Source organism: Pseudomonas sp. P65(2024), from assembly GCF_057480955.1.
The window spans coordinates 113937-169021 of sequence record NZ_JBLIYX010000009.1 but is presented as its reverse complement, the minus strand read 5'-3'; the positions used below and the strand labels follow the sequence as shown (position 1 = coordinate 169021).

Here is a 55085-nt window from a genome sequence, read left to right as displayed (position 1 = left end):
CGATGGCGGCCAGCACGGCCACGGCGAGCACCGAGCCGATAAGGATTGTCTTGCGCTTGTTGGTCATTTCAAGGTCTCGGATTCATCCACGGATCAGGCCACCGCACGCGGCGGGAAAATCCGGGTAGGCACGAAGGGGATCAGGCAGATCAGGGCGACGGCGATACCCGCCATCACCAGGTACAGGTCGGCCGAGGTCAGCACCAGGGCCTGTTCATGGATGCGCTTGGCCAGGCCAGCGGCGTTGTCGTCGATCAGCGGCGCGTTGCCCAGACTGTCGACCAGGTGGTTGGAATGAAAATGCCGGCGCAGGGTGCCCAGGGCATCGAGCAGACCACCGGCGATCACCGCCGACAGCCCCTTGACCGTGTTGAACCAGGCGGAGGCGAACGGGCCTTCCTGCGGGGGCATGCCGTTGGTCGACAGCATCAGCAGCGGCAGCACCGCCATGGGCTGGCCGAACACCTGCAGCAGGTAGAACGGGTAGAAGTCGCCGCGGATCCACTGCGAGGTCAGCAGGCTGCTGCCCACGCACGAGGCCGCCAGCATGGCCAGGCCCATCGCCAACACCCAGCGGCAGTCCACCGCACGGATGTTGCACAACGCCGCGGTCAACGGCAGGGCGATCAGTTGAGGCATGGCCACCAGCATCATCAGCGGGCTGGTCTGCGCCGGGCGGTAGCCCTGGATCTGCGCCAGGTAGGCGGACGGAATGCTGCCCACGCCCGAGAGCACGACCAGCACCCCGGCCAGGGTCACCAGGGCGAAGCTCAAGTTGCGTCGCGTGAGCATGCGCAACTGGAAGAACGGCAGCGGCTCGGACCATTCATTGAACATGAACAGCGCCAGCAGCAACACGCCAACGCCGAGCAACCAGCAAATCAGCGGCGAGTCGAACCAGCCCCAGCGGTCGCCCAGCGACAGCCCGAGGACGATGCAACTGATCGCTGGCAGACCGAGCAACACGCCGCGCCAGTCCAGTTGCCTGAAGCGCTCGAGGCGCAGCGGATCCTGGGGCAGGCCCCAGCCGACGCAGGCGATCGCCAGCAGCGAGGGCAGGATGATCTGCCAGAACGCCCACTGCCAGCCGACGTACTCGGTCCACAGGCCCGCCAACGGCGTGCCGAGGTTCGGCCCGAAGGTGGCGGTCAGGGCGTAGCAGGCCAGGCCGTAGACCTTGATCCCCGGCGGCAGGAAACGCAGCGCCACGCTCATCAGCATCGGCGGCAAGGCGCCCGAGGCGAAGCCCTGCAGCACACGCAGCAGCATCAGGCTATGCAGGTTGGGGGCGAAGGGCTGGATCAGGCCAAGCACGGCGAACACGCCGACGGCGCTCATGGTGAAGCGGCGCAACGAGAAGGTGGTGGCCAGCCAGGGCGCGAAGGCCATGGCCGAGACCGAGGCGGCGGCATACACCGCCAACAGCCAGGCACCTTCGTCGGCGCCGATGCCCATGGCGCCACGAATGTCGCTCAGGGAAATCTTGGTCACCGCCTCGTTTAGCCCGGCGCACAGCACCGCCAGCAACACGCCGAACAGCCCGACCACTACCCGCAGGCCGAACGCCGTCTGCGCGGGGGCGGCCGGTGCGGGAGCGGCGGCCAGCGCGGCGCAGGGCGCGGTCAGGGAACTCATGGATAGACATCTCCAGCAACAAATTCAGGGCTGGAGCAAGTCTAAGTAGGTCGAATACTGACGAAAACTGACTTGTTGGCAGGTTTATGTTGCGTCAGACGCAATCCATGGAGATCGGCGGCGCCCGCTTCGTGGGCCCCCTCCCACCGGTTCACCGTTGCACTCGAGCCTTGCTGGGACTCTGTGGGAGCGGCCTTGTGTCGCGAAAGGGCTGCGCAGCAGCCCCAGGATTTCAGCGTTCATGCAAAGATCGTCGGGGCCGCTTTGCGGCCCTTTCGCGACACAAGGCCGCTCCTACAGGGAACGCGCAGGGTTTGAGGCCGGCGTGGGCTCGCCCGCGCAGCAGGCGCGCATGGTCTGGCGCAACCAGCGATGCGCCGGATCGTTGTCGAAACGCGGATGCCAGGCCTGCATCACCCGCACCCGCTCCAGCGGCACCGGGATCTCGAACGAGCGCAGCGGCAGGCCGAACTTGGTCACGCTGCCGAGGATGTTCGCCGGCATCGGCAGGATCAGGTCCGACTCTGGCAACGAGAACATCGCCGAATGGAAACTCGGCGTGATCAGCGCCACCCTGCGCTGCACGCCATGGGTGCCCAGCTCCACATCGATGGGGCCGTTGGCCCGTCCGCGTCGTGACACGCTGATCTGCGGATAGCGGGCAAAGCGCTCCGGGGTGATCTCGGCGTCGAAGATCGGGTGGTCGGCCCGCGCCAGCCCGACGAACCAGGTGTCGAACAGGCTCTGCACCTTGATCTCCGGCCCCATGTCGATACTCGAACTGACCACCAGGTCGATCTGCCCGTGGCGCAGCACCAGGTCATCGTCGCCCTGGTGCTCGGGGACGAAGCGCAGCACGGTGTTCGGCGCCTGCTCGAGCATCATGTGCAGCAGGCGCGCGCCATACAGGGCGATGAACAGGTCGTTGGTGCGGATGTTGAAGGCCCGGTCGAGGTTCGGCAGGTCGACCTCGTCGCCACTGCGAAACACCAGACCGGCCTGCTCCACCAGCGCCCGGACCTGGTCGCGCAGGGCCAGTGCCCGTGGTGTCGGCACCAGACCACGGCCAGCGCGTACCAGGATCGGGTCGCCCATGGCCTCGCGGATACGCCCCAGCGTGCGGCTCATGGCCGCCGGGCTCAGGTTCATGCGCTGGGCGGCGCCGACCACGCTGCCTTCGTCGAGCAGGGCATCGAGGGCGACGAGCAGGTTCATGTCCGGGAGTTGCATGGCCGTTTTCCGTGACAGCTGTGGGAAACGCGATGGTATCAGGTTGGTGGATTGCGTCAGGCGCAATGGCACCGTGCGTGGGCGGCCATTTATCCATGTGGGCGAATGAACCGAGAATGGTGTGGCCTCATCGCCGGCAAGCCGGCGCCCACTGGCAGCGCATCTCCCTGTGGGAGCCGGCTTGCCGGCGATGAGGCCAACACTGCCATCCATTCTCCAAAGGATTGCCCATGCCCCACCCGGTCCTGATCGCCATCGACGCCTCCCCCGCCAGCCACGCCCTGCTCGACCTAGCCCGCCGCTACTGCCGCCCGGGCGAACACACCCTGCACGTGCTGCTGGCCATCGACTCGACCTTCGCCGTGCACGATCACCGCACGGCCTACACTGAGGAGGAGCTGGAGGAGTACCCCGCGGCCTGCGACGAACAGCAATTGGCCGAGCACGCCGTGAACAGCGCCGTGGGCATCCTGTGCGAAGCCGGCTTCGAAAGCCTGGGCTGCATGGTCGCCGGCCAGCCGGTGGAGGCGATCATCACCAAGGCCCGGGAGCTTGAATGCGAGCTGATCATCATCGGCCACCGCCACTTGTCGCGGGTCGGAAGGCTGCTGGATCCGTCGATCAGTGCCAAGGTGATTGATCGGGCACATGTACCCGTTCTGGTAGGCGTGCCGACTGACGTTGGCTGAAGTCTCGCGATAAGCTCACCGCCACCATCGCGTGGCAAGCCCGCTCCCAGAGCATCCTCATACTCGTGGGAGCGGGCTTGCCCCGCGATGGTCTGCTTGGATCACTCCGCGCTCGCCTTGACCACCACCGTGCACGTGGTCCCCGCCGCCAGCAGGAACCCATCCGGCACTTCATCGATATGGATCCGCACCGGCACCCGCTGCGCCAGCCGCACCCAGTTGAAGGTCGGGTTCACGTCGGCGATCAGCTCACGGCTCTGCGGGTTGTCGCGGTCGTAGATGCCACGGGCAATGCTCTCCACATGCCCCTTGATCCGCTCGCCGCTCATCATCTGCAACTCGGCCACATCGCCCACCTTCACGTGGGGCAGCTTGGTCTCCTCGAAGAAGCCATACACCCAGAACGACTGCTCATCCACCACCGCCATCACCGCCTCGCCGGTGCGAGCATAGTCGCCTTTGTGGATGTTCAGGTTGGTCACGTAGCCATCGACGGTGGCGACGATCTGCGTGCGCTTGAGGTTCAGCTCGGCAGCGGCGAGCTGGGCCTGAGCGTGCTGGTAGTCGGCCAGTGCCGAGCTGGCGATATTGCTGGCGTCGTCGCGGTTCTCTTTCGAGATCACCAGGTTGTCCAGATCGGCGCGGCGCTTGGCATTCACCTTGCGCATCTCCCAGGTGGCCTTGCGCGAGGCCACCAGCGCCTTGGCCTGGTCCACCGCCAGCTGGTAGTGCTCGGGGTCGATGCGGATCAGCACGTCGCCCTTCTTCACCCGCTGGTTGTCCTTGACCGGTACGTCCACCACATAGCCCGGCACATCGGCGGCGACGTTGATGATATCGGCGCGCACCCGGCCATCGCGGGTCCATGGCGTAGTCATGTAGTGCAGCCACAACTGGCGGCCGATCGCCACGGCGGCGGCCAGCACCAGCAGGGTGGCGATCAGGCTGAAGAACTTTTTCATTGCAGGATTCTCACCAGTAGAGCGACAGCGCCAGGGCGCCGAACAGGCAGACGAACAGCGACAGGCGCAACAGCGCCGGGTGCCAGAAGAAGCGATAGCCATCAACGCTTGCGATGAACCGGTCCAGGCCCCAGGCCAGGCCCAGGGCGAACAGGAACATCAAGGTCATGGTGGGCATGTACACGCCATGGAAGGCGATCTCACGGGGCATGGTGCATTCCTTTCGCCGGTGCCAGCGGCGACTGTGGGTCAAGCAGGGAGGAACGGATGAAGTGCAGGTAGCTCTGCGCCCGGCGCAGCACCGAGGTGTCGAAGTGCCGGGCGAAGGGTTCGTCGGTGGCCTGCACGCGGCTGATGGCGTGGTCCACCGCCACCAGGGCGCGCTCGTGGTTGCTGGCGCTGGGCTGCAGGAACAGCCGCGCCAGGGCCCGGCCCATCACGCGGATGGCCTGGCGCCAGGGCTGCGACTCGGCGTAGGCCGGATGGATCGGCGCGCGATCCTGCTCCTTGCGCAGTTCGATGATGGCGTGGCCGATCTCCAGCACGGTGAACATCCAACCCATCAACTCGCTCTGCACCTGCGGCTTGCCGGCGGCCAGGCCATAGGCCTGGTGCAGCAGGTCGCGGGTGCGGCTCTCGAACGCCGAGCCCAACCCGCGCAGGCGCCCGCCGATGGCGAACAGCACCTGCTCGCGCAGTTCCTGTTCCAGGCGGCTCCACAGCCAGCGGCTGTTGGGCGGCAGGATGATCGCCCCGGCCGCGGCGCAGACGAACATGCCGATGACCATGCCGATGTAGTCATTGATGAAAGTGTAGGGGTCGTAGATCGTCAGGTTGTTCGGCACCGAACCGATGGCGAAGAACACCAGCAGGCCCAGGCCGTAACCGGCATAGGCCGGGCGCGAAGCGAGGAACGCCCCAAGCACGAACACCGGCGCCAGCACCATGCACAGCAGCGCAAAACCGTCGATCCAGGGAAACACGAAGAACGTCTCGAAGAACCCGACGAAGGCGCCGATCGCCGTGCCACAGGCCATCTGGAACGACATGCGCTTGGGGTTCGGCGAGGCCGCCGACAGGCCCACGGTGACCGTGGCGATCAGGGTCATCATGGCGCCGCTGGGCCAGTCGCTGAGCAGCCAGTAGCTGCCCAGCAACAGCAGCACCGCCGAGGCGCGCACGCCAGCGGCCAGCGATACCAGCCAACTGGTCTGGGCCACGTAGGGCTCGTCCCACTGCTCGCGTTCGTGCTTGTGCACGGCCAGCGAGGCATGGGTCTCGGCATAGCTGTACATCTCGTCGACGAAGCGATAGAGCAGCTCGAAGGCGGTGTGGAAATCGAGCAGATCGGACTCGCTCGGGTTGGTCTGCAGGTACTCGGCGCGCAGGCCGCGCACCTGGGCCTGCAGGCCTTCCTTGTAGGTGCCCAGTTCCAAGGCCAGGCGCAGCGCGTCGGCATCGGTCAACGCCCGGCCTACATAGGGCTGCAGCAACTCGGCCAGGGTACCCAGGCCAGGCTCGATGGCGCTGACGATTTGCAGCGGGCCACGGGCGCGCAGGCGCTCGAGCAACCGGTGCAGGGCGTTGAAGCGCGTGGTGATGGCCATGAACTCGCTGTTCATCCGCACCAGGCGGCCGGAGCGTCGGCGCATGTGCGGATCTTCAAAGGCGGTGACGTTGCGCAGGCTCTCCAGGCCCACCGCCTCGGCGACAAAGCGCACGTTGCTGGTCTCGAAGCGGTCGCGCTGGCTGTCGCCGCGCAGCGCCTCGACCACCACCCCGGCGAACACGCCGAAGCGCTGGTACAGGGCGTTGCGCATGGCGGCACTGGCCGACTGCGGCAGGATCGCGGCGCTGACGAAGGTCGAGACGAGAATCCCCAGGGCGATCTCCAACACCCGCCACACCGCCGCCATGAACGCCTGGTCAGGGTGCTGCAACACCGGCAGGCCGATCATCGCCGCCGTGTAACCGGCCAGCACGAAGCCATAGGCGCGGAAGGTGCGGTAGCGCATGGCCCCCGCCGAGCACAGGCCGACCCACAACGCCAGGCTGGGCAGGAACAGCTCGGTGTTCTGCGGGAAGATCGCCATCAGCGCGACCATCATCGCCGAGCCGGCCAGGGTGCCGAGTACCCGGTAGAAGCTCTTGGCGAACACATGGCCGCTCTGCGGCTGCATGACGATGAACACAGTGATCATCGCCGTGCGCGGCTGCGGCAGCTCCAGGCGCATGGCCAGCCACAGGGTGATGAACGCGGCGGCCAGCACCTTGAAGATGTAGACCCAGGTGACCCCGTCGGTGCGCGCCCAGGCGAAGAAACCCCGGCGCCATTCCAGGCTCCGCAGCCAGCGCAGGGGCAAGCTCGATGCGCTCATTCGGCGTGGTCCGGCTGATCGAAGATGGCCAGGGTGGCCGGGGTTTTCGGTGCGGCCTGACGCTGCTCATCCGGCACGTCCTTGCCCGCCTCCAGGCCGCCGCCCAGGGCGGTGACCAGCTCGGCGTGGGCGGCCAGGCGCGCGGCCTGCACCTGCTGCTGCACCTGTTGCTGACGGAACAGCAGGGTCTGGGCGTTGAGCACGTTGAGGTAATCGGTCAGGCCACGCTGGAAGGCGACGGTGGCGATGTCGTAGGTCTTCTGCGCCGCGGCTACCGACTCGGCGGCGAAGTGCGCCTGCTCCTTCATCGACTCGCGGCGGATCAGCTGGTCGGAGATGTTCTTCAACGCGCCGATCACCGTCTGGTTGTAGCGCGCCACGGCCACGTCATAACCCGCCGAGGCCACGCCCAATTGCGAGCGCAGCCGGCCGCCGTCGAAGATCGGCAGGCTGATGGCCGGCCCCACGTTGTAGTTGAACTTGCGCCCGGTGAGGAACTCCAGCGGGCCGCCGCCAGTGGCCATGAAGCCAAGGCCGCCGACCAGGTCGACGTTGGGGAAGAAGCCGGCGTGGGCCACGTCAATGCCACGGGCCTGGGCCGCCACCTGCCAGCGGCTGGCGACCACGTCGGGACGCTGGCCGACCAGTTCGGCGGGCAGGTTCGACGGCAGTTTCAGCGGCGCGCCAAGGGTCAGAGTCGGGCGTTGCAGCTTGGCACCCTCCCCCGGCCCCTTGCCGGCCAGGGCGGCCAGCTGGTTGCGGGTCAGGGCGATCTCCTCGTTGAGGCTGTCGATCTGGCGGTGGGTTTCCGGCAACGGCGCTTCGGCCTGGCTGACCTCGAAATGGGTGCCGATGCCGCCGTCGAGGCGACGCTTGGCCAGGGCGACGATCTGCTCCTGCTGCGCAAGTTCGGCCTGGACGATATCGCGCCGGGCGTAATGCAGGCTGAGCTGGATATAGGCGCGCACCACGTTGTTCTCAAGCTCCAGTTGAGCCTGGCGTGCCTCGGCGACGCTCATGTGTGCCTGGTCCACGGCCTGCTCGCTGGCATTGCGCTCGCGGCCCCACAGGTCCAGGGCGTAGCTGAAGCCGATGGCGGCGTTGTTGTCCCAGGTGTTGGCGCCGGACAGCGCGCCCGGGCCGTAGAACTGATCCTCGGGCCAGTTGTGGCGCTTGAGCGTGGCGTTGCCATTGGCCTGCAGTTTTTCCGCCGACTCGACCACGCCGGCCATCGCCTTGGCTTCCCGCACCCGCGCGGCGGCCATGGCCATGCTCGGGCTGCCGGCCAGCGCCTGGGCGATCCAGGCGTCGAGCTGTGGGTCGCCATAGTCGCGCCACCATTGCTGGGCCGGCCAGTGGGCGTCGCGCGCGGCCTCGCGGATCGCGGCGTCGGTGGTCAGTTGGTTGGCTTGGAGGGTATTGCTTTGCGGGGCGGTGCCCCAGGTTCCGATACAGCCGCTCAAGGTGAGACAAAGGGCACAGGCACTGAACGCATGGAGCGCTCTGATGTGGCGACGCGGCACAGCTGCGATTTCCCGAGGAAGAGGTGAAGGGGCCGGGCAATTCTAGGGGCGGGTTTCATTGGCGATAAGCGCAGATTCCTGCGAATCTTTGTTACCAAAACAGCGATAATCCGGCTTTAGTCGGAAGCGAAATTCCGCAACTTCATGTCACAATTTTGTCCTCTAAACCGAGAGTGACCCATGGACACCCTGCAAAACATGCGTGCTTTCAGTTGCGTGGCCCAGCTCGGTAGCTTCACCGCTGCCGCGGCGCAACTGGATACGACCACCGCGAACGTGTCGCGGGCGGTCTCCAACCTGGAAGCCCATCTGCAAACCCGCCTGCTCAACCGCACCACCCGGCGCATCGCGCTGACCGAGGCTGGCAAGCGCTACCTGATGCGCTGCGAACAGATTCTTACCTACGTGGAAGAAGCCGAGGCCGAGGCCAGCGACGCCCACGCTCGCCCTGCCGGGCAACTGAAGGTGCATTCGATGACCGGCGTCGGCCAGCACTTCGTGGTCGATGCCATCGCCCGCTACCGCGAGTCGCACCCGGACGTCACCTTCGACCTGACCATGGCCAACCGCGTGCCCGACCTGCTGGACGAGGGCTACGACGTGTCCATCGTGCTGGCCAGCGAGCTGCCGGACTCGGGCTTCGTCTCGCAGCGCCTGGGCATCACCTACAGCATCGTCTGCGCCTCGCCCGAGTACGTGGCCCGCCACGGCAGCGCGCACAAGCCGGCCGACCTGCTCAAGCATGCCTGCCTGCGCATGGTCAGCCCGGTGATCCCGCTGGAGAAGTGGCTGTTCGACGGGCCGGAAGGCCAGGAGATGGTCAACATCACCACCTCGCCGTTCCAGGTCAACTCGGCGGACGCGATGAAGACCGCGATCCGCAGCGGCATGGGCGTGGGCGTGCTACCGATCTACTCGGCCATCGACGGCCTGCGCGATGGCAGCCTGGTGCGGATCATGCCGGAATACCGCCTGCAGGAACTGAACCTGTACGCGATCTACCCGTCGCGCCAGTACCTGGATGCCAAGATCAAGACCTGGGTCGAGTACCTGCGCAATTCGCTGCCGGAGATCCTTGCCGCCCATGAGGCCGACCTGAAGACCCATGAGCTGCTGATCGCCAACTAAAAAAAAGCGGCTGCATTGGGGGTGGAGACAATGGTAGGTTGCTAACCATTGATTCCAGCGTCTGGCAGACAGGACCATGGGAGGGCTTCGCCCTCCATCGCGACACAAGGCCGCTCCTACAGGATCACGCGGTTCCTGTAGGAGCGGCCTTGCGTCGCGAAAGGGCCGCACAGCGGCCCCGCTCTTCTGCCCGATTCCACCTCACGCCTTGCAGAGAAGCAGTCCGATGAAAAAGACCGTCCTGGCCTTCAGCCGCATTACCCCGGCCATGGCCGAGCGCCTGCAACAAGACTTCAACGTGATCGTGCCGAATCCGAAACTCGGCGACATCAGTGCCCAGTTCAACGAAGCCCTGCCCGAGGCACACGGCCTGATCGGCGTCGGTCGCAAGCTCGGCCGCGCGCAGCTCGAAGGCGCGGGCAAGCTGGAGGTGGTGTCCAGCGTCTCGGTCGGCTACGACAACTACGACCTGGACTACTTCAACGAGCGCGGTATCGCCCTGACCAACACCCCCGACGTGCTCACCGAAAGCACCGCCGACCTGGGCTTCGCCCTGATCATGGGCTGTGCCCGGCGCACCGCCGAACTGGACGCCTGGACCAAGGCCGGCCACTGGCAGGCTACCGTGGGGCCGGCGCAGTTCGGCTGTGATGTGCACGGCAAGACACTGGGTATCGTCGGCATGGGCAACATCGGCGCGGCCATCGCCCGCCGTGGCCGCTTCGGTTTCAACATGCAGGTGCTGTACACCGGCAACAGCCGCAAGACCGCGCTGGAACAGGAACTGGGCGCGCAGTTCCGCAGCCTGGAGGCACTGCTGGGCGAAGCCGATTTCGTCTGCCTGGTGGTACCGCTGTCCGAGGCCACCCGCAAGCTGATCGGCGCCCGCGAGCTGCAACTGATGAAGCCCAACGCGTTCCTGATCAATATTGCCCGCGGACCTGTAGTGGACGAGGCGGCGCTGGTCGAGGCCCTGCAGAACGGCACGATCCGCGGTGCCGGGCTCGATGTGTACGAGAAGGAACCGCTAGGCGACTCGCCGCTGTTCAAGCTGCCCAACGCCCTGACCCTGCCGCACATCGGCTCAGCCACCGCCGAGACCCGTGAGGCCATGGCCAACCGGGCGCTGGACAACCTGCGGGCGGCGCTGCTGGGCGAGCGGCCGCGGGACCTGGTGAATCCCCAGGTGTGGAAGGGCTGATACGTTCAGCCCAACGTACCGGCCCTGTCGCGGGGCTCCGCGACAGGGCCGTGGTTACTTGACGGCCAGCATCCCTTCGACTGGCTTGGACTTCGGTTTACGAAACACCAGCACATTCCCCGCCATCACCGCCACCAGCCCGAGCAACGCCGGCGCCGTCCATTGGTAGCCCTCGGCGAATGCCGACACATTCAACGCCACCAGCGGGAACAGTACGGTGCAATAGGCTGCCCGCTCCGGCCCCATGCGTCCGACCAGGGTCAGGTAGGCGGTGAAGGCGATCACCGAACCCGGGATCACCAGGTACAGCAGCGAGCCGATGTAGCGGGCGTTCCATTCCATATCGAAGGGAATGCCCTTGACCAGGCAGTACGCCGCCAGCATCGAGGCGCCATAGAGCATACCCCAGGCATTGGTGGTCATGGGCTTGAGCCCGGCCTTCTGCTGCACGCTGGAGAGCATGTTGCCGGCCGAGAAGCACAGTGTGCCGAGCAGGCCTAGCCCCAGGCCATACAAGGTCTCGCGGCTGGCAGCGTGGTGCGAGAGCTCCGGCCAGAACAGCAGGCCCAGGCCGAGCAGGCCCAGGGCTCCGCCACCGAGCACATTGGCGGCGATCTTCTGGCCGAAGAAGATCCGCGCGTTGATGGCGTTCCACAACGTGGCGGTAGAGAACACCACGGCGATCAGGCCGGTGGCGACCCACTGGCTGGCAGTTAGGAAGCACATGAAGTTGACGCAGAACAGGCACAAGCCCTGGGCCAGGCACACCAGGTGACCACGCCGGTTCATCGGTTGCAGGCGGCGGGTGAGCAGCAGGAAGGCGAACAGGATCAGCCCGGCCAGGGCGAAGCGGTAGACGATCGACACCGGGATGGCGACCTCGCCCAACTGCAGTTTCAAGGCGATCCAGGTGGTGCCCCAGATCAGGACGGTGAGCAGGTAGAGCGACAGGTTCATGATGGACTCCCTCGACAGGTATCAGGCCTATCGCGGGGCTAGCCCGCTCCCACAGGGCGCATGCGACCTCGGTGGGAGCGGGCTTGCCCCGCGATGAAAACCCCATAAGCCCAGTTTCTTGCGCCATTGCTGTTCGGCGCTTGCATAAACTTGCGCTTTTCCTCCCCTGCTAGCTGCCATCCCGACGCCAGCGCAGTACGATGGACAGCAGAGGAACCGCCCATGCCCCCACTCGATCACCTGCAGGTCTTCAACGTCCTGAACGCCTCGCCCCACGCCCGGCTGGAGCTGAGCGCGCACCTGGGCGACGGGCTGGCGGCGGCCTTGTGGAGCAACCGCGACGATGCCCGCGACTACCAGGCGCCCAGCCACCACACGCTGTCGTGCTACATCGCCGACGGCACCGGCACCTTCCGCCGCCAGCGCCCTGGCGATCGCGGCGCGCCGGACAAGCTGTGCGTGATGCCCGCCGGCCATGAGTCGAACTGGATAATCAACGGCTCGATCCGCCTGGCCCACCTGTACATCAGCGAGGAACAGTTCGCCCTCGGCTGCACCCGCCTGCTGGACCGCGAGCCGCGGGAGATGCAACTGCGCGAGGCGACCTTCCTCGACGACCCGCAGCAGGCCCGGCGCTTTCGCGAGCTGATCGGCCTGGACTGGTCCGAGCCCGGCGAACGCCTGCTGGCCAGCAGCCTGGCCCACGACATCATCGACCACGCCGTGCTCAACCAGGTCGGCCTGCGCCAGGGGCTGAAACTCAAGGGCGGGCTGGCACCGCACCAGCGCCGGCAACTGGCGGACTATATCGAGGCCAACCTCGAACAGCCGCTGACGCTGGGTGAGCTGGCGCTGCGCTGCAACCTGTCCGAATACCACTTCGCGCGGATGTTCCGGGCAAGCTTCGGTCTGCCGCCGCATCAGTACCTGCTGGCCCGACGCCTGTACCGTGCCTGCCAGTTGCTGCGAGAGGGTACGCAACCCTTGGGTGAAGTGGCGCTGCTGTGCGGCTTCGCCAGTGCCAGCCATTTCAGCAATCGATTCAGGCAGGCACTTGGGGCGACGCCAGGTGCCTATCGCCAGGCCTTGCGCGGATGAGCACGATCAGCTGAGCACAGCGTCCCACAGTGCCTTGCGATCAAAGTAAGTCATCGCTCGCCTGATCTTGTTGCCTTTCATCTCGAGAAGGTCGACCCCGGGCACCGCGATCTTCTTGTTTTCCGAACCGGCAATGACCCCGCTACCCGTCACGTGCATCACCCACTCCCAGGTAAAACGTTGACCGTCACCGTAGATACCCAGCGTGTCGAACGTCATGTCAGGAAAGTTTCGCCAGGACACATTGCGCAGGAACGCGGGCAGTGACTTGCGATCGAGCATTGGGTGGGGCGAGTCGACATAAATACCCTTGCGCGAAAAAGCGCTTGCCAGGAGCTCGGCATCGCGCCGCGTCCAGCCCTTCACATAACGACTGATCGCCTTGGGGCATGGGTTTGGCTTCTTCATGTAGTTGGCCTCCTGAGCATCCGTGGTTGCCATCTTCGAATCGGCCCAGGCAGGCGTCTACTGGTAAAAATGACAGTCCTGACGTTCAGAACTCGAAGGTACTCGACAGACTTACCTGCCGCGCATCCCCCACCGCAACGAAGTACCGATTCACCGCCGAGCTGTAATACACCTTGTCGAACAGGTTCTTCACGTTCAACTGCAACCGCACCTTGTGCTCGTCCCATTTTGTTTCGTAGCTGGCAAAGGCATCCGCCACGGTATAAGCCGGCAGGTCGAAGTCATTGGTGGCGTTCCCCGCACGCTCCCCCACATAGCGCGCACCGGCCCCAAGTCTCAGGCGATCACCGCCGAACAGGCTGCCATAGTCATACACCGCCGACAGCGAACCACTGTGCCGGGCGACGTTCTGCAGTCGATTGCCCTTGAGCTGCGGATCCTTGGTCACCTCGGCGTCGATGAAGGCGTAGGCGCCGATCAAGCTCCAGCGCTCGCTGAGCTGGCCGGTCAGGTCCAGCTCGACGCCCCGTGAGCGCACTTCGCCTGCGTTGCTGTAGAGAATGGTGCCCGGCTGGGTGTCACCATCAGCCACCAGCACGTTGCGCTTGGTGATGTCGAACAACGCCAGAGTACCGGTCAACGCCCCCGGCACATCGAGCTTGGCCCCCAGTTCCCACGACTTGCCCTCCTCCGGCGCTATACCTGAGTCCAGGGTCAGGGTGCGACCACCGCCGAGGCTCAGCGGGGCGATGGTCGAATTGGGCTTGAACGACTCGCTGTAGCTGCCATAGAACGACAGCTGGTCATCAACCTTGTACACCACGCCGGCATGGGGCACCCAGGTCTGGTCGCTGGTGTCGGTGTTGACGTTGAACGGCCGGCCGCGACCGGCGTACTGGTCGTACTGCTGGAAGCGCCCGCCGGCGACCAGAATCCAGTGCTCGTCCAGGTGCCAGGCGTCCTGCAGGAACAGCGAGTCGGTGCGCAGCTTGTCGGTCTGGTCGCTGTCGCTGGCGCGCACGTTGGTGCCTTGCACTTCGCGGCCATAGACCGGATTCAGGTAGCTGAAGCTCGAGCGGCTGGTCTGGCGGATCAGGTCGGCGCGGTAGACCTTGCGGTCCTCGTGATCGACACCGACCACCAGGTCGTGACGCATGCCCGCCAGCTCGACGCTGCCGTTGAGGCTGAGGGTGGCGAACTGATCACGGCTCAGGGCGCCCTGGGTGCCGTCGATGCTGCGCGACAGCGTGCCCTTGCTTTCATCCACGCCGGTCACGCGGACCTGGCTGGCGTCGTAGGTCTCGCGGTTAAAGCTGTAGCCGAAGTGCAGCTTCCAGTCGTCGTCCAGGCGATGATCGACCTCCAGGCGGTACAGGTCGGAGCGGCCCTCCATGTCGTTGAACGGCTCGTCGAGGCGGCGGGTGGCGGGAATGTTCAACGGGTGGCCGTCGCTGCCGAAGGCGGTGCCGCGGTCGAACGGGTAGAGAAACTCGCGGTGCTCATAGGCCAGCACCACCTGGGTGTCCTCGCCGTACCAGGCCAGCGACGGGGCCACCAGCGACTCGCGGTGCACGCCGTAGTTGCGCCAGTAGTCTTCGTCCTCGTGATCGACGATCAGGCGGTAGGCCAGGTTGCTGTCACCCAGCGCCCCGGTGCTGTCCAGGCCGCCGCCGCTGCCGTTCTTGCCGCTGCCATAGGTCGAGCCACGCAGGGTCAGGGCGTTGTACTGCTGCAGCTGCGGGCGCTTGCTGACCACATTGATCACTCCGCCCGGGTCCTGGATGCCATACAGCAGCGAGGCCGGCCCCTTGAGCACCTCGACCCGCTCGGTGCTGGCGTTGAGGGCGCGGCCCTGCACGATCGGCATGCCGTCGCGCATGATCGAGCCATCGCGGTTGTCGCCGAAGCCGCGCTTCATCACGGTGTCGGCGGTGCCACCGAAATTGTTGCCCTGGGTGATGCCACTGACGTTGTACAGCGCATCATCCAGGTTGCGCGGCGCCTGATCGCGGATCACCTGGGCCGGGACCACGTTGACGGCCTGGGGGATGTCCAGCGTCGCGCCTTGGCCGCGCATGATCGTGGCGCTGGCCGGCGGCTGGTAGCTGTAGTCGTCCAGTTGCGAGTTGATGGTGGTGGCCTGCAGGGTCAGCGCGCCGGAGCTGTCGACCGGCTCCAGGGTCAGGGTGCGGGCGTCGAGGCGGCGCCAGGCCAGGCCCGAGTTGCCGAGCAACTGCTGCAGCGCCTGGTCGGCGTCGAAGGTGCCGTTGAGTGCCGGGGCCTGCACATCCGGCAGGGCCAGGGTGTAGACCACGCTCTGCCCGGTGGCGCGGCTGAAGGCGTTGAGTGCCTGGGCCAGCGGCTGGCTTGGCTGGGCGAAGCTGTAGACCTGGCTCTGCTGCGCGGCCAGGGCCTGGGGCACGATGGCGATAGCGGGCAGGGAGCAGAGGCCGAACCAGAGCGGGACGCAACGCGGGGTGAACTTCATGGACGCGGACCTGTGAGAGGGATGAACGTTTGCGAATGAATCGCACTTCCACTCACTACACGGATGCCGTGGGGGGATACCTCATCACCTGATCGAAAAAATTTTGCGTTACCGACGCTATCGCGGGGCGAGCCCGCGATGGCGTCGGAACAGGTCAACGCAAGACGGTCAGCCGACCCAGCACCGTCTGCCGTGAGAAGCCCATCACCTTGCCCAGCGAATCCAGTGCGGCGAGCGGCTGCGCCACTGGAAAACTACCACTGACCCTACGCTGCCCCAGCTCCCCGTCGAGCAACAAGATCCGCCCGGGATAGTAACGCCCAAGGTCCTCGATCACCTGCGCCAACGGCACCTGGTAATAGTTCAGCCAGCCCTGGCGCCAGGCCAATCGGCTGTCGCTGTCCACCGCCTCGATCCCACCGGCCACGCCGCCGGCATAGGCCAGTTGCTGATTGGCCGTCAGCTCGCGGGCAACCTGTCCTTCGGCCGCCGCCACCGCCACCCGCCCGCTGCGCACGGTGACCTGGGCACCCTCGCCCTGCTCGCGCACCTCGAACTGGGTTCCCAGCACCCGCACCTCCCCGCCTTGGGCATCCACCAGGAATGGCTCGCCAGTATGGGTCACCTCGAAGAACGCGGCGCCGCGCAGCAAGCGCACGCGCCGCTCGCCCTGGGCGAAATCCACCGCCACGGCCGTGCCGGCATCCAGGGTGAGGCGCGAACGGTCGGCCAGGGTCACCTGGCGCACTTGCGCGCCGCTGGAGTAGTCGGCACGCAGGTCCTGCAGCCAGAACTGCGGCTGCCAGCCCGCCGCGTAGCCGAGCGCCAGCACAAGGCTTGCCGCCACCGCCAGGCCGCGCCAAGGCCGCTTGCGCGCGGGCCGGCGCATGGCGTCGAGGTACTGTTGCAGACTCGTTTGCTCCTCGGCCGCCAGCCGCGCCGCCGGCGCCTCGCTCAAGCGCCACAGCGCCTGGGCCTCGGCGTAGGCCTGGCGATGGGCCGGGCTCTCCAGCAGCCAGCGCTTGAACGCCGCGCCCTCGGCCTGCGCCGGCTGCTGCTGGATGCGCCCGAGCCAGCGCAGGGCGGCCTGGGACTGTGCGGCAGTGATCGGCTGTTCAAGACTCATCGACGGGCGCTCCCTGGCCGGCGCAGTGGGGACGCGGGTTCGGCGACGCTCGCCTTGCACGCTTCGAGGGCGCGCATCATATGCTTTTCCACCGCGCTCTGGGACAACTGCATGGCCTTGGCGATCTCGCCGTAGGTACAGCCATGGATGCGGTTGAGCAGGAAGATCTGCCGGGTGCGTTCGGGCAACGCCCGCAGGGCCGCCTCGATACGCTGCAGGTCGTGGTCGACCTCCAGGGCCTGCTCGGGGAGCTGGCTGCCCTGCGGCTCGTCGAGGTCGTGCAGGCCTTCGGCGGCGCGGTCGCGGCTGCCTTCGCTGCGCAGGTAATCGATGGCCAGGTTGCTGGCGCTGCGCAGCAGGTAGGTGTCGAGTGCCTCGACCTTCACCTCGGGGCGCCGCCAGAAACGCAGGAACAGGTCCTGGACCAGGTCCGACGCCGTGGCGCGGCAGCCGACGCGCCGGCTGACCAGCGCTTCCATGCGCGCGCGCTGGGCCAGGAACACCTGGAGAAAACGCGCCCGACCGCCGCCGGCTTCGGAGTCGCTCAAGGACCTAGACCGCCTGCACGGCCAACAGCGGCCCGAGCACCAGACTGGCGAACGCCGCCCCGAGCAGCAGGCGCGGCTGGTAAGGCAGGCCGAACACCCACAGGGTCACGCCGGCCATCAGCACGGCGATCCACTCCACCAGGCCCAGGGCCCAGCCGCGCCCGAGCACGGCGAAGATCAACGACAGCAACAGCAAGGCCCAGCCCGCGAGCTTCAAGGCTCGCAGTTGCCGGCCCGTGGGTTTGCGCCCGAGCAGGTCGTTGAAGTGTTTTTCCATGGCCAGGCACAGGCCGGCGAAACCGGCGAAGCCCATCAGCGCGACCCCCAGCATCAGCTCGCCTCCACGGTCGTGGCGGTACGTCGCGCACGCTTGGCGACCGGCTTGGGCGCACGCAGCATCTTGCCGGCAGCCCAGGCCAGGAACACGCCGGTGGCCAGGGCCGTCAGGTCGAAACCGGCCATCGCCCAGTCACCCGCGGCGATGGAGTGATCCAACCCCTTGTCAGTGGTCAACGCGTTGAGCAGCGGTAGCAAGGCGAACGCCAGCGCTCCCAACGTCAGTTGTTCGCCCCAGGCACGGCGCCCGCTGCGCAATATGGCGTGGAGCAAAGACGCGCCCCAGGCCAGGAAGAAAGCATTGATCTCCCAATCGGACCGGCCGTCCAGCGTCGTTGGTAGCAACCGATTGGCCCAGAAGAACGCCGCCACGCCCAGCAACAGGCCGCTCATGCTGGCGATGTTCAGCACTTCGACCAGGCGCAGCTCGCCGGGCATGCGCTCGCTCTTGGCATGCTTGAGCTGGCGCTTGCCCAGCCACATCACCAGGCCCGTGCCGATCACCGCCGTGCCGGCCAAGCCGAAGGCGAAGTACAACCAGCGCAGCCAGCGCCCGGCGAAGTTGCCCATGTGCAGGCCGACAAAGGTAAAGGAGGTGGTCATCGCCACGCTTTCCGGCGCGCCGCGTCGCAGCAGCTCGCCACTGACGCCATCGAAGGTCCAGGTGGCGCTGCGCTGGTAGGCGACGCTGTCGGCCGAGGCGCGGGTGAAGGTGACCCGGGCGTTGCGGTCGCCTGGGTTGTGCACCTGGATGTAGCCCATGCGCGCGCCCGGCGCCTGTTCCTGGACCTTGGCGTACAGTTCGGTCAACGGCGCCAGCGGCGCGGCCTGGGCCACCGCCTCGGGCACCTCGTCGCGGCCGAACACATCGTTGAAGTAGCCACTGCTGTCGCCATAGCTGGCCAGGATACTGGCCGGCATGACCATGTACATGAAGATCACCAGGCTGCTATAGCTGATCATCAGGTGGAACGGCAGCACCAGCACGCCGATGGCGTTGTGGCCATCGAGCCAGGAACGCTGGCCCTTGCCCGGGCGGAAGGTGAAGAACTCCTTGAAGATCTTCTTGTGGGTGATGATCCCGGTGACCAGCCCCAGCAGCATGATGAAGGCGCAGAAGGTCGACAGCCAGCGGCCCCAGGGGTGGGGCATCTGCAGCTGGAAGTGGAAGCGGTAGAAGAACTCGCCGCCACGGCTGTCACGGGCCTCGACCGCCTCGCCGGTGCGGGCGTCGAGTTCCTTGTCGGTGAAACCCCGGCGCCCACCGCCGTTCGGGTCGCGCCAGCTGACACTCAGCGCCGCCTCGCGCTCGCTGGGCAGGCGGACGAACCAGGTGCTGGCGTGACCGGCATGGGTTTCCAGGTAACGCTGGGCCAGGCCGAGGCTGCGTACCGGGTCGAGCGGATGGCTCTGCACCTCGGGCTGGGTCCAGTGGCTGATCTCCTCCTTGAAGTACGACAGCGTTCCGGTAAGGAAGATGGCGAACAGCAGCCAGCCGAAGATCAGGCCGGTCCAGGTGTGCAGCCAGGCCATGGCCTGGCGGAAGCCTTCTTTCATGGCAGGTTCATCCAGTAGGCCAGCACGTTGATCAGCCCCAGGGCCAGGCTTGGCAGCAGCACGCCCAGCCAGGCGCACCAGGCGCTGCGGCAGGCAAAGCACCCGATGAAGGCGATCAGGTAGAAGACGAACGACAGCATCATCCCGGTCATCGTCGCGTCGGCCTGGGTCATCGGCGCAAGCAGGGTGATGCAGACACTGGCCATCGACGCCAGCAGGTAGCCACCCAGCAGCGCGGCCAGGCTGCGTGAGGTCACGGCCAGGCGGTAGCTCAGGGGAAGGCCGGCGGCTTTGCTCTTCATGGCGAGGGTCCGGGGATTGGGAATGCAATACTAATGATTTCAATTCTCATAAGCAAAGCATGCAGGCACCAGCGGTACGCATGCCTTGCGGCGGCAGCGATTGCCGAACACCGGCGGCATGAATACAATGCGAACAATTCTTACTTCCAGTTGCGCCTTCTGGCGCCGGAGTCGTATCGGTGTCCAGTGCCCTCTCTTCCACCGTCGAAGGTCTCTACCACGCCCATCACAGTTGGCTGACCGGCTGGCTGCGACGACGCCTGGGCTGCCCGCAGAGCGCCGCCGACCTGGCCCAGGACACCTACCTGCGCCTGCTCCAGGCCCGCGAGGCGCCGCAGCTGATCGAGCCCCGTGCCTTCCTCACCACCGTGGCCAAGCGCGTGCTGTGCAACCACTTCCGCCGCCAGGAACTGGAACGCGCCTACCTCCAGGCCCTGGCCCAGCAGCCCGAGCAGGTGGCGCCCAGCGAGGAAGACAAAGCCCTCATCCTGGACACGCTGCTCGAGCTCGACCGCCTGCTCGATAGCCTGCCGCCGCTGGTCAAACGCGCCTTCCTGCTGGCCCAGGTCGATGGCCTGAGCCAGGGCGAGATCGCCCGCGAGCTGGGCATTTCCCTGGCGACGGTCAAGCGCTACCTGCACAAGGCAGCCCTGCGCTGCTACTTCGCCCTGTGAACGCAGTCTTTTCCTCGCAGATCGCCGAACAGGCGGTGCATTGGCTGATCGAGTCGCAGAGCGAAGGTTTCGACCAGCACCACGCCCTGGAGCGCTGGCTGCAGGCCGACAGCGAACACCAACGGGCCTGGGCCCATATCCAGCAGGTCAACCAGCGCCTGCGCGGCGTCGCCGCCCCGGTGGTCCACGCCACCCTGCAGGCACCGCCCTCACCGGCCCGGCGCCGCGCCCTCAAGGCGCTGCTGCTGGCGGGGCTGGCCAGCGCCGCCGGATTGGGCCTGCAACAACACAATCCCTTGCCTGGGTTGATGGCCGACTACCGCAGCCCGGTCGGCCAGCGCCGCCGCCTGGCCCTCGACGACGGCAGCCTGTTGCACCTGAACACCCGCAGCGCTGCCGACGTGCGCTTCGACGGCCGGCAGCGCCTGGTGCGCTTGCAGGAAGGCGAACTGCTGCTCGACGTGATCAACGACCCACGGCCACTGCGCCTGGCCACGGCCCAGGGCGAGCTGCATCTGCACAGCGGACGCTTCGACGTCCGTCAGTTCGACGGTTTCAGCCTGGTATCGGTGTTCAGCGGCAGCGCCAGCGTGGCCGGCACACCGCTGCTGGCCGGGCACCAAGCGCGCTTGGTCAGTGGCGGCTGGCAGGCGGTTGCACCGCTGGACCCTAATCGGGCGGCCTGGGTGGAGGGCATGCTGGTGGTGTCGCAGATGCGCCTGGGTGACTTTCTCGCCGAGCTGTCGCGGTATCGACTCGGGCAGTTGGGATGCAGCGAGCGGGTGGCCGATCTACGGATTTCCGGATCGTATCCGCTGGCAGACAGTGAACGGATTCTGGAAATGCTGGAAGTGACGCTGCCGGTGAAGGTACGGCGGTTCACCCGGTACTGGGTGTCGCTCGAAGCCGCGTCAACTGGCTAAGAGGCTGGCCCGTTCCCGGGAGCACCCGTTTTTTCAACTCAGTTGAGCCATTTCCCGAACCTCGCGTGACAGAGAAGACAGAACCCCTTGTCACAGGACCTCCGTCACATGCCCCTGCGCCTGCGCCCCCTCGCCTACGCCCTGCTCCTCGCCACCCCGCTCGCCCTGGCCGGCGAGCACCGCGACTACCACATCGCCCCCGGCACACTGGAACAGGCCCTGAACCAGTTCGGTCGCGAAAGCGGCGCGCTGATCTCGTTCAGCCCGGGCCTGACCCAGGGCCTGAGCAGCCCCGGCCTGGAGGGCCAATACGAGGTCGGCCAGGGGCTCGATGCCCTGCTGCGCGGCAGCGGCCTGCAGGCGCGCCAGGAGACCGACAACGCCTACAGCCTGCAACCGCTGCCGGCCACGGGCGGCAACGCCGCGGTCGAGCTGGGCGCATCCACCGTGGTCGGCGACTGGCTGGCCGAGGCCCGCCAGGACAACGTCTTCGAACACCCCGGCGCCCGCGACGTGGTGCGCCGCGAGGCATTCGAACGCAGCGGCGCCAGCAGCGCCCGCGAAGTGCTCAACCGCATCCCCGGCGTCAACGCCCCGGAAAACAACGGCACCGGCAGCCACGACCTGGCACTGAACTTCGGCATCCGTGGCTTGAACCCGCGCCTGGCCTCGCGCTCCACCGTGCTGATGGACGGCATCCCGGTGCCCTTCGCCCCCTACGGCCAGCCGCAGCTGTCGCTGGCGCCGATCAGCCTGGGCAACATGGATGCCGTGGACGTGGTGCGCGGCGGCGGCGCGGTGCGCTACGGGCCGCAGAACGTCGGCGGCATCGTCAACTTCGTCACCCGTGCCATCCCCGAAGAAGCCACCTTCAAGGCGGCGATGCAGAACCAGATCAGCCCCTCGTCCAGCCAGGATGGCCTGAAGAACAGCGCCAACCTGTTGATCGGCGGCACCAATGCCAACGGCCTGGGCGGCGCCCTGCTCTACTCCGGCACCCGCGGCAGCGACTGGCGCGAACACAGCGACACGCAGATCGACGACCTGATGCTCAAGGGCAAGCTGCAACTGGACGAAGCCAACAGCCTGCATGCCATGGCCCAGTACTACGAGGGTGAAGCCGAAATGCCCGGCGGCCTGAGCACTGCCGACTTCGACGCCGACCCGTACCAGTCGACCCGCCTGAAGGACAGGTTCTGGGGCCGCCGCACCCTGTTCAACCTGGGCTACGACTACAAGCAGGACGACCGTCAGTTCAGCGTCAACAGCTTCTTCACCAAAACCCTGCGCAGCGGCTACCTCGACCAGGGCAGCTTCGTCTCGCTGTCGCCGCGCGAGTACTGGGTGCGTGGCATCGAGACCCGCTTCTCGCAGGGCGTGGCCCTGGGCGACAGCTGGCACGAACTGGGCATCGGCTACCGCTACGTCAACGAGGCCGGCCACGAACTGCGCTACCGCGAGCCGGTCAACGGCGCCCTGCCGACCACCGCCAGCCGCAACGACCGCGACACCCGCGGCAGCACTGAAGCCCATGCCATCTACCTGGACGACCGCATCGACATCGGCCGCTGGACCATCACCCCGGGCATCCGCTACGAGATGATCGACTCCGAACAGAGCAACAAGCTCAACGGCCAGCAGTACCAAGGCAGCTACAACACCGCCCTGCCGGCCCTGAACGTGATGTACCACCTCACCGACAACTGGAACCTCTACGCCAACACCGAAGGCTCGTTCGGCAGCGTGCAGTACAGCCAGATGCCCAACCGGGTCAGCAGCGGCGAGGTGAAACCGGAGAAGGCGCGCACCTGGGAAGTCGGCACCCGCTACGACAATGGCGACCTGCAGGCCGAGATCGGCGCCTTCCTGATCAACTTCGACAACCAGTACGAAAGCAACCAGACCAACGACTCGGTAATCGCCCGCGGCGAGACCCGCCACCAGGGCATCGAGACCAGCGTGCGCTACGCCCTCGACGGCTTGAGCCCGGTCTTGGCCGGTTTCGACGTGCACGCCGGCTACGCCTTCGTCGATGCCACCATCCGCGAAGATGGCCCGAACAAGGGCAACCAGGTACCGTTCTCGTCCCGTCACAAGGGCACGCTGGGGATCGGCTACACCGAAGGCCCATGGCAGTTGAATCTGGACAGCAGCTTCCAGAGCAGCCAGTACGCCGACAACGCCAACACTGGCAGCGAAAGCGCCGACGGCAGCACCGGGCGCATCCCCGGCTACATGCTGGTCAGCACCCGCGCCGGCTATGACTTCGGCCCGCAGCTTTCGAACCTGAAGGTGGCGGTGGGGGTGAAGAACCTGTTCAACCGCGAGTACTACACCCGCTCGTTCGACGACAACAACAAGGGCAAGTACGTGGGTGAGCCGCGAACGTTGTATGTGCAGACGTCGGTAGCGTTCTGACAGCGCGGGCCAGAGGGGTAGACGCCTTCCCTGTAGGAGATCGCCCAGCCTTTAGGGCTACGCTGTCGCGCAGGGAGCAGAGTTCCAGCGTGGGAGCGGCCTTGTGTCGCGAAAGGGCCGCAAAGCGGCCCCGGCGATTGTTGCATGAACACGGAAATCGGGGGCTGCTACGCAGCCCTTTCGCGACGCAAGGCCGCTCCTACAGGGGGAGCGTTTGGCCTGAAGGACGTGTGTCGGTGATAATCGGAAATCAGCCCAGCGCCTTCTCGATCGCCTGCACCACGGTCGGATCATCCGGCGCGGTACGCGGGGCGAAACGCGCCAATACACGGCCATCCTTGCCAACCAGGAACTTCTCGAAGTTCCAGGTGATATCGCCGGGGAACTCGGCCCCTTCACCCGCCAGCAGGCGGTACAGCGAATGACGCTGCGGCCCGTTGACCTCGAGCTTGGCGCCCAGCGGGAAGCTCACCCCATAGTTGAGGCTGCAGAACGCCTGGATCTCCTCCTCGCTGCCAGGTTCCTGGCCGGCGAACTGGTTGCACGGCAGACCCAGCACATTGAAGCCCTTGTCCCTGTAGTCCTGATAAAGGTTCTCCAGGGCCTTGTACTGCGGGGTCAACCCGCACTTGGAGGCGACATTGACCACCAGCACCACTTGGCCCTTGAACGGGGCCAGCGGCAGGTCCTCGCCGTTCAACGCCTTCAACGTCAGGTCGTGAAATGCACTCATGATGAAATCCCCTCTCAGGTTCCCGATTGCCGCTGGGGCGAATCCCGCCCACTAAAAAGGCGCGCGGCCAAACCGTCCACCCTCCTGAGGAGGGCAAGTCCGGCTTGCCCGAGCGCCTGGCGACTCTCTGAGCTTAGCGCAGAAAATCAGTGGTGATGGCCACCTTCACCGTGGATGTGGCGGTGAGCGATTTCTTCTTCGCTGGCCTCACGCACGTCGACAACCTTGACCTTGAAGTTCAGGCGCTGGCCAGCCAGCGGGTGGTTGCCGTCAACGGTGACGTCGTCGCCGTCGATGTCGCGGATGGTGACGATCTGCATCTGACCGTCCGGCGCCGAGGCGTGGAACTGCATGCCGACTTCCAGCTGGTCGACGCCTTCGAACATGCTGCGGTTCAGGGTGCTGACCAGTTCGGCCGAGTACTCGCCATAGGCGTCTTCCGGTTCGATGGCAACGGTCAGCTCGTCACCGGCCTGCTTGCCTTCCAGGGCTTTTTCCAGGCCCGGGATGATGTTGGCGGCACCGTGCAGGTAGACCAGCGGCGCACCACCGGCGGAGCTGTCGATGACCTCACCTGCGTCGTTGGTGAGGGTATAGTCGATGGAGACAGCCTTGTTGGCGGCGATCAGCATGGGGCAAGACCTTTTGCAAAAGAATGTAGAACGGACAAGTGTAACCAACGCATCGACCGATTGCGAACGCGACTCGGACCAAGGGCCGCCCATCAGTCGGATCACCGGCTTCCACCTCGACGAGGAGGACCACTGGGTGGTCGAGCTGTCCTGCGGCCACACCCAGCACCTGCGCCACCAGCCGCCGTGGCAGGCCCGGCCCTGGGTGCTCGATGCCGACGAGCGCGCCCGGCGCATCGGCCAGGTATTCGCCTGCGGCTGGTGCGCGCAGGGGGCGGTTAGCGATACCCTTGGCCGCTGAATTCCTTGCACCGCTTATTTCGAGAAGCACGCATGCAGACATTTTTCATTGCGCCGACCGACTTCGGCGTCGGCCTGACCTCCATCAGCCTGGGACTGGTGCGCACCCTGGAGCGCGCGGGGCTAAAGGTCGGCTTCTTCAAGCCGATCGCCCAGCCGCACCCCGGCGACACCGGGCCGGAGCGTTCCAGCGAACTGGTGGCCCGCACCCACGGCATCAAGCCGCCCACGCCCCTGAGCCTGGGGCATGTCGAGCGCATGCTCGGTGACGGCCAGCTCGACGAGCTGCTCGAGGAGATCATCCGCCTCTACCAGCAAGCCTGCGTCGGCAAGGACGTGGTGGTGGTCGAGGGCATGGTGCCGACCCGCCACGCCAGCTATGCCGCCCGGGTCAACCTGCACCTGGCCAAGAGCCTGGACGCCGAGGTGATCCTGGTGTCGGCACCGGAGAACGAGGTATTGAGCGAGCTGTCCGGTCGCGTCGAGCTGCAGGCCCAGCTGTTTGGCGGCCCGCGGGACCCGAAGGTGCTCGGTGTGATCCTCAACAAGGTGCGCACCGACGAAAGCATGGCCGACTTCGCCACGCGCCTGCGCGAGCATTCGCCGCTGCTGCGCGGCAACGACTTCCGCCTGCTCGGCTGCATCCCGTACCAGGCCGAGCTCAACGCCCCGCGAACCCGCGACGTGGCCGAGCTGCTCGGCGCCCAGGTACTCAACGCCGGCGACTACGACCAGCGGCGCATGAGCAAGATCATCATCTGCGCCCGCACCGTGGCCAACACCGTGCCACTGCTGACCTCCGGCACCCTGGTAGTGACCCCGGGCGACCGTGACGACATCATCCTCGCCGTGTGCATGGCCGCGATCAACGGCGTGCCCCTGGCCGGCCTGCTGCTGACCAGCGACAGCAAGCCCGACCCACGCATCCTCGAGCTGTGCCGCGGCGCCCTGCAGGCCGGCCTGCCGATCCTGTCGGTGAGCACCGGTTCCTACGACACCGCCAACCAGCTCAACTCGCTGAACCGCGAGATCCCGGTGGACGACCGCGAGCGCGCCGAGTTCATCACCGACTTCGTCGCCAGCCAGCTGGACGCGGCCTGGCTGCACCAGCGTTGCGGCACGCCACGGGAACTGCGCCTGTCACCGGCAGTGTTCCGCTACCAGTTGATCCAGCGCGCCCAGCAGGCCAACAAGCGCATCGTCCTGCCCGAGGGCGCCGAGCCCCTGCTGGTGCAGGCCGCCGCCCTGTGCCAGGCCCGTGGCATTGCCCGCTGCGTGCTGCTGGCCAAGCCCGAGGACGTGCAGGCCGTGGCCCGCGCCCAGGGCATCAGCCTGCCGCCGGACCTGGAGGTGCTCGACCCCGAGCTGATCCGTGGCCGCTATGTCGAACCGATGGTCGAGCTGCGCAAGAGCAAGAACCTCAACGCGCCGATGGCCGAGCAGCAGCTGGAAGACCCGGTGGTGATCGGCACCATGATGCTGGCCCTCGGCGAAGTGGACGGCCTGGTCTCCGGCCTGGTGCACTCAACGGCCAACACCATCCGCCCGGCCTTGCAGCTGATCAAGACGGCGCCGGGCAGCAGCCTGGTGTCGTCGGTGTTCTTCATGCTGTTCCCCGACCAGGTGCTGGTGTATGGCGACTGCGTGATGAACCCGCATCCCAGCGCCGCCGAGCTGGCCGAAATCGCCCGGCAGAGCGCCGAGTCCGCCGAATCGTTCGGCATCGCGCCACGGGTGGCGATGCTCAGCTATTCCAGCGATTCGGCGGCCAGCGACGAGGAGGTGGAAAAGGTACGCGAAGCCACGCGCCTGGCGCAGCAGGCCGAGCACGACCTGCTGATCGACGGGCCGTTGCAGTATGACGCCGCCGCCAACCCCGAGATCGCCCGGCAACTGGCGCCGTCGAGCCCGGTGGCCGGACGCGCCACGGTGTTCGTGTTCCCCGACCTGAACACCGGCAACACCACGCACAAGGCGGTGCAGCGCAGCGCCGACTGCGTCAGCCTCGGGCCGATGCTGCAAGGTCTGCGCAAGCCGGTCAACGACCTGCCCCGTGGGGCGCAGGTGGACGATATCGTGCATACCATCGCGTTGACGGCGATTCAGGCCAGTACCGAACGCTAGAAAGCATCGCGGGGCAAGTCGCATCGGCGCACCGCCGCTCCCACGCCATGAGTGGATGGCGTGGGAGCGGCGGTGCGCCGATGCGACTTGCCCCGCGATCGGTTGCAGCCAGGCGACTTATGGATACTGCTGCACAGTCCCCTGCTGGTCATACTGCTGACCCGGGATCGGCTTCAGGTTGACCTCGACGCGGCGGTTCTGCGCACGGCCATTGGCATCGGCGTTGCTGGCGATCGGCTGGTCCGGCCCCATGCCACGCACGCTGACCCGCGAGGAATCCACGCCCTGGGAGGTCAGGTAGGTGCTGACCGCCTGGGCACGACGCTGGGACAGGTCCATGTTGTGCTGGCGGCTGCCGGTGCTGTCGGTGAAGCCCACCACCTCGATGGTGTTCTGGTTGAACTGCTTGAACGAGTTGGCCAGGTTGTTCAGCGGCGAGTAGAAGCTTGGGGAAATGTTCGCCGAATCGGTGGCGAAGGTGATATTGCCCGGCATGATCAGCTTGATCTGGTCGCCCTGGCGCTGCACCTCGACGCCGGTGTTGGCCATCTTGGCGCGCAGCTCGGCTTCCTGCTTGTCGGCGTAGTAGCCGTAGCCGGCGGCGGCGGCGCCCACCGCGGCGGCGCCGATCAGCGCGCCTTTGCCACGGTTGTTGTGATCGATGGCGGCACCGGCAATGGCACCGGCCAGCGCGCCCAGGCCACCGTACTTGGCGGTCTTGCTCATCCCTGTGGAGCCCTGCGCCTGGCCCTGGTTGTCATACGGGTTGGGGCTGGCACAACCGGACATCAGGGCGGCGGCGGTAGCGACGATAATCAGACGACGCATGGTGAACATGGACAAGCTCCTACTGAAATTCAAAAGTGCAGCGGATCACCTACGGATCTATGCCAGCCTTGGATTGCAGCGCGGCGGAAAAATTCCATGAAACCTCAGGCGCGCACGAACGGATTCTCGCGCATCTCGTCGCCGAGGCGGGTGTCCGGGCCATGGCCGGTCACCACGATGGCCTCCTCATCCAGGCGGTACAGCCGTTCCTTGATGGAACGAACGATAGCCCGCTGATCGCCACCCCACAAATCGGTGCGCCCTACGCCACGACGGAACAGCGTATCGCCAGCGATCAGCAGCTTGTGCTCGGCGAACCAGAAACTCATCGAACCCGGCGTATGCCCTGGGGTGTGCAAGGCCACGCCGCAACCGCAGGCCAGCTCCTCGTCGTCGCTCAGCCAGCGATCCGGCGACGGCACCGGCGTGTAGGGCATGCCGAACATCTGGCACTGCATCTCCAGGTTTTCCCACAGCGGCTGGTCGGCCTTGTGCAAGTGCAGCGTGGCACCGGTCAGTTCCTTGAGCTTGCCCGAGGCGAGGAAATGGTCGAAGTGGGCATGGGTGTGGATGATGCTCACCAGGGTCAGGCCATGATGCTGCAGGCGGGCGAGGATCTTCTGCTCGTCCCCGCCCGGGTCGACGACGATGGCCTTTTTGCTGAGCGGGTCGCCGATCAGGGTGCAGTTGCACTGCAGCGGGCCGACGGGGAAGGTTTCGCGGATGAGGGTTGAAGGTAGAGCGTTCATTGTTGGCCTGGAGAAATCACGGATGTCCGACAAGACTATCGCCAGGCCTGCGGTATGCCAACTCGTGATCAAAGCCTCTGAAAGAGCTCACGAACGCGGCAGATCTCAAGGCAGGTACAACCGGAACAACCCGCCCCCCAGTGTCCCGCCATTGGCAATCTCGATCCGCCCGCATACCCCGTTGCGCTCGTGCAGCGCGGCAATTCGCGCGGCGAAGTACAGCCCCAGCCCGGTGCTGCCGCTCTGCGAGTCGATGCCCTGCACATAGTCGTGCTGGCGTTCGAGCATGCGCTGTGGATAACCGGCGCCGTCGTCGTTGACGCTGATCACCAGTTGCTCGCCCTCTTCCTCGATGCTGATCAGCAGGGCATGGCCGGCATAGCGGATGGCGTTGGTGAGCACATTGGCCACCACCGAGGCGACCAGTTCGCGGTCGAAGAAGCCCAGCGGGCTCTCGGTCTCGATGCGCCAGGTGGCAAGGATGTCGCGGTGTTTGATCACCTCTTCCTGGGCCGCCAGCTGGGCCTCGAGAAAGTCGTCCAGCTCGTGGTAGTCCGGGCAGATGGGCAGCTGGTTGACGCCCAGCTTGTACAGCCCCAGCAACTGCACGAGCATACCGTTCAGGTGGCTTAGCTCATGCTCCACCACACCCTGCTCGGTGCCGCCGCGCAGCGCTTCGGGCAGGCGCGCCAGCCATTGGCTGTGGGCATGGGTGAGCGCCGAGAGGGAGTTTTTCAGGTCGTGCACGGTGGAGGCGATCACCGTGGAGAAGTCCAGCCCCTGGTTGTCCTGGTTCATGCGCCGAAGACCCGGATGTGCAGTTTGCGGTAGCGGTCATAGCGACTGTCGCTGGCGGGAATGCCGGCCACGCTGGTGAGACAGTCGCGGCACTCCTGCATCAGTGCCGGCGTTGGCGTCTCGCCGCCGATACGCAGCAGGGCCTGGGCGGTGTTCAGGGCGATGCTGATGTTCTTCGGCTGCAGCGACAACGCCTTGCGGAACATGCCCAGCGCCTCGTTGAGCTGACCGCCCTGGTAGCTGCGCACACCCTGGCGGTTGAGGTCCACGGCTTCGGTCACCGCCCCCAGCACCAGCGGATCGTCGGTGAGCTTGGCGACGCTCTGCATGACCTTGGGGTCGTCGCCGTAGGTTTCCACACACCCCTTGAGGATCGAGGTACCCGCCGCGTCCTGGCCAAGTTGCTGCAGCTGCCTGGCCACCGTCAGCGCCGCCTCCACGGAGAAGAACTGGTCCATCTTCTCCAGACGCTGCATGGCCTGCTCAGTGAGCTTGGCGGCGGTTTCTGGATCGCCAGCCTGCTGCAGGCTGGCGGCCTTCATTAACCGCGCACGCACCTGCAGGCCCTGGTCCTCGACATTCTCCTTGGCCACCTCGCTGAGCACGGTGTTGATCTCGACCCGGGTACGGGCGTCGAGACCGTTGCCACTGTTCTTGTTCATCAACGCCTGGACCAACCCCAGGTTGCTCTCGGCGTCCTTGTAGCGCGAACTCTGCCCTTGGTTCACCGCATGGCGATAAGCCTTGGAGGCGCTTTCGAAGTCGGCGTTGTCCAGTGCCAACTTGCCCAGCGCGGCCTGGCGGCGCACGGCGAGCGGCGACAGGCGCACCGCCTCCTCGAGCATGTGCTGGGCACGCCGGGTCTCACCCTGGGCCACCAGCACCTCGGCCATGCCATCGTACAGGTTGGGCATGATCGGGAAGGCCTTGAGGGCCTGCTCGTAGACACCCTGGGCCTGGGCGTTCTGCCCGCGCTTGTGCAGCAGGCTGCCGAGCGCCGCGTAAACCCAGGGCTGCGGACGACTGGCAAGGATGTTCTTGAGAAACTTCTCCAGCTCCTCGAAGCGATTGAGATCGCGCAGTGCGTCAGCGCGGTAGCGCAGGCACAGCGGGGCGAAGCGCGGGTCTTTCTTGCACAACTCGGCACAGGCGGCGAGCACTTCGGCCGGACGGCTGCGGTCGAGGGCCTGGAGAATCGGCTTGAGCAGCGTCTTGCGCTGGGTCAGCTTCTCCAGGCGCTGGGCCAGGCCGACCCGGTTGAAGGGCTTGGTCAGGTAAGCGTCGGGCTCGTGCTCGATGGCACTGAGCACGATGGACTGGCTGCTTTCGGCGGTGACCATGATGAACACGCATTCATGGCTGATCAGCTTGTCGAGGATCAGGTCCTCGAGCACTTGCTGGCCGTTCTTCTTACCGTCACCCAGGTGGAAATCCTGGAGGATGAAGTCGTAACGCTTCTGCCCGCACATGCGCAGCGCCTGTTCGCCACTGTCGGCGGTGTCGACGTCCCGCACGCCCAGCTCGCGAAGCATCGAACGGGTCGAGGTTCGGAAGTCGGTGAAGTCGTCGACGATCAGAAAGCTTTTTTGCCCATACTGCAGCATCAACACGACCTGTATTGAAAAAGTGGGGAAGTGGCGCGTGGCGATGCATACCGCCGAGGTCTGTATCGGCAGCGGTTCGGGAAAGATGAGCCCGGAAAGGTAACGCCGAATGATGGCCTAAAGCCGCTATCTTAACGGCCGACCTCGCCTTAAGCCACTAGACCAGCAAGCCAAGGGTCTTGGCCCTGGCCACCGCCTGGGTGCGGCGCTCGACACCGAGCTTGCTGTTGATATGGCTGGCGTGGGTCTTGACCGTGTGCAGGGAGATGAACAGGCGCTCGCTGATCTGCTGGTTTGAACAGCCTTGGGCGATCAGTTCCAGCACGGCGAACTCACGGCTGCTCAGAGCCTCGGTGGCCCCCCCGCCGGTAGCCAGCGCCTGCGGCAGATGGGCCAGCAGATCGCTCTGCGCCGGGCAGGCCGCACGCCCCGTCAACTGCTCGCGCAGCCAGTGTGGCTGCTCTTCGATCAAGCGTTGGAAGGCCTGCAGGGCACCGCCCTGGGCCGCTTCCAGGGCAGATGCGAGCAACCTGGCCGCTTCGGCGTCACGCCCCTCGGCCAGCAGCAGGGCGATCAATTGGCACTGAGCGCTGACCACCAGCGTCATGCCACCGCTGGCCTGGCCCCGCTCGACCAGCGTGCGCAACCGCGCTTCGGCGTCACCGGGGCGGGCCAGCACCCGTTCCAGCAAGGCCTGCTGCAACTCGATGTGCAGTGGCAACAACGGGTGGAACTCCGGTGCGGCCGCAGGTTGCTCGCCACCATAGGTCTGCCCCAAGCGCAGCAGCCAGGACTCGGCCAGGTCCGTTCGGCCCTGGGCCAACCAAAGCTCGCACTTCACCAGGGTAATCATGGCTAGGTAGAAGATCGGCGGCACATCCCAGATATGCATCAGCCGCTCCGCCTCGGCCAGTTCCGAGAACGCTTCGGCAAAACGCCCTTCGCGACCGTCCAACGAGGCGATCACGCAATGCCCGATCAGGACGCTGATGTCGCGGCAGCTGCGCGCCTCGCTGAGCCCGGCGCGCAAGCGCGCACGGCCCTGGGCGCAATGCAGGCGGGCCGCCAGCAAGTAGCCCTCGTACAAGGTCAGGCGTGCGCGCACGGCATACAGGCGCTGCCCCGAAAGGCCCTGCAACCGCTGCAATCCTTGGCGCACTTCGTCCAGGGCTCGCAGCACCTCACCCCGGGCGTGCAGTACTCGCGCCCGATCGTAATGGGCCAGGGCCTCAAACAGCGGGTTGCCGACCCGTTGCGCCAATTCGAGTGCTTCGCGGTTCCAGCCCCGCGCTCGCCAGAAATCGCCATCGGCGATGGCCAGGTTCGACAGGGTCGACAGACACACCAGCCGCTGACCGTAGCGCTTGTTCGGCAAGCTCTGCAGCGCCTCGCCACAGTAGGCGAGTGTCCGCTCGCGATCGCCGCGGCCACGGGCGATGACCCCGCTAAGGGCCAGCCACTGGGCGAGCATCGACTTCTGTGCCGTGGCCGACGGTGCGGGCAGGAAGCGGCTCAGGTAGGCCGCCAGCTCCTCGGCGGCGTCCAGTTGGCAGGCCAAACCCAGGGCCCAGCTATACAGGACGATCAGCCTGGGCGTGCTGATCAACAAGCTGTCGGGCAGGTCCATCTTCCAGCGCAGCAGCATGCCGACATTCTGCTCCGCCAGCAGTTGCTCCTCGGACAGGCTCTGTACCAGGCCCGCCGCCACGTCCAGGTGGCCCGCGCGCAGGGCCTGCTCCACCGCTTCGTCCAGCAGGCCCTGCCGTTCGAACCAACGGCAGGCACGCAGGTGCAGCCCCGCCAGTGGCTCACAGGCCTGCCGGCTACGCAGCAGGTCGGAGAACAGGTGGTGATAGCGGAACCACAACCCATGCTCGTCGAGCGGCACCAGGAACACCTGGTGGGCCTGCAGATAGCTCAGGATCTCGCCGCTGTCATGGCGCTCGCGCAGGGCGTCACATAATTCGGCGCAGAAACGCTCCTGGCAGGCAGTCTCGTAGAGAAACGCCTGCACGGGGGCCGGCAGGATGTCGATGACTTCCTCCAGCAGGTAGTCGCGGATAAGCCCTTCGCCGCCATGCAGCGCCTGGGGCAAGGCGTGGTCCTCGCCGGACTCGCTGGCCGCCAGTTGCCAGAAACGCAGCCCTGCCACCCAACCGTCGCTGCGCTGGATCAGGTTGTCCAGGGCTTGGCCGCGCAAACCGGTGGGTTGGCGGCCGATCACGGCCAGCGCTTCATCGGGGGTCAGGCGCAGGTCCTGCTCGTTGAGTTCGACCAGTTGGCGCGATAGGCGCAGGCGCGCCAGGTGCCAGTCGGGCCGTTGACGACTGGTGACCAGCAGGGCCAACCCGGCCGGCAGATGGTTGAGGAAGAATTGCAGGCAACGATCGAGCACCGGCCCCTGGGCCAGGTGATAGTCATCCAGTACCAGCAGCAAGGGCGTGTCCGGTTGCAGGTAGAGCGCGAGTTCATCAAGCAGGCCGTCGAGCCACTCTTCGAAGGCGAAGGGTTGATGCCGTTGGCGCATCTTCAAAAGCCCCAGGGCCTGGCCGCCAAGTGCCGGGCAGAACTGCTGCAAGCCTTCGAGCAAGCGTTCGAGAAAACGCCCCGGATCAGCATCGCGCTGGCTCAAGCCAAGCCAGAGGCTGCGCCAGTGGCTGGGCAGCGCCTGGCAGAACTCAATGGCCAACGAACTCTTGCCAAACCCCGCCGGTGCGTTCACCAGTAACAGACGCCCCCCCAGGCCACTTTGCAGGCGCTGGCACAGGCGTGCTCTGGGGACGTGCGCTTCCGGCAGCGGCGGCCGGAAGAAACGCCCATCCAGCAGGCCCAAGGCCTGGCTGGCGACTCCGTGGGTACGGGACAGGTCTGTCATGGCCGGCTCGTTCTGATTGGAATAGGGCGGCGTAAGGGCTTGTTGCGAGACTAGCGGCAAACGCTGCGCATTTGAAGATGATGCAGGCGCTTTGCCCTAAAAAGACTACGACAAAAAGAAACAGCAGCGACAGGCCGCTCGACTTCACGCCCGCACAAACAGAAACGCCCCGGCTAGCCGGGGCGTTCTGGGAGATCAAACGGAGTTGCGACGACTGTCAGCTCAACGCACACCCGCCTGACGCAGGGCTGCCGGTTGGAAATCGGCCTTGCTGGCGCTGAAGCCGAAGTTGTAGGCGCTCTTCTCTTCGTTCTTCATACCCAGGGCCAGGTAGCGGCCCGACTGCAGGTCGTAGATGGCCTCCAGGGTGTACCAGGGTACCTGCACGTTGTAGTACGGCTGGGCGTGGGCCTCGGAAACGCGCCACAACTGGTTGCGACCGTCGTACTGGTCGATCACCGCAGCCTGCCAGGTGTCCTCGTCGATGTAGAAGTCACGCTTGGCATAGATGTGGCGCTGACCCGGCTTGAGGGTGGCAACCACGTGCCAGACGCGGCGCAGCTCGTAACGCGACAAGTCCTGGTTGATGTGCCCGGCCTTGATGATGTCGCTGTACTTGAGCTTCGGATCGTCCAGCTTGTAGGCGTTGGAGGCGATGTACATCTCCTTCTTGCCTTCGAGCTTCCAGTCGTAACGGTCCGGCGCGCCGTTGTACATGTCCAGGTTGTCGGAGGTGCGCAGGCCGTCGGCGGCAGTACCCGGGCCGTCGTACGACACTTGCGGCGCCTGGCGCACACGGCGCTGGCCGGCGTTGTAAATCCAAGCCTTGCGCGGCTCCTTGACCTGGTCGAGCGTCTCGTGGACCAGCAGTACGGTCCCGGCCAGCCGCGCCGGGGCGGTCACTTCCTGCTTGAAGTAGAACAGAATGTTGCCCGGGTTGGCCGGATCGTAGTCCTTCATCTTGTCGCGGAACACGAACTGGTCCTGGAAATACACCAGGCTGTACGAGCCGTTCTGCTGCGGGGTGGCCTGGGTGACCAGGCGGGTCACGCTGCCACCACGGTAGCGGGTGATGTGGTTCCAGATCACCTCCAGGCCATCCTTGGGGATCGGGAACGGCACGGCGGTGCGGAAGTTCTCCAGGCCGTTGCCGCCGGCGACCAGGGTGGTCTTGGTGGCGTTTTCCTTGATCGCGGCGAACACATCGTCCGGTACCGTGGAGCCGCGGTGGGTCTTGTACACCGGGATCTTGTAGGTGTCCGGATAGCGCTTGAGCATCGCCAGCTGGCCAGGCGAGAGCTTGTCCTTGTATTGGTCGGCGTTCTGCGCAGTGATGGTGAACAGGGGTTTCTCGCTGCCGTAGGGGTCGGACAGGAAGCCCTTCGCATCGACGCTGCCGGCGCTCTTGGACAGCGGCTCCCACGGGCCGATCGAGCCATCGGCGTTACCAGCCTTCTCCGCGCCCATCGGTGTCAGTGTGGAGCCCAGCTTGGCCGCTTCGGTGGCGGAAACCGCAGCCATGACGCTGGTTGCCAGCAGGGACATGCCCAGTACACCGGCTTGCAGCAGACGTGTGGTCATTTTCATTGTGTGTCGTCCTGGATCAGGTTTCTTAGAAGTTCACGCCGAAGCTGAGGGCGACAAAGTCGCGGTCATCCACGGTGGTGTACTTGCCATCGAAGAAGTTGGTGTACGACAGGCTCGCCGTGTAGGTGTTCTGGTACTCGGCGTCCAGGCCAAGGCTGACCGCCTTGCGGCCTTCCTCGAAGTTGCCGCCTGGGCCAGGGGAGTAACCCGAAACGTCGTGGGACCAGGCCACGCTGGGCTTGAGGTTGACCCCTGCGAAGACGTCGTTGTAATCCCAGATGGCGCGCGCACGATAGCCCCACGAGGTGCTGGTAGTGAAACCGTCACCCTCGCAATTGCGCGTCAGGTTGGCAGACGAACTGCCCAACCCGGAGCCACCGATGGTGCTCGTGTTGAGCAGACGGCAGGCATTGCCAGGCAGGTCACCCGGGCCGTAGACCGGGTCGCGACCATAACGGGCCTTGTCACGGCTCTCCAGGCCACCGACGTGGGTGACACCGACTTCACCGACAAGGGTCATGCGGCTGGCACCCATGACCTGGTCGAAGAAGTGGGTGAAGGTGGTCTGAAACTGGGTGATTTCCTTGCGTTTGTAACCGTGAAGGTCTTCTCCTGGCTGGCCGTTCAGTACCGAAGCATTGCCGAACAACGGCCCCCCCAGTGGTTTTACACCAGCAAACAGGATGTCAGTACTGTTCAATTGCACAGGCGCGTTGGGGCGGTAGCTGATCTCGCCGCTCCAGGCGGTGCCGGTGGGCAAGGTGGTGGAGAAGCTGAGCCCGTAGAGACGGATGTCTTCCGGATACTCGACGAAGTATTGCGAGTTACCCGCCACGATCAGCGGCGCGAGTGACCGCAATGCCGCTGGCAGCGCAGCTGCGCGGGCAAAGGTCGCACGCGAGGCACCGGTGGCACTGAAGATAGGTGCGCGGCTGTGGTAGTTCATGAAGTACGCGCCGAACTCGGTGTCCAGCGGCTCGTACATGTAGCGGAACGCGACGCCCCATTGACCACTGTCACGAGCGTCACGGTCGGCGCCACGGCGAACCAGCACGCCCTCCTCGTTGTAGTTGACACCATTGGCGGCCAACACTCCCCGCGCTGCTGCTGGCAAGGCATTGAGGGTACGGCTGCTGTTCAGCACACGCAGGTTGTCGGTGCAACCGTCGGCGATGATGTCGGGCTGGGAGAAGAAGGTGCCGCAGTTGTCGACGACCGTCTGATCCCATTCGATCTGGTAGAAGGCCTCGGCCGACAGGTTGTCGGTCAGACTCTGGGAGACATAGAACATGTTGACCGGGATCAGGCCTTCCTTGATCTCGGAACCCGGACGTCGGAACGCGGATACATCAATCGGGTTGATCGAGTTGATACCGCCGCCGATGAAGGTGCTCTCACCCCAGCTCACGACCTGCTTGCCCAGGCGCACCGAGCCCGGCAGATCGGCAATGGAGTAGTTGTGATAGACGAAGGCGTCGAGCAGTTCAGCGCCCGAGGACTTGGCGCCTTCCTTGCGGTTGGAGTCACTGATGTCCTTGAACTCGCGGTTTTCATCCTTGAGCTCGAAGTCGTACCAGTACTTGCCGCGAACGAACACGCCAGTGTCGCCGTACTTGAGTTCCAGGTCGTGGATGCCCTTGAAGATCTTCGAGAAGGTCTCGCCCTTCTTGAAGTTCAGGTGACCATCGTCAGAGGTCTGGGACAGGCCGTTGCCGCCGTTGTTGACCCCGATGAGGTTCTTGTTGGGGTTGGCAGTCGACCAGCTGGCGCCAACGGAGAGCGACGAGTCGAACTGGCCTTCGATTTCACCGATGTTGAAGCTGACCGCGAAAGCAGGACTTGCGAGCGTAGAAGCGAGGCTGACGGCCAGGGGCAGTTTCGCCCGGCGCCAGAACAGGTTTGCAGATGTCATCGACGCTACTCCATGTACTTTTTTGTTATGGCAGTGAGTCCTTTCAGAAACGGCTCGAGCGCCTGGTGAAGCAGGCTCCTGCCCGTGGCACCGCGCATTGGCGCGTGGTGCCCTCCCCCATTCCTGAAAATCCCCTGACCCGACTATAGCCAGCGGTCACAGGTGCTTGATCCCTCTAAAGTGTGATTTGCGCGTCCTGCTTGCGGCCCACCCCGATCGGCCGGCCTGCGCGCTGGCAGTGCTCAAGCATGGCTCAATTCTAGCGATTGACAAGGCGACATGCTGTCTAGCCTGCGGGGTCGCGCTGGAAAACGCGCGCCCCGCGCCTGGGTTACAAGGTGGAAAGGAACGCGCTGTTACTGGCCTGCCACTGGCTGATATCCACGCGGATACGCTTCTTGTCGAGCTTGCCAACACTGGTCTTGGGAATTTCAGTAACAAGGGCGATCTGGCTGGGAATCGCCCACTTGTTGATGTGCCCTTGTTCGACGAAAGGCTTGAGGTGTTCCTTGAGCGCACGGGCATCGATGCTCTGCCCCTCACGCACCACCAGCAGCGCGAACGGGCGCTCGCCCCACTGAGGGTCGGGGACCCCGACTACCGCCACCTCACGCACCGACGGGTGCCGGCTGACCAGATCCTCAAGGTCGAGCGAAGAGATCCATTCGCCACCGGTCTTGATCACATCCTTGATGCGGTCGCGGATGTCGATAAAGCCCATGCCGTCCAGGGTGGCGACATCGCCGGTATGCAGCCAGCCACCCTGCCAGAGCTCCTCGCCCTTCTCCGGCTCGCGGAAGTAGCCCATGGTCAGCCAGGGCGCGCGCAGCACCAGCTCGCCCTGGGTTTCGCCATCGGCGGGCAGGAAGTTGCCACTGCCATCGACGATGGCGGCTTCGACCAAAGGCACCGGTACGCCAGCCTTGATCCGGTAACTGGTGCGCTCATCCTCGCTGCCGGCCTGCAACTCGTCGTTCAGGTGCGCGGCGCTGATCAGCGGGCAAGTCTCGGACATGCCATAGGCGGCGGTGAGCTGGATGCCGCGAGCCAGCGCCGCCTGGTACAGGGCCCGGTTGAGCGCACTGCCGCCGATGATGATCTTCCAGCCGCCAAAATCCTGGCCGGCCGCCGACGGGCAGTTGAGCAGCATCTGCAGGATGGTCGGCACGCAGTGGGAGAAGGTGACCTTTTCCTCGCGCCACAGCCTGATCAGCATGTCCGGCTCGTAGCGCCCCGGGTAGACCTGCTTGATGCCCATCATGGTCGCCGCGTAGGGGATGCCCCAGGCGTGCACGTGGAACATCGGCGTGATCGGCATGTAGACGTCGTTGCTGCTCAGCAGCCTGACGCTGTCCAGGCTGCCCAGAACCGAGGTTTCGGCCAGGGTGTGCAGCACCAGCTGGCGATGGGTGAAGTACACCCCCTTGGGATTGCCGGTGGTGCCGGTGGTGTAGAAGGTGGTGGCTACCGAATTCTCGTCGAAGTCAGGGAAGTCGTACTGCGGGCTGGCCGCGGCCAGCAGGAGCTCGTACTCGCCCACCAGGTTCGGCAGGTCGGCGGTCTTGTCCGGGCCATCGGTCAGCAGCAGGGTCTTGTCGACCGTGGTCAGTTGCCCGGCAATGGCCTGGTAGAGGCCGATGAAATCGCTGTTGACCAGCACGAAACGGTCTTCGGCGTGGTTCATGGTGTAGAGAATCTGCTCGGGCGACAGGCGCACGTTGATGGTGTGCACCACCGCGCCAATCATCGGGATGGCGAACATGCACTCCAGGTAACGGTGACTGTCCCAGTCCATCACCGCCACGGTGTCACCGGCCTTCACACCGGCCGCGGTCAACACGTTGGCCAGGCGGGCGATGCGCTCGTTGAGCTGCGGGTAGGTAAGGCGGACCTGGTCGCGGTAGACGATCTCGCGGGTCTTCTCGTAGCGGCTGCCGGACATCAGCAGGCGCTTGATCAGCAACGGGTATTCGTAGGCGCCCTCGGCGGGCTTGATGATGCGAGTCTGCAACATGGGTATCCCTTTTCTTCAATACGGGCAGAACGGTTCAGTAATCCACTGTAGTTCGGTGACGCACCGGTCAAATCAGCCGAAGGAATGATTTGCGCCCGCGAGGTATGAGTGCGGACAGCACCGTTGACGAATGGCGCCGGCGGACCAGACACTGCGTTGATGCCCGCCGCCCTACCACCGGAGCCCCCGATGCCCAGCCCACGTCGCGCCGTGTTTCTCGATCACCAGTCACTGGACCTGGGTGACCTCGACCTTTCACCGCTGCAGGCGCAGTTCGATGAACTGCAACTGTGCGCCACCACCACTGCCGATCAGGTCGCCGAACGCCTGCAAGGCACCACGGCGGTGATCAGCAACAAGGTGATGCTCGATGCCGCCACACTGGCCGCCGCCCCTGACCTCAAGCTGATCCTGGTGGCCGCCACCGGCACCAACAATGTCGATCTGGCCGCCGCCCGAGCCCAGGGCATCACCGTGTGCAACTGCCAGGGCTACGGCACGCCGTCGGTGGCCCAGCACACCCTGGCCCTGCTGCTGGCCCTGGCCACGCGCCTGTGCGACTACAACCAGGCGGTCAAGGCCGGGCAGTGGGCCAAGGCCAGCCAGTTCTGCCTGCTGGACTTCCCCATCGTCGAGCTGGAGGGCAAGACCCTCGGCCTGCTCGGGCATGGCGAGCTGGGCGGCGCGGTGGCGCACCTGGCCGAGGCGTTCGGCATGCGCGTGCTGAGCGGGCAGATTCCCGGCCGGCCCGCCCGCGCCGATCGCCTGCCGCTGGACGAACTGCTGCCACAGGTCGATGCCCTGACCCTGCACTGCCCGCTCAACGAGCAGACCCGGCACATGATCGGCGCCAACGAACTGGCCCTGCTCAAGCCGGGGGCACTGGTGGTCAACACCGCCCGCGGCGGGCTGATCGACGAACAGGCCCTGGCCGATGCCCTGCGTATCGGCCACTTGGGCGGCGCCGCCACCGATGTGCTGAGCGTCGAGCCGCCGGCCGAGGGCAACCCGCTGCTGGCGGCGGACATCCCGCGCCTGATCATCACCCCGCACAGCGCCTGGGGCGCGGTGGAATCGCGCCAGCGCATCGTCAGCCAGTTGGCCGAGAACGCCCAGGCCTACTTCGCCGGCCAACCGCGGCGAGTGGTCGGCTGATCCGCCGACGCCTCTGCTACACTGCGCCACTTTTTTCAGGAGGCGTCGTCCATGGACCCGCGCAGTGAAGTGTTGCTCCGCCAGGCAGAGCTGTTCCAAGGCCCGCTGCTGATCGCCGGGGCCCAGGCCGACGGCCTGCTCGGCCAACTGCCCGGCGCCCATGGCTGGACCTGGCATGCCGGCGACCAGGCGCTGCTCGAGAGCCGCTTCGCCGGGCGTAGCCACTATGGTGTCGAAGTGCCCGAGGTGGCCTTCGACTCCGCCGTGCTGTTCCTACCCAAGTCCCGCGAGCTGGCCGCCTACCTGCTCAACGCCCTGGCCTCGCGCCTGGGTGGTCGCCAGCTGTACCTGGTGGGGGAAAAGCGCGGCGGCATCGAAGGCGCGGCCAAGCAACTGCAGGTGTTCGGCAAACCGCGCAAGCTCGACAGCGCCAGGCACTGCCAGCTGTGGCAGGTAACCGTGGATAACCCCCCTGGGGCCACGCCACTGGAAAGCCTGGCCGAACGCTTCGAACTGCCGCTGGCCGATGGTCCGCTGCAAGTCATCAGCCTGCCCGGGGTGTTCAGCCATGGGCGCCTGGACAAGGGCACCGCGCTGCTGCTGGACCACCTCGACGGCCTGCCCAACGGCCATGTCCTGGACTTCGGCTGCGGCGCCGGCGTGCTCGGCGCCACGATCAAGCGCCGTTATCCGCAGAGCCGGGTCACCTTGCTCGATGTCGATGCCTTCGCGGTCGCGGCCAGCCGCCTGACCCTGGCGGCCAATGGCCTGGAAGGCGAGGTGATCAGCGGCGACGGCATCGATGCCGCGCCGTCGGATCTGGACCTGATCCTGAGCAATCCGCCGTTCCACACCGGTGTGCACACCGACTACCAGGCATCGGAAAACCTGCTGAAAAAATCAGGCGAACATCTGCGAAAAGGCGGAGAAATGCGGCTGGTAGCCAACAGTTTCCTGCGCTATCAACCACTCATCGAAGGCGCCCTGGGCAATTGTGAAATCCGAGCCGAGGCACAAGGCTTTCGCATCTACCGGGCGACGCGTGGATAAAAACAGGGCTTGCCGAAAGCGTTTCGCCTAGGCAGAATCCGCTCCGTCCTAGGGGAGTAGTCTCCCGCGAGCACCCTGCTCGCCCGGTACGCGTCAACACACTTGGCCCACAGGCCATGGCGCGTGCGACCCACGATCTGCGCAGACAGATCCAGGGTTTGACAAGACCTATGACACGCACACCTTACCCGGGGCGGGGAGGCTGTACGTGTCATAGCCGTGTCGACCCGCCCCCGTAGGAATCCTGATGCTGGAATCGTTGCTCGTCCCCACCGCCATCGTTGCCCTCGCCGAAATCGGCGACAAGACGCAATTGCTCGCGCTCATCCTCGCCGCACGCTTTCGCAAGCCCTGGCCGATCATCGCCGGGATCATCGCCGCGACCCTGGCCAACCATGCCGCCGCCGGCGCCGTGGGCGCCTGGGTCAGCAGTTTTTTCACCGAGTCGGTGCTGCACTGGATTCTTGCCGCGAGCTTCACCGCCACCGCGCTGTGGACACTGGTACCGGACAAGATGGACGATGACGAAACCAGCAACGCGCGCCGCTTCGGGCCGTTCGTCACCACGCTGATCGCCTTCTTCCTCGCCGAGATCGGCGACAAGACCCAGGTGGCCACGGTGATGCTGGCCGCCCAGTATCCGCACCTGATCATGGTCATCATCGGCACCACCCTGGGCATGCTGATTGCCAACGTCCCGGTGGTCCTGGCGGGTAACTTCGCGGCGGAGAAACTGCCGCTGACGCTGATCCGTCGCCTGGCGGCGACCGCGTTCATCGTGCTGGCCATCGTCGCGGTGTATTCGGCGATGAAGACCAGTGGCTGGATTGGCTGATCGCGCAGGGGACTTTATCCCTCGTGGGAGCGGCGGTGCGCCGCTCCCACGTTTTGCATGCAACCCCGGCGGCTTACTGCTTGGCCGCTTGATACAACGGCATCACCTTCGGAATCGCCGCCTGCAGCGAAGCGATCCGGCTGCTCGACGCCGGGTGGGTGCTCATGAACTCCGGCGGCGCCCCCTCGGACGCCTTGCTCATCTTGTTCCACAAGGTGATGGCGGCGTTCGGGTCGTAGCCGGCGCGGGCAGACAGTTCGAGGCCGATCAGGTCGGCTTCGTTCTCGTTGGCCCGGCTGTTGGGCAGGGTCATGGCGTAGTTCACCACGGTATCGGCCATGGCCATGCTGTCCTGGCCCAGGCCGAAGATCGCGCCGGCGCCCTGGCGGGCCATTTCCACGCCATAGGCCTTGGACATCGCTTCACGGCTGTGCTCGCGCAAGGCGTGGGCAATCTCGTGGCCCACCACCGCGGCAATCTCGGCGTCTGTCAGCTTGAGCTGGTCGATCAGGCCGGTGTAGACGATGATCTTGCCGCCCGGGCCGCAGTTGGCGTTGAGCTCGTCGCTCTTGATCACGTTGACTTCCCAATTCCACTGCGCGGCATCCGGCCGAAACTGTGGTGCCTGGGCAATCAGACGCTTGGCAATGGCCTGCACGCGCTTGGCATCATTGCTTGTTTTGTCCAGCACGCCCTTGCTCGACGCCTCGCCGAGGGTCTGCTGGTAGGACTGGGCGTACATCTGGTTGACCTCATCGGTCGAGAGCATGCTGAACATGTACTGCTGGCGCTGGACGCCCACGGCACCGCCACTGGTGGTATTGACCGCCTGGCAACCGCCGAGCAGGACGCTGGCCGTCAGCATGCTGACAACGAATGACTTACGCATGAAAACACTCCCTATTTACGTGCCGCGTATCCTAGGCCCAGACGTCCGCGCCTGCCAGAGCCACAGGTAAGATTTCTGACAATCCCCTCATGCTTTGGTATTAGCCCGCCGATAACACTCGGTAACGACCTCCTTGCGCGCGGAGCTTTGCCATGAAGTTCAAGTCGATCCAGTTTTCCGTGGCCGCCCTGGCCGGTGCCATCGTGCTGAGCATTGTCGCGGCCCTGGTGCTGTACGCCGTGTATTCGGGGCAGCGGACCCAGACGCTGGTACAACAGCGCACGCAGCAGCAGTTCGAGACGGTCATCGAACAACGCCTCTCGGCCCTGGCCCGCACCCAGGTCAGCGAGATCCAGCGCGGCCTGGAAGCGCCCCTGGCGATCGCCCGCGGCCTGGCCACCGGCAATGCCATGCTCGGCATGCAGGGCGCCGACGGCCAGCCACTGATGCGCGTCGATCGCGAACACCTGATCAACCAGCTCAAGCGCACCGTGGAGGTCAACCCGAGCGTGCTGGGCGCCTACCTGGGCTGGGAGCCGAACGCCCTCGACCATGCCGATGGCCGCTACGTCGGCAGCCACCTGGTGGGTATCGACAGCGCCAGCGGGCGCTTCCTGCCCTGGTGGTTCCGCAATGGCGACGGTAGCCTCGGCCAGGACAAGCTGGCCGATGTCGACGACCGCACGGTGCTCGCCACCGGCGTGCGCGCCAGCGAGTACTACCTGTGCCCCAAGGAGTCGAAAAAGGCCTGCGTGATCGATCCCGCGCCCTATAAAGTGGGCGACAAGATGGTCATGCTCGCCTCTTTCGTCGAGCCGATCATGATCGACGGCCAGTTCCAGGGCATGGCCGGCGCCGACCTGTCGGTGAACTTCATCCAGGACCTGCTCAATGCCGCCGACCGCCAGCTCTATGAAGGTGCCGGTGAACTGGCGCTGGTCTCCAGCAACGGGCGCCTGGTGGCCTACACCCGCGATCCGGCCAAGTTCGGTGAAAAGGCCGGCGACGTGCTGGACAGCGACGAAGCCAACACCCTCAATAACCTGAGCGGCGAGGCGCTGCACTATGAAGTGGACGCCACCAAGGACCGCATCGAGCTGTACCTGCCATTCAAGATCGCCGGCACCGACGCACGCTGGACTTTGCTGCTGGAGCTGCCGCTGAGCACGGTCATGGCCGACGTCAACCGCCTGCAGCAGGACCTGGCCGAACAGCGCCGCACCGATATCGCCGGTATGACCGTGGTCGGCCTGGGCATCGCCGCGCTCGGCCTGCTGGTGATCTGGCTGCTGGCCCTGGGCATTGCCCGCCCGCTCAAGCAGATGGTGAGCATGCTCGACGACATCGCCCAGGGCGAAGGCGACCTGACCCGGCGCCTGCAAAGCGACCGGGCCGACGAACTGGGCGCCATCGCCAAGGGCTTCAACACTTTCCTGGCCAAGTTGCAGGCGATGATCAGCCAGGTGGTCAGTTCGGTACAGAAAGTCAGCGACTCGTCGGAACACACCGCCGACATTGCCATCCGCACCAGCCAGGGCGTGCACAAACAGATGGCCGAGATCGACCAGGTGGCCACCGCCGTGCACGAAATGACCGCCACTGCCCAGGACGTGGCGCGCAATGCCACGCAGGCGGCACAGGCCGCCAGTGAAGCTGACCGCGCCGCCAACCAGGGCCTGGACATCGTCCGCGATACCTCGCACTCGATCAGCGAGCTGGCCACCGAGATCGGTCGCGCCGTGACCGTGGTCCAGGACCTGGCCCGCGACAGCGAGAACATCAACGCCATCCTGGTGACCATCCGCGCCATCGCCGAGCAGACCAACCTGCTGGCGCTCAACGCCGCCATCGAGGCGGCCCGGGCCGGCGAGCAGGGCCGCGGTTTCGCGGTAGTCGCCGACGAGGTGCGCAACCTGGCGCAGAAGACCCAGCAGGCCACCCAGGAAATCCAGCAGATGATCCAGCAACTGCAGCTGGGCACCCGCGAAGTGGTCAAGGTGATGGAAGACAGCCAGGGCAAGACCGACATCAGCGTGCAGCAGGCCAGCCGCGCGGCCGAGTCGCTGGCCAGCATCACCCAGGCGGTTTCGGTGATCAACGACATGAACACGCAGATCGCCAGCGCCGCCGAGGAACAGAGCGCCGTGGCCGAGGACATCAACCGCAATGTGATCAACATCGGCCAGGTGGCCGGCGAAGTGGCAGGTGGCGCCGATGAGTCGAGCCAGGCCAGCGCCGAGCTGACCAAGCTGGCCGAGCAGCAGCGGCGGTTGATCAATCAGTTCAGGGTTTGATCCCCGGGCGCGCCGCCACCTAGGCCGGAGTCAGGCACTCCGGCCCATTGAGCTTCGGATCGTTGACGAAATTCGCCAGCGCCCGCTCACGCAACACCGTTGGCGGCTTGGCCAGCAACTCGTGCAGCCTCGCCATCGGTGTTTCGGGGTCCAGCCACAGCGCCTGCTCGGCCTCGTCCAGAATCAGCGGTCGGCGCTGGTTCATCGCCGCTTGCGTCACCACCGCGCAACTCAGCCATGCCTGCTCCTGCACCGGGTAAACCTCCCACAGCGCGGCGAAGAACAGCGACGCCCCCTCCCCCGGCGTTACCCAGTACGGACGCTTGCGCGCCGTGCCGCGCCATTCGTAGAAGCCGTTGGCCGGCATCAGGCAGCGCCGCTGACGCAACGGCTCGCGAAACATCGGCTGCTCGGCGAGGGTCTCGGCACGGGCCTGGGCCGGGGTGCGGGACAGGTCGGTGAGCCAGGCCGGAGTCAGTCCCCAGCGCGCACCGGCCAGCTGCAGCTGGCCGTCGAGCTGGCGCTGGATCAGCACCGTGGCACCGGGCGAAATGTTCCATTGAGCCTGCTGGCCCGCAGGGAAGCCCGGCAAGCCGGCGAAGCTCTGGGACCAGCGAAACAGGGCGTAGCGTCCACACATGGGCGAAATCAAAACCTAGCAGATCAGGGTTCCGGGATAACTCTCCGGTTCGTCGCCGGCAAGCGGCTGGGCGGCATTGTACGCATCGATCAACTGCCGTGCGTACCCGGCCTGCTCGTCCGGTACCGCCAGCCCCAGCAAACCGTGCATCGGCAACTCGCCCACGGCGCCCATCAGGTCGCGCCCGACCAAGTGCACGTCGATGCCCTCGCTGGCCAGCATGCCCACCAGCATCTGCGCCTCCAATAGGCTTTCCGGGTCATAGATCCGTTGCATCAATCGTTCTCGCCATAGACATCGAGCATCCACTCCTCGCCATGCACCTGCAGCACGAAGCGGATAGGCTTGCAGCACACCTGGCAGTCCTCGATGTATTCCTGGTCGCCGCCGGACAGGTCCACCGTGGTTTCGACTTCTTCGCCACAATAAGGGCAATCGTAGATCGCAGTTTCCAGCATCGCGGCCTCCGGAGTGACTTGTGCGTATAATTGCCGGTCTGTTTACAGGGTCAGTGTGCGTCCGAGCCGTTTTTCGGAGCCCGCCCCTACCTAATTACCCTAGCCGTTTCCAACAAGAGAGCATGATGGGCGAATTCGATGCCATCCGACCGTACGACGACGCTGAGGTCCCTGCCGTTCTGGCACGCCTGCTCAGCGACCCGGCATTCCTCGATATCCTCACCCACTTCCGCTTCCCGCGCGCCGCGGGCGCCTTCGGCTGGCTGCTCAAACCGCTGATCGCCCGGCGCCTGCGCAAGGAATTCGCCGGCGTAAGCTGCGTGTCCACGCTGCAGGACAAGGTCGAGTACTACGTCGACCGCACCATCGACCGCGCCACCGATGGCGTCACCTACACCGGCGTCGAACAGCTCAAGTCGGGTACCGCCTACCTGTTCCTGGCCAACCACCGCGACATCGTCATGGACCCGGCCTTCGTCAACTACGCGGTGTACCACGCCGGCCTGCCGACGCCGCGCATCGCCATCGGCGATAACCTGCTGCAAAAGCCATTCGTCAGCGACATGATGCGCCTGAACAAGAGCTTCATCGTGCACCGCTCGATCAGTGGCCGCCGCGAGAAGCTGGCCGCCTATCAGTTGCTCTCGGCCTACATCAACCACTCGATCCGCAACGATTGCGTGTCGATCTGGATCGCCCAGGCCGAAGGCCGCGCCAAGGACGGTGACGACCGTACCGATTCGGCGATCCTCAAGATGTTCCACATGAGCCGCAAGGACGAGCCGTTCGGCGCGGTGATCCAGGGCCTGAACCTGATCCCGGTGTCGATCAGCTACGAATACGACCCCTGCGACCAGGCCAAGGCCCGCGAGCTTTATATCCGCGCCACCACCGGCAGCTACACCAAGGCGCCGGGCGAGGACGACAACAGCATCGCCCAGGGCATCACCGGCTACAAAGGTCGGGTACACATCAACTTCGCCCCACCGGTGAGCGACTATCACGAGGACACCAAGCAACTGGCCCAGGCCATCGACCGGCAGATCCTCGGCGGCTACCGGCTGTTCCCCGTGCACTACCTGGCCTATGCGATGTGGGCGCAGAAGGACGCGACGCTCGAGGTGCCGAGCGCGGAAAAAATCTTCCCGGCCGACGAACTGGCCAAGGCGAAGGAAGAATGGCAGCGTCGGCTGGACGCATGCCCCGTAGAGCATCAGCCGTACCTGGTACAGCAGTATGCGACGCCGGTACGTAACCAGTATCAGGTGAAGCGTCAGCCGGCATCGGCCTGACAAAACGCTTTGTCGAAGCGGGCGTGCCCGCTCCGACAAATCAGATCCAGGTACTGAACCAGGACAGCAGCAAGGCCATCGCCAGGCAGCAGAAGCCCAGGATGTAGTAATAGCGCGGCACCCGCTGCTCGAGGCCTTCAACCACGCCTTCATCCACCGCCAGACGCTCCCGGCTCAGCGCCTCGCGACGCCGGGCGCTGTGCAGCAGCAGCCCGCCAGGGCAGGTAATGAGCAGGGCCAGCAGGTTGATCAGCTTGGCCGGATGGGCGGCCAGGAAGCCCCAGAGCATTTGCAACGACATTGCGCGACCTCGGCATCACGTACGGCAAAGCCCGGCATTCTACTCAAGCCCGGGATCGGTGCCGCCACTTTACGACCAGCTGTCATTTAATTTCATCTGTCACACGCTCGTCATGAGGGCAGGCCACCCTGTCGGCCTCTACCGAACCGGAGCTTGTCATGCTGCACGCCGAGAACCAGGACCGCCTCTACCTTGTCGCCCAGAGCGACGAGCAGCAGGCGCTGATCGACGGTTTCGCCATCAATGTCCAGGACCGCCAGTGGCTGGTGTATTGCGCGCTGGGCGGGCATGCCCATCAGGACCTGCCTGAGGTCGACCCATATACCGGGATCAGCCTGCTGGACTTCAATGTACAGGCTGCCTGAGCCGCGAATACGTACGCGAAGATAATAAAAAAACCCGCCGCCTGGATGACCGGGCGGCGGGTTTTGTTCTTTACAGAAGCCTTACTCGCCCAGCACCTGGCCGACGGTCGGGTCCTTGAACAGACGGGTCAGGGCATCGCTGAGCACATCGCTCACCAGCTTGGTGTTGGTTTCCTGGTTCGGCGCCATGCCGAAGCGCTGGTCCAGCGAAGCACCGTAGCGGCCGCTGTAACGACGGTTGGCGTTGGACACGTCGGCACGGAAGGTGGCGCCGATGGTCGCCTCGGTCACGTACATTTTGTCCTTGGGCGACTGGTACTTGAGCTCGGCCAGGGTCACAGTCAACTGCGGCGCGTTGTAGGCGTTGGGCGTCGGGGTGAAACCGAGCAGGCGCACCGCCGCCTCGGCCTGGGCCTGCAGCTTTGGCAAGACATCGTTGCCATTGACGGTGATGGTGCTGGTCTCGGGGTACATGCCACCGCGAGTGCCGAGCGACTGCGAGGCGCGCCCGTCGACGACCTTGACCACCACCGGCTGGCCGTGGCCGACCGGGGCCAGTTGCTGGGTAAGCTTGGGTTGCGGGCTGAGTTGCTGCGGGCTGTGGGCACAACCGGCCAGGCTCAGGCTGGCCACCGCGAACAAACCGACCAACAGACGTTGCAACATGCGCGTTTCTCCAGAAAAAGCGGCAAAGGCCCACAGTATACCCAGCGGTAAGCCACAAACAGCAACTGCCCCTGTGTCACAATCGTTTCATGCCCCCCGGTTACTCTGGCGCCAGCCCTCACACACAGGACTGACCGCCATGGCCTCGCTCTGGACCCTGCTCTTCCACCGCCCGCGCCACGCCACCTACGCCCGCCTCGACAGCGACGGCATCTGCCTCGGCTTCAAGCACTGTGCCACGCCACCGGGCAACGGCGGCTGGGTGCAGGTGAACGAGGCGCAACTGGCCTGGCTCGGCCGTCCGCTGCCAGCCAACGCCCGGGTTTGCGCCCATGCAACGCAGCGTTGGCAGCAACGCACCCTGTCGGCCTGACAAACGCTGCAATAAAAACCCAACAAGTACGCCCTTTCCGCCCGCGACATCGTTATAATCTCCCCCCGATTATAAGGACGTCTCCTGATCGGGCCCCGCATTCGCCGCTTGACCCCGGCACCCTCGACGCTTCGCCCACAGAGAGCCTTCCACTCAGGTCTTGCATTGGCTGTCGTGCCTGCTGTTTCCGGCCTTCTGCTTCGCATGAACCTGCGGGTTGCCATCGCGCAGTCCACTTTTGAGGTTCACGACTCCAAAAGAGCGTGAAAAAACGGTTTTTCACAACTTCACGAGAGTGTGGCGAGCAAATGAACAGTCTGGCATGTGCAAGAGCGGCAGATGTGTCCCGAACAGCCCTGAACAGACGGCAAAAACGCTCATCCCCGATGAGCCTCTGAGGCCGGTCCATAACGCACGACGGAGCACTTGACCATAAGTCGAATTGCCGCACCCGTGGCAAAGGGCGTTCAATAGCCGAACACCCAAGACTGATTGGCGGTGTCCGCGGAAGTTGCAAGAACTGCGAAGAGTCGGACATGGCGATCCTGGCCACCCCAGGGATCCTATGCTGTCAATTAGGTGCTGTAGATTGTGGAGACGCGTTAATGGCGCAGAACGAATCGGTTGATGTGGTACTGGTAGGCGCGGGCATCATGAGTGCCACCCTGGCCGTACTGCTCAAGGAGCTCGACCCGACCCTGAAGCTTGAGGTCATCGAGGCGATGGACTCCGGGGCCGCGGAAAGTTCCAACCCTTGGAACAACGCCGGTACCGGCCATGCCGGACTGTGCGAGCTGAATTACACCCCGCAGGCTGCCGATGGCAGCATCGACATCAAGAAAGCCGTGCACATCAACACCCAGTTCGAGGTTTCGCGCCAGTTCTGGGCGTACCTGAGCAGGAAAGGCAACTTCGGCTCGCCACGTGCTTTCATCAACCCGGTTCCGCACCTGAGCTACGTCGAGGGTGACAAGGGTATCGACTTCCTCAAGAAGCGTTTCGAGCTGCTCAAGCAGCACCACGCCTTCTCGGAGATGGAATACACCGAAGACAAGGCCGTGATGAACGATTGGATGCCGCTGATGATGCCGGGCCGCCCGGCGGACCAACGCATCGCCGCGACCCGCGTGATGAAGGGTACCGACGTCAACTTCGGCGCCCTGACCAACAAGCTGCTCAAGCAACTGGGCAACAGCCCGGACGCCCAGGTCAAGTACAGCAAGAAGGTCGTCGGCCTGCGTCGCAACGGCAGCGGCTGGACCGTGAGCATCAAGGACGTCAACAGCGGCGGCAGCCGCGAAGTCGACGCCCGTTTCGTCTTCCTCGGCGCCGGCGGCGCGGCCCTGCCGTTGCTGCAGATGTCCGGCATCCCGGAGAGCAAAGGTTTCGGTGGCTTCCCGGTCAGCGGCCAGTGGCTGCGCTGCGACAACCCGGAAATCGTCAAGCAGCACCAGGCCAAGGTTTACAGCCAGGCCGCAGTAGGCGCCCCGCCGATGTCGGTTCCGCACCTGGACACCCGCGTGGTCGATGGCAAGAAATCGCTGCTGTTCGGCCCATACGCCGGCTTCACCACCAAGTTCCTCAAGCACGGTTCGCTCATGGACCTGCCACTGTCGGTGCGCATGGGCAACATCGGCCCGATGCTGGCGGTGGCCCGCGACAACATGGACCTGACCAAATACCTGGTGAGCGAAGTGATGCAGTCGATGGAACAACGCCTGGAATCGCTGCGCCGCTTCTATCCCGAGGCCAAGGCCGAGGACTGGCGTCTGGAAGTGGCCGGCCAGCGCGTGCAGATCATCAAGAAGGATCCGAAGAAAGGCGGCATCCTGCAGTTCGGCACCGAGCTGGTCTCGGCCCAGGACGGCAGCCTGGCGGCGCTGCTTGGCGCATCCCCAGGCGCCTCGGTGACCGTGTCGATCATGCTAGAGCTGATCGAACGCTGTTTCCCTGAGCAGGCCAAGGGTGCCTGGGCCGCCAAGCTCAAGGAAATCTTCCCGGCCCGCGAGAAGCTCCTGGCCAGCGATGCCGCCCTATACCACAAGATCAGCGCCGACAACGACGAGGCACTGGAACTGGTGGAAAGCAGCCCGGCCAAGCATTACGCCTGATCCGGCCAAAACGAAAAAACGCCCCTCGGGGCGTTTTTTTGTGCCTGGACCTCTATCAGCCCCGGGCGTTATCGATGATCTCGATGTACTCCGGCGCATTGCGCTGGTCGGCGATCACCTCGACGAAGGTCTTGCCGTGCTCGTCCTTGCCGTCCAGGTCATAACCAGCCGCGACGAAGAAGCCCACATAACGCTCGAAATCATCGATGCGCAGGCCACGATAACCCTTGATCAGCTTGTGATGCGACGGCGAGGTCAGGCCATCGGCCGGCTCGAACTGCAGGAACGTCTTGATGTACTCGTCGCTGATCTCGTCACCAATCACTTGTTTCTTGTCTTTACGCATCGCCGACTCCAACTGGACCATCACGGACATTTTCGAAGGCCGGCAGTTTACCCCCCGAAACCTGCGGCCCTCAACGCGTACGTACGGTACCGGTGTGCAGGTCGGCCCAGATGTGGCCATTGGCGTAGGTGAGGAACTGCACGTACAGGGTTTCGTTGCGCAGAAGGTCCATGATCACCCGGTAGTCGGCCATCGGGTAGTTGAGGGTCAGGGTCCGGCTCTTGTCGTCATAGGCCGGCTTTTTCAAGCTCTTGCCGCCTTCGCCATCGAAGTTGAGCAACACCTGAGCGATGGTAGAACCCTTGCTCAACGGCTTGCCCTTCAGGCGCATCTGCAAGGACGAAGTGATCGGAATCGGTTGCTGGTCGGACTGGCGCTGGGTGCCCACCACCACGCTGTAGTCGGTGACCTGCAGCAGTTGCTGGCTGGCCGGAGCCTCCTGGCGCAGGGAGAGGTCGTCGGGCGGGAGGAACTGGCTGTGCAGCGGCGCAGCGGAAAGCGGCAGGCTTACCGCCAACAGGAGGGGAATGAACGCACGCATGTGGGGCTCCTTGGCATGAGCAGGCACTCTACGCACAGGCTCTGTCGGGGGGCAAGTCGCAGCAGCGAACCGCCGCTCCCGCGATGAGAGAGCGAGCTCAATCGAACTGGGCGCGCATCCAGGCGTGATACTCGGTAACACCCGCTTCGCCTTCACGCGGCGCCCAGTGAGCGTGCTCTCCCTCGCCCACCGGCCGGTACGGCCCGGCCTTGCACTCGAACATCACGCTGTCTGCCTCGAGCACCACCAAACCGTGGTAGGTCCCGGGCGCCAGGTCGACCCCCAGGCACTCGCCGCCCGCCAGCAGTACACGCTTGTCGATTACCTCACCCTGATCATCAAAGATCAACAGCCCCAGGCACCCTTTGAGCACGATCAGAGCCTCGGCCTTGTCATCACTCAGGTGCCGGTGCGGCGGAATGTAGGTGTGCGGCTGCAACCCCACTGCCATGCGATGGCAAGGTTCCTCCATCTGGTGGAAGTTGTGGTGTTGACGCCCACGCGGGCTTTCGCTGGCCTTCTGCGCCAGCCCGTCGAACAACGACTGATCGAGGAACGCAGGCTGGCGCATGATCACAGCCCCTTGACCGCGAAGATACCGTTGGCGTTGCGCCAGTAACCCTTGTAGTCCATGCCGTAGCCGAAGATGTAGCGGTCGATGCATGGCAGGCCGGTGTAGGTGGCCTTCAGGTCCGGACTGGCCTTGCGGTCGTGGTCCTTGTCGATCAGCACGGCGGTATGCACCGCACGGGCGCCGGCGTGCTTGCAGAACTCGATGATGGCGCTGAGGGTGTGGCCCTCGTCGAGGATGTCGTCGACGATCAGCACGTCGCGGTCGATGAACGACACTTCCGGCTTGGCCTTCCAGAACAGCTCGCCGCCGCTGGTGGTGTTGCGGTAGCGGGTGGCATGCAGGTACGAGGCTTCCAGCGGGAACTGCAGGTGGGTCAGCAGCTTGCCAGAGAAGATCAGGCCGCCGTTCATCACGCAGAAGACCACCGGGTTCTTGTCGTGCAGGTCCTGGCAGATCTGCTTGCCGACCTCGGCGATGGCGGCCTCGACCTCGGCTTCGTTGTACAGGCAATCAGCCTCGCGCATCACTTGACGGATATGCTCGAGATCGGCGGACATGGCGCTCTCCAGGGGGTGCGTTTTGGAAAAGCGGGCAAAGGTACGCATCCGCTCGTCCCAGATCAAGCCTTTATGGACTAACGTGCACAATGACTGCACGACATCAAGGAATGAATAGATTAATCTAGCGCGGTTTTTTTGCCCGCCTCCCGGAGCCCTCCCCCTATGCCTACTCGTGAGATCCGCCATCCGCTGATCCGCCACAAGCTCGGCCTGATGCGCCGTGCCGATATCAGCACCAAGAATTTTCGCGAACTCGCCCAGGAAGTCGGTGCACTGCTGACCTATGAAGCCACCCAGGACCTGCCGCTCGAGACCTACGAGATCGACGGCTGGTGCGGCAAGGTGCAAGTCGAGAAAATCGCCGGCAAGAAGATCACCGTCGTGCCGATCCTGCGCGCTGGCATCGGCATGCTCGACGGCGTGCTCAGCCTGGTCCCCGGGGCCAAGGTGAGTGCCGTGGGCGTTGCCCGCAACGAGGAAACCCTCGAAGCCCACACCTACCTCGAGAAACTCGCGCCGGACATCAACCAGCGCCTGGCCCTGATCATCGACCCGATGCTGGCCACCGGCGGCTCGATGGTCGCCACCATCGACCTGCTGAAAAAGGCCGGCTGCAAGGAAATCCGGGCCATGGTCCTGGTCGCGGCCCCCGAAGGCATCGCCGTGGTGGAGAAAGCCCACCCCGACGTGCAGATCTACACCGCCTCGATCGACCAACGCCTGAACGAACACGGCTACATCGTCCCAGGCCTGGGTGATGCCGGCGACAAGATCTTCGGCACCAAGCAGAAGGACGCCTGATCATGCAGGACGGCTTCAACGACCCGCTCTGGCGTCAGGTCGTCTCGGGCGCGCAGATGCTCTTCGTGGCATTCGGCGCGCTGGTGCTGATGCCGCT

At 65.2% G+C, this 55085-nt stretch carries 54 protein-coding genes and 1 riboswitch (2 of these 55 cut by a window edge); of the genes, 19 read left to right on the top strand and 35 right to left on the bottom strand.

The genetic code is table 11. The features are described 5' to 3' along the window. The 3 genes from AC25MA_RS14810 to AC25MA_RS14800 all read right to left on the bottom strand — a co-directional run. A protein-coding gene (locus tag AC25MA_RS14810; RefSeq protein ID WP_028689556.1) for an HlyD family secretion protein crosses the window boundary here: on the bottom strand, positions 1-67 show its 5' end (the start). 995 nt of this gene lie to the left of the window's left edge; 67 of the gene's 1062 nt are visible here — the first part of the coding sequence; it begins with the start codon at positions 65-67; its stop codon lies beyond the left edge, outside the window. 26 nt (positions 68-93) lie between these two features. Continuing rightward, positions 94-1635, bottom strand: a complete 1542-nt coding sequence (locus AC25MA_RS14805; RefSeq protein ID WP_028689555.1) for an MFS transporter — start codon at positions 1633-1635, stop codon at positions 94-96. 294 nt (positions 1636-1929) lie between these two features. After that, entirely contained in the window at positions 1930-2865 is a 936-nt protein-coding gene (locus AC25MA_RS14800) for a LysR family transcriptional regulator (RefSeq protein WP_028689554.1), read from the bottom strand. 230 nt (positions 2866-3095) lie between these two features. Between AC25MA_RS14800 and AC25MA_RS14795 the strand changes: the two genes are divergently transcribed. Beyond that, a complete protein-coding gene (locus AC25MA_RS14795; protein WP_028689553.1) occupies positions 3096-3554 on the top strand; it encodes a universal stress protein in 459 nt (152 codons plus the stop codon). Positions 3555-3655: 101 nt separating this feature from the next. On the opposite strand, the gene AC25MA_RS14790 is transcribed toward AC25MA_RS14795, so the two are convergent. From AC25MA_RS14790 to AC25MA_RS14775, 4 genes are read right to left on the bottom strand one after another with little or no spacing between them, the layout of a single operon-like run. Beyond that, positions 3656-4516 (bottom strand): efflux RND transporter periplasmic adaptor subunit, encoded by an 861-nt coding sequence (locus AC25MA_RS14790; protein WP_028689552.1) that lies wholly within the window; start codon positions 4514-4516, stop codon positions 3656-3658. Positions 4517-4526: 10 nt separating this feature from the next. After that, a complete protein-coding gene (locus tag AC25MA_RS14785; protein WP_028689551.1) occupies positions 4527-4727 on the bottom strand; it encodes a DUF1656 domain-containing protein in 201 nt (66 codons plus the stop codon). Further along, on the bottom strand, positions 4717-6894 hold the full coding sequence (locus AC25MA_RS14780) for an FUSC family protein (RefSeq protein ID WP_028689550.1): 2178 nt from the start codon (positions 6892-6894) through the stop codon (positions 4717-4719). The genes AC25MA_RS14785 and AC25MA_RS14780 overlap by 11 nt, the downstream gene beginning before the upstream one ends. Continuing rightward, positions 6891-8417 (bottom strand): efflux transporter outer membrane subunit, encoded by a 1527-nt coding sequence (locus tag AC25MA_RS14775; RefSeq protein ID WP_486972147.1) that lies wholly within the window; start codon positions 8415-8417, stop codon positions 6891-6893. The genes AC25MA_RS14780 and AC25MA_RS14775 overlap by 4 nt, the downstream gene beginning before the upstream one ends. Before the next feature lie 180 nt (positions 8418-8597). On the opposite strand from AC25MA_RS14775, the gene AC25MA_RS14770 reads away from it, so the two are divergent. Further along, entirely contained in the window at positions 8598-9545 is a 948-nt protein-coding gene (locus AC25MA_RS14770; protein ID WP_028689548.1) for a LysR family transcriptional regulator, read from the top strand. A 226-nt stretch (positions 9546-9771) separates the two neighbouring features. After that, complete coding sequence (locus AC25MA_RS14765) at positions 9772-10746, top strand: 2-hydroxyacid dehydrogenase (RefSeq protein WP_028689547.1); 975 nt, start codon at positions 9772-9774, stop codon at positions 10744-10746. 54 nt (positions 10747-10800) lie between these two features. On the opposite strand, the gene AC25MA_RS14760 is transcribed toward AC25MA_RS14765, so the two are convergent. Beyond that, entirely contained in the window at positions 10801-11703 is a 903-nt protein-coding gene (locus AC25MA_RS14760; protein ID WP_028689546.1) for a DMT family transporter, read from the bottom strand. Between the two features lie 222 nt (positions 11704-11925). Between AC25MA_RS14760 and AC25MA_RS14755 the strand changes: the two genes are divergently transcribed. Further along, the gene (locus AC25MA_RS14755; protein WP_028689545.1) at positions 11926-12801 is read left to right on the top strand and encodes a helix-turn-helix domain-containing protein; all 876 of its coding nucleotides are present in this window, start codon (positions 11926-11928) and stop codon (positions 12799-12801) included. A gap of 6 nt (positions 12802-12807) precedes the next feature. Here the strand turns inward: AC25MA_RS14755 and AC25MA_RS14750 are convergent, their stop codons facing one another. From AC25MA_RS14750 to AC25MA_RS14720, 7 genes are all read right to left on the bottom strand, one after another. Continuing rightward, positions 12808-13209, bottom strand: coding sequence for a nuclear transport factor 2 family protein (locus AC25MA_RS14750; RefSeq protein WP_028689544.1), 402 nt, complete (start codon positions 13207-13209; stop codon positions 12808-12810). Between the two features lie 85 nt (positions 13210-13294). Continuing rightward, positions 13295-15697 (bottom strand): TonB-dependent siderophore receptor, encoded by a 2403-nt coding sequence (locus AC25MA_RS14745; protein WP_062364600.1) that lies wholly within the window; start codon positions 15695-15697, stop codon positions 13295-13297. 154 nt (positions 15698-15851) lie between these two features. Further along, positions 15852-16823 (bottom strand): FecR family protein, encoded by a 972-nt coding sequence (locus AC25MA_RS14740; protein ID WP_028689542.1) that lies wholly within the window; start codon positions 16821-16823, stop codon positions 15852-15854. Then, entirely contained in the window at positions 16820-17371 is a 552-nt protein-coding gene (locus tag AC25MA_RS14735) for an RNA polymerase sigma factor (protein WP_028689541.1), read from the bottom strand. Before AC25MA_RS14735 ends, AC25MA_RS14740 begins: the two co-directional genes overlap by 4 nt. Positions 17372-17375: 4 nt before the next feature. Further along, a complete protein-coding gene (locus AC25MA_RS14730; protein WP_062364604.1) occupies positions 17376-17702 on the bottom strand; it encodes a DUF3325 domain-containing protein in 327 nt (108 codons plus the stop codon). After that, complete coding sequence (locus AC25MA_RS14725; protein WP_486972146.1) at positions 17702-19264, bottom strand: PepSY-associated TM helix domain-containing protein; 1563 nt, start codon at positions 19262-19264, stop codon at positions 17702-17704. Before AC25MA_RS14725 ends, AC25MA_RS14730 begins: the two co-directional genes overlap by 1 nt. Then, the gene (locus AC25MA_RS14720) at positions 19261-19566 is read right to left on the bottom strand and encodes a DUF3649 domain-containing protein (protein WP_486972145.1); all 306 of its coding nucleotides are present in this window, start codon (positions 19564-19566) and stop codon (positions 19261-19263) included. The genes AC25MA_RS14725 and AC25MA_RS14720 overlap by 4 nt, the downstream gene beginning before the upstream one ends. 179 nt (positions 19567-19745) lie before the next feature. Here AC25MA_RS14720 and AC25MA_RS14715 point away from each other — a divergent pair, with 179 nt between their 5' ends. The 3 genes from AC25MA_RS14715 to fecA all read left to right on the top strand — a co-directional run bounded on the left by AC25MA_RS14715 (position 19746) and on the right by fecA (position 23581). After that, positions 19746-20240, top strand: a complete 495-nt coding sequence (locus tag AC25MA_RS14715) for a sigma-70 family RNA polymerase sigma factor (RefSeq protein ID WP_028689537.1) — start codon at positions 19746-19748, stop codon at positions 20238-20240. Next, complete coding sequence (locus AC25MA_RS14710) at positions 20237-21163, top strand: FecR domain-containing protein (RefSeq protein ID WP_280093232.1); 927 nt, start codon at positions 20237-20239, stop codon at positions 21161-21163. The genes AC25MA_RS14715 and AC25MA_RS14710 overlap by 4 nt, the downstream gene beginning before the upstream one ends. A gap of 108 nt (positions 21164-21271) precedes the next feature. Then, positions 21272-23581, top strand: a complete 2310-nt coding sequence (gene fecA, locus AC25MA_RS14705) for a TonB-dependent Fe(3+) dicitrate receptor FecA (RefSeq protein WP_486972144.1) — start codon at positions 21272-21274, stop codon at positions 23579-23581. 250 nt (positions 23582-23831) lie between these two features. On the opposite strand, the gene AC25MA_RS14700 is transcribed toward fecA, so the two are convergent. Both AC25MA_RS14700 and AC25MA_RS14695 read right to left on the bottom strand, forming a co-directional pair. Next, positions 23832-24314 (bottom strand): glutathione peroxidase, encoded by a 483-nt coding sequence (locus tag AC25MA_RS14700; RefSeq protein WP_028689534.1) that lies wholly within the window; start codon positions 24312-24314, stop codon positions 23832-23834. A 146-nt stretch (positions 24315-24460) separates the two neighbouring features. After that, positions 24461-24946, bottom strand: a complete 486-nt coding sequence (locus AC25MA_RS14695) for an FKBP-type peptidyl-prolyl cis-trans isomerase (RefSeq protein WP_028689533.1) — start codon at positions 24944-24946, stop codon at positions 24461-24463. Between AC25MA_RS14695 and AC25MA_RS14690 the strand changes: the two genes are divergently transcribed. Together AC25MA_RS14690 and pta are read left to right on the top strand one after the other, a co-directional pair. Beyond that, positions 24945-25247, top strand: coding sequence for a DUF3565 domain-containing protein (locus tag AC25MA_RS14690; RefSeq protein ID WP_028689532.1), 303 nt, complete (start codon positions 24945-24947; stop codon positions 25245-25247). The two genes, AC25MA_RS14695 and AC25MA_RS14690, sit on opposite strands and share 2 nt — an antisense overlap. Positions 25248-25279: 32 nt before the next feature. Next, positions 25280-27370 carry a phosphate acetyltransferase gene (gene pta, locus AC25MA_RS14685; RefSeq protein ID WP_062364613.1) on the top strand — a complete coding sequence of 697 codons (2091 nt, stop codon included), beginning with the start codon at positions 25280-25282 and terminating at the stop codon, positions 27368-27370. 117 nt (positions 27371-27487) lie between these two features. Here the strand turns inward: pta and AC25MA_RS14680 are convergent, their stop codons facing one another. The 8 genes from AC25MA_RS14680 to AC25MA_RS14645 form a co-directional block, all read right to left on the bottom strand. After that, complete coding sequence (locus AC25MA_RS14680; RefSeq protein ID WP_028689530.1) at positions 27488-28207, bottom strand: YiaD family glycine zipper/OmpA-like lipoprotein; 720 nt, start codon at positions 28205-28207, stop codon at positions 27488-27490. Between the two features lie 95 nt (positions 28208-28302). Continuing rightward, positions 28303-28947, bottom strand: a complete 645-nt coding sequence (locus AC25MA_RS14675; RefSeq protein ID WP_028689529.1) for an MBL fold metallo-hydrolase — start codon at positions 28945-28947, stop codon at positions 28303-28305. A 105-nt stretch (positions 28948-29052) separates the two neighbouring features. Next, a complete protein-coding gene (locus AC25MA_RS14670; protein WP_486972143.1) occupies positions 29053-29745 on the bottom strand; it encodes a sensor histidine kinase in 693 nt (230 codons plus the stop codon). Next, a complete protein-coding gene (locus tag AC25MA_RS14665; RefSeq protein WP_182322469.1) occupies positions 29742-31349 on the bottom strand; it encodes a response regulator in 1608 nt (535 codons plus the stop codon). The genes AC25MA_RS14670 and AC25MA_RS14665 overlap by 4 nt, the downstream gene beginning before the upstream one ends. Positions 31350-31506: 157 nt before the next feature. Further along, complete coding sequence (locus tag AC25MA_RS14660; protein WP_486972142.1) at positions 31507-34224, bottom strand: winged helix-turn-helix domain-containing protein; 2718 nt, start codon at positions 34222-34224, stop codon at positions 31507-31509. Between the two features lie 222 nt (positions 34225-34446). Continuing rightward, a complete protein-coding gene (locus AC25MA_RS14655) occupies positions 34447-35811 on the bottom strand; it encodes a DUF1329 domain-containing protein (protein ID WP_028689525.1) in 1365 nt (454 codons plus the stop codon). 25 nt (positions 35812-35836) lie between these two features. Further along, a complete protein-coding gene (locus tag AC25MA_RS14650) occupies positions 35837-37723 on the bottom strand; it encodes a DUF1302 domain-containing protein (RefSeq protein ID WP_062364621.1) in 1887 nt (628 codons plus the stop codon). A gap of 331 nt (positions 37724-38054) precedes the next feature. Further along, positions 38055-39737, bottom strand: a complete 1683-nt coding sequence (locus AC25MA_RS14645) for a fatty acid--CoA ligase (protein ID WP_062364623.1) — start codon at positions 39735-39737, stop codon at positions 38055-38057. Between the two features lie 189 nt (positions 39738-39926). Here AC25MA_RS14645 and AC25MA_RS14640 point away from each other — a divergent pair, with 189 nt between their 5' ends. The 3 genes from AC25MA_RS14640 to AC25MA_RS14630 all read left to right on the top strand — a co-directional run bounded on the left by AC25MA_RS14640 (position 39927) and on the right by AC25MA_RS14630 (position 42777). Further along, positions 39927-40892: a 2-hydroxyacid dehydrogenase gene (locus AC25MA_RS14640; RefSeq protein WP_486972141.1), complete on the top strand. Its 966-nt coding sequence runs from the start codon at positions 39927-39929 to the stop codon at positions 40890-40892. Positions 40893-40943: 51 nt separating this feature from the next. Beyond that, the gene (locus AC25MA_RS14635; RefSeq protein WP_028689701.1) at positions 40944-41942 is read left to right on the top strand and encodes a methyltransferase; all 999 of its coding nucleotides are present in this window, start codon (positions 40944-40946) and stop codon (positions 41940-41942) included. A 38-nt stretch (positions 41943-41980) separates the two neighbouring features. Continuing rightward, positions 41981-42102: riboswitch (yybP-ykoY riboswitch) on the top strand. A 90-nt stretch (positions 42103-42192) separates the two neighbouring features. Next, the gene (locus AC25MA_RS14630) at positions 42193-42777 is read left to right on the top strand and encodes a TMEM165/GDT1 family protein (RefSeq protein WP_182322530.1); all 585 of its coding nucleotides are present in this window, start codon (positions 42193-42195) and stop codon (positions 42775-42777) included. 73 nt (positions 42778-42850) lie between these two features. Here the strand turns inward: AC25MA_RS14630 and AC25MA_RS14625 are convergent, their stop codons facing one another. Continuing rightward, positions 42851-43666: a M48 family metallopeptidase gene (locus AC25MA_RS14625; protein ID WP_028689521.1), complete on the bottom strand. Its 816-nt coding sequence runs from the start codon at positions 43664-43666 to the stop codon at positions 42851-42853. A 152-nt stretch (positions 43667-43818) separates the two neighbouring features. Between AC25MA_RS14625 and AC25MA_RS14620 the strand changes: the two genes are divergently transcribed. After that, positions 43819-45960, top strand: coding sequence for a methyl-accepting chemotaxis protein (locus AC25MA_RS14620; protein WP_486972140.1), 2142 nt, complete (start codon positions 43819-43821; stop codon positions 45958-45960). 19 nt (positions 45961-45979) lie between these two features. Here AC25MA_RS14620 and AC25MA_RS14615 read toward each other — a convergent pair whose 3' ends face one another. From AC25MA_RS14615 to AC25MA_RS14605, 3 genes are read right to left on the bottom strand one after another with little or no spacing between them, the layout of a single operon-like run. Then, entirely contained in the window at positions 45980-46600 is a 621-nt protein-coding gene (locus tag AC25MA_RS14615) for an SOS response-associated peptidase (RefSeq protein ID WP_062364630.1), read from the bottom strand. Positions 46601-46615: 15 nt separating this feature from the next. Continuing rightward, positions 46616-46876: a putative signal transducing protein gene (locus AC25MA_RS14610; protein ID WP_028689518.1), complete on the bottom strand. Its 261-nt coding sequence runs from the start codon at positions 46874-46876 to the stop codon at positions 46616-46618. Continuing rightward, complete coding sequence (locus AC25MA_RS14605; RefSeq protein WP_010225771.1) at positions 46876-47058, bottom strand: CPXCG motif-containing cysteine-rich protein; 183 nt, start codon at positions 47056-47058, stop codon at positions 46876-46878. Before AC25MA_RS14605 ends, AC25MA_RS14610 begins: the two co-directional genes overlap by 1 nt. A gap of 125 nt (positions 47059-47183) precedes the next feature. Between AC25MA_RS14605 and AC25MA_RS14600 the strand changes: the two genes are divergently transcribed. After that, positions 47184-48350: a 1-acyl-sn-glycerol-3-phosphate acyltransferase gene (locus AC25MA_RS14600; protein WP_028689517.1), complete on the top strand. Its 1167-nt coding sequence runs from the start codon at positions 47184-47186 to the stop codon at positions 48348-48350. 40 nt (positions 48351-48390) lie between these two features. Here AC25MA_RS14600 and AC25MA_RS14595 read toward each other — a convergent pair whose 3' ends face one another. Further along, positions 48391-48651, bottom strand: a complete 261-nt coding sequence (locus AC25MA_RS14595) for a hypothetical protein (protein WP_028689516.1) — start codon at positions 48649-48651, stop codon at positions 48391-48393. Positions 48652-48809: 158 nt separating this feature from the next. Between AC25MA_RS14595 and AC25MA_RS14590 the strand changes: the two genes are divergently transcribed. Further along, positions 48810-49016 carry a hypothetical protein gene (locus tag AC25MA_RS14590; protein WP_028689515.1) on the top strand — a complete coding sequence of 69 codons (207 nt, stop codon included), beginning with the start codon at positions 48810-48812 and terminating at the stop codon, positions 49014-49016. Positions 49017-49097: 81 nt separating this feature from the next. On the opposite strand, the gene AC25MA_RS14585 is transcribed toward AC25MA_RS14590, so the two are convergent. Then, a complete protein-coding gene (locus AC25MA_RS14585) occupies positions 49098-49682 on the bottom strand; it encodes a YajG family lipoprotein (RefSeq protein ID WP_182322463.1) in 585 nt (194 codons plus the stop codon). Between the two features lie 139 nt (positions 49683-49821). Here AC25MA_RS14585 and AC25MA_RS14580 point away from each other — a divergent pair, with 139 nt between their 5' ends. Together AC25MA_RS14580 and mqo are read left to right on the top strand one after the other, a co-directional pair. Beyond that, positions 49822-50055 carry a hypothetical protein gene (locus tag AC25MA_RS14580; protein ID WP_028689514.1) on the top strand — a complete coding sequence of 78 codons (234 nt, stop codon included), beginning with the start codon at positions 49822-49824 and terminating at the stop codon, positions 50053-50055. A gap of 605 nt (positions 50056-50660) precedes the next feature. Continuing rightward, on the top strand, positions 50661-52166 hold the full coding sequence (gene mqo / locus AC25MA_RS14575) for a malate dehydrogenase (quinone) (RefSeq protein WP_028689513.1): 1506 nt from the start codon (positions 50661-50663) through the stop codon (positions 52164-52166). A gap of 55 nt (positions 52167-52221) precedes the next feature. Here mqo and AC25MA_RS14570 read toward each other — a convergent pair whose 3' ends face one another. The 4 genes from AC25MA_RS14570 to AC25MA_RS14555 form a co-directional block, all read right to left on the bottom strand. Continuing rightward, a complete protein-coding gene (locus AC25MA_RS14570) occupies positions 52222-52512 on the bottom strand; it encodes a PA4642 family protein (RefSeq protein WP_028689512.1) in 291 nt (96 codons plus the stop codon). Between the two features lie 70 nt (positions 52513-52582). Then, positions 52583-53053, bottom strand: a complete 471-nt coding sequence (locus AC25MA_RS14565) for a hypothetical protein (protein ID WP_062364634.1) — start codon at positions 53051-53053, stop codon at positions 52583-52585. 97 nt (positions 53054-53150) lie between these two features. After that, the gene (locus AC25MA_RS14560; RefSeq protein WP_088852563.1) at positions 53151-53624 is read right to left on the bottom strand and encodes a WbuC family cupin fold metalloprotein; all 474 of its coding nucleotides are present in this window, start codon (positions 53622-53624) and stop codon (positions 53151-53153) included. A gap of 2 nt (positions 53625-53626) precedes the next feature. Further along, positions 53627-54184: a hypoxanthine-guanine phosphoribosyltransferase gene (locus tag AC25MA_RS14555; RefSeq protein ID WP_062364638.1), complete on the bottom strand. Its 558-nt coding sequence runs from the start codon at positions 54182-54184 to the stop codon at positions 53627-53629. Positions 54185-54349: 165 nt separating this feature from the next. Between AC25MA_RS14555 and upp the strand changes: the two genes are divergently transcribed. Next, positions 54350-54988, top strand: coding sequence for a uracil phosphoribosyltransferase (gene upp / locus AC25MA_RS14550; RefSeq protein WP_028691132.1), 639 nt, complete (start codon positions 54350-54352; stop codon positions 54986-54988). A gap of 2 nt (positions 54989-54990) precedes the next feature. After that, on the top strand, positions 54991-55085 hold the 5' end (the start) of the coding sequence (locus tag AC25MA_RS14545; RefSeq protein WP_062364640.1) for a uracil-xanthine permease family protein. 1180 nt of this gene lie beyond the right edge of the window; only the first 95 of its 1275 coding nucleotides appear in the window; its start codon is at positions 54991-54993; the stop codon falls past the right edge of the window.

What these genes read in the sequence shown, in the direction of transcription:
- AC25MA_RS14805 (WP_028689555.1), bottom strand. Translation starts at nt 1,635, where the DNA reads ATGAGTTCCCTGACCGCGCCCTGCGCCGCGCTGGCCGCCGCTCCCGCA.
- AC25MA_RS14800 (WP_028689554.1), bottom strand. Translation starts at nt 2,865, where the DNA reads ATGCAACTCCCGGACATGAACCTGCTCGTCGCCCTCGATGCCCTGCTC.
- AC25MA_RS14795 (WP_028689553.1), top strand. Translation starts at nt 3,096, where the DNA reads ATGCCCCACCCGGTCCTGATCGCCATCGACGCCTCCCCCGCCAGCCAC.
- AC25MA_RS14790 (WP_028689552.1), bottom strand. Translation starts at nt 4,516, where the DNA reads ATGAAAAAGTTCTTCAGCCTGATCGCCACCCTGCTGGTGCTGGCCGCC.
- AC25MA_RS14785 (WP_028689551.1), bottom strand. Translation starts at nt 4,727, where the DNA reads ATGCCCCGTGAGATCGCCTTCCATGGCGTGTACATGCCCACCATGACC.
- AC25MA_RS14780 (WP_028689550.1), bottom strand. Translation starts at nt 6,894, where the DNA reads ATGAGCGCATCGAGCTTGCCCCTGCGCTGGCTGCGGAGCCTGGAATGG.
- AC25MA_RS14770 (WP_028689548.1), top strand. Translation starts at nt 8,598, where the DNA reads ATGGACACCCTGCAAAACATGCGTGCTTTCAGTTGCGTGGCCCAGCTC.
- AC25MA_RS14765 (WP_028689547.1), top strand. Translation starts at nt 9,772, where the DNA reads ATGAAAAAGACCGTCCTGGCCTTCAGCCGCATTACCCCGGCCATGGCC.
- AC25MA_RS14760 (WP_028689546.1), bottom strand. Translation starts at nt 11,703, where the DNA reads ATGAACCTGTCGCTCTACCTGCTCACCGTCCTGATCTGGGGCACCACC.
- AC25MA_RS14755 (WP_028689545.1), top strand. Translation starts at nt 11,926, where the DNA reads ATGCCCCCACTCGATCACCTGCAGGTCTTCAACGTCCTGAACGCCTCG.
- AC25MA_RS14750 (WP_028689544.1), bottom strand. Translation starts at nt 13,209, where the DNA reads ATGAAGAAGCCAAACCCATGCCCCAAGGCGATCAGTCGTTATGTGAAG.
- AC25MA_RS14745 (WP_062364600.1), bottom strand. Translation starts at nt 15,697, where the DNA reads ATGAAGTTCACCCCGCGTTGCGTCCCGCTCTGGTTCGGCCTCTGCTCC.
- AC25MA_RS14740 (WP_028689542.1), bottom strand. Translation starts at nt 16,823, where the DNA reads ATGAGTCTTGAACAGCCGATCACTGCCGCACAGTCCCAGGCCGCCCTG.
- AC25MA_RS14730 (WP_062364604.1), bottom strand. Translation starts at nt 17,702, where the DNA reads ATGCTGGGGGTCGCGCTGATGGGCTTCGCCGGTTTCGCCGGCCTGTGC.
- AC25MA_RS14725 (WP_486972146.1), bottom strand. Translation starts at nt 19,264, where the DNA reads ATGAAAGAAGGCTTCCGCCAGGCCATGGCCTGGCTGCACACCTGGACC.
- AC25MA_RS14720 (WP_486972145.1), bottom strand. Translation starts at nt 19,566, where the DNA reads ATGAAGAGCAAAGCCGCCGGCCTTCCCCTGAGCTACCGCCTGGCCGTG.
- fecA (WP_486972144.1), top strand. Translation starts at nt 21,272, where the DNA reads ATGCCCCTGCGCCTGCGCCCCCTCGCCTACGCCCTGCTCCTCGCCACC.
- AC25MA_RS14700 (WP_028689534.1), bottom strand. Translation starts at nt 24,314, where the DNA reads ATGAGTGCATTTCACGACCTGACGTTGAAGGCGTTGAACGGCGAGGAC.
- AC25MA_RS14690 (WP_028689532.1), top strand. Translation starts at nt 24,945, where the DNA reads ATGGGGCAAGACCTTTTGCAAAAGAATGTAGAACGGACAAGTGTAACC.
- AC25MA_RS14695 (WP_028689533.1), bottom strand. Translation starts at nt 24,946, where the DNA reads ATGCTGATCGCCGCCAACAAGGCTGTCTCCATCGACTATACCCTCACC.
- pta (WP_062364613.1), top strand. Translation starts at nt 25,280, where the DNA reads ATGCAGACATTTTTCATTGCGCCGACCGACTTCGGCGTCGGCCTGACC.
- AC25MA_RS14680 (WP_028689530.1), bottom strand. Translation starts at nt 28,207, where the DNA reads ATGTTCACCATGCGTCGTCTGATTATCGTCGCTACCGCCGCCGCCCTG.
- AC25MA_RS14675 (WP_028689529.1), bottom strand. Translation starts at nt 28,947, where the DNA reads ATGAACGCTCTACCTTCAACCCTCATCCGCGAAACCTTCCCCGTCGGC.
- AC25MA_RS14670 (WP_486972143.1), bottom strand. Translation starts at nt 29,745, where the DNA reads ATGAACCAGGACAACCAGGGGCTGGACTTCTCCACGGTGATCGCCTCC.
- AC25MA_RS14665 (WP_182322469.1), bottom strand. Translation starts at nt 31,349, where the DNA reads ATGCTGCAGTATGGGCAAAAAAGCTTTCTGATCGTCGACGACTTCACC.
- AC25MA_RS14660 (WP_486972142.1), bottom strand. Translation starts at nt 34,224, where the DNA reads ATGACAGACCTGTCCCGTACCCACGGAGTCGCCAGCCAGGCCTTGGGC.
- AC25MA_RS14655 (WP_028689525.1), bottom strand. Translation starts at nt 35,811, where the DNA reads ATGAAAATGACCACACGTCTGCTGCAAGCCGGTGTACTGGGCATGTCC.
- AC25MA_RS14650 (WP_062364621.1), bottom strand. Translation starts at nt 37,723, where the DNA reads ATGACATCTGCAAACCTGTTCTGGCGCCGGGCGAAACTGCCCCTGGCC.
- AC25MA_RS14645 (WP_062364623.1), bottom strand. Translation starts at nt 39,737, where the DNA reads ATGTTGCAGACTCGCATCATCAAGCCCGCCGAGGGCGCCTACGAATAC.
- AC25MA_RS14640 (WP_486972141.1), top strand. Translation starts at nt 39,927, where the DNA reads ATGCCCAGCCCACGTCGCGCCGTGTTTCTCGATCACCAGTCACTGGAC.
- AC25MA_RS14635 (WP_028689701.1), top strand. Translation starts at nt 40,944, where the DNA reads ATGGACCCGCGCAGTGAAGTGTTGCTCCGCCAGGCAGAGCTGTTCCAA.
- AC25MA_RS14625 (WP_028689521.1), bottom strand. Translation starts at nt 43,666, where the DNA reads ATGCGTAAGTCATTCGTTGTCAGCATGCTGACGGCCAGCGTCCTGCTC.
- AC25MA_RS14620 (WP_486972140.1), top strand. Translation starts at nt 43,819, where the DNA reads ATGAAGTTCAAGTCGATCCAGTTTTCCGTGGCCGCCCTGGCCGGTGCC.
- AC25MA_RS14615 (WP_062364630.1), bottom strand. Translation starts at nt 46,600, where the DNA reads ATGTGTGGACGCTACGCCCTGTTTCGCTGGTCCCAGAGCTTCGCCGGC.
- AC25MA_RS14610 (WP_028689518.1), bottom strand. Translation starts at nt 46,876, where the DNA reads ATGCAACGGATCTATGACCCGGAAAGCCTATTGGAGGCGCAGATGCTG.
- AC25MA_RS14605 (WP_010225771.1), bottom strand. Translation starts at nt 47,058, where the DNA reads ATGCTGGAAACTGCGATCTACGATTGCCCTTATTGTGGCGAAGAAGTC.
- AC25MA_RS14600 (WP_028689517.1), top strand. Translation starts at nt 47,184, where the DNA reads ATGGGCGAATTCGATGCCATCCGACCGTACGACGACGCTGAGGTCCCT.
- AC25MA_RS14595 (WP_028689516.1), bottom strand. Translation starts at nt 48,651, where the DNA reads ATGTCGTTGCAAATGCTCTGGGGCTTCCTGGCCGCCCATCCGGCCAAG.
- AC25MA_RS14590 (WP_028689515.1), top strand. Translation starts at nt 48,810, where the DNA reads ATGCTGCACGCCGAGAACCAGGACCGCCTCTACCTTGTCGCCCAGAGC.
- AC25MA_RS14585 (WP_182322463.1), bottom strand. Translation starts at nt 49,682, where the DNA reads ATGTTGCAACGTCTGTTGGTCGGTTTGTTCGCGGTGGCCAGCCTGAGC.
- AC25MA_RS14580 (WP_028689514.1), top strand. Translation starts at nt 49,822, where the DNA reads ATGGCCTCGCTCTGGACCCTGCTCTTCCACCGCCCGCGCCACGCCACC.
- mqo (WP_028689513.1), top strand. Translation starts at nt 50,661, where the DNA reads ATGGCGCAGAACGAATCGGTTGATGTGGTACTGGTAGGCGCGGGCATC.
- AC25MA_RS14570 (WP_028689512.1), bottom strand. Translation starts at nt 52,512, where the DNA reads ATGCGTAAAGACAAGAAACAAGTGATTGGTGACGAGATCAGCGACGAG.
- AC25MA_RS14565 (WP_062364634.1), bottom strand. Translation starts at nt 53,053, where the DNA reads ATGCGTGCGTTCATTCCCCTCCTGTTGGCGGTAAGCCTGCCGCTTTCC.
- AC25MA_RS14560 (WP_088852563.1), bottom strand. Translation starts at nt 53,624, where the DNA reads ATGCGCCAGCCTGCGTTCCTCGATCAGTCGTTGTTCGACGGGCTGGCG.
- AC25MA_RS14555 (WP_062364638.1), bottom strand. Translation starts at nt 54,184, where the DNA reads ATGTCCGCCGATCTCGAGCATATCCGTCAAGTGATGCGCGAGGCTGAT.
- upp (WP_028691132.1), top strand. Translation starts at nt 54,350, where the DNA reads ATGCCTACTCGTGAGATCCGCCATCCGCTGATCCGCCACAAGCTCGGC.